Source organism: Halomonas rhizosphaerae (assembly GCF_030010555.1).
Lineage (GTDB): Bacteria > Pseudomonadota > Gammaproteobacteria > Pseudomonadales > Halomonadaceae > Halomonas > Halomonas rhizosphaerae.
The window spans coordinates 54,545-109,015 of sequence record NZ_JASCQP010000025.1 but is presented as its reverse complement, the minus strand read 5'-3'; the positions used below and the strand labels follow the sequence as shown (position 1 = coordinate 109,015).

Sequence of the window (54,471 nt, the reverse complement as noted above, 5' to 3'; positions counted from 1 at the left end):
GTGGCCATCGAGGCCATCATTACCAGTGGCGACGAGCGCAGTCGTGGCTGGCTGGAGGCGCTGCTGGGCGGCAAGCTGCAGCGACACAAGGAGACGGGCCGCTTTGTCGTGGTGCTCGAGAACCGGGGCCGTGACTGGCCGGTGGTCGATGCCCTGACGGGCGAGGCCCTCGGCGAGATGTCGAGGCGCGACCTTGATCGGCTCGGCATCAACAACGCCCTGCGTGGCCAGTTGCAGGGCGCGCTGGCGGTGCTTGACCTGCAGGCCGATGGGGTCAGCGAACGCCGCCAGGCGGCTCGCGCCCTGCTCGGCGACGTCGATGCCACCCTTGCCGAGCCACTGACGGTGGTGATCGACGCCGAGGAGGATGCCGAGGTTCGCCGCCTGCTCCAACAGGCGCTGGCGATCCATCGCCTGGAAGAGGGTGACCTGGCGGCGGTGGACGCCCTGGCGGGCAGTTTGAATTCCCGGGTACGCTCGGCGCTGAATACCGCCAGTCGCAGCGAGGACCCTGGGCTCGCCGCCGCTGCGACCTCGGCCCTGGCCGATATCGAGCAGAAGATGAAGCTCAATCGAGGACTCGAGACCCTATACTTCGGCCTGTCGCTTGGCTCGGTACTTGTGCTGGCGGCCATCGGGCTCGCCATCACCTTTGGCGTCATGGGCGTCATCAACATGGCCCATGGCGAGCTGATCATGCTCGGCGCCTACACCACCTGGGCCATGCAGCAGCTGATGCCTGGCCAGCCGGGACTGGCGATGGTGCTGTCGATTCCTGCCGGTTTCCTGGTGGCGGCGTTGGCCGGTATTGCCATCGAACGCGGCGTGATCCAGTTCCTCAAGGGCCGTCCTCTGGAGACTCTGCTGGCCACCTTCGGTGTTAGCCTGATCCTCCAGCAGCTGGTGCGCACCGTGATCTCGCCGCTGAATCGCACCGTGGTCACTCCGGAGTGGATGAGCGGCTCGATCATGATCAATGAGGGGCTCTCGCTGACCCTCAACCGCCTCTACGTGCTGGGCTTTGCGCTGGTGGTGTTCGCCGGCCTGATGCTGGTGATGCGACGCACACGCCTGGGGCTCGAGGTGCGGGCGGTGACCCAGAATCGCGCCATGGCACGCTCCATGGGCATTCGGGCGACCCGTGTGGACATCATGACCTTCGCCCTGGGGTCGGGCGTGGCCGGGCTCGCCGGCGTGGCGCTCTCCCAGCTCACCAACGTGGGGCCCAACCTGGGCCAGAACTACATCATCGACTCCTTCATGGTGGTGGTCTTCGGCGGCGTCGGAAACCTGTGGGGTACCCTTGTGGCCGGGCTCTCGCTGGGCGTGATCAACCAGGTCCTCGAACCCTGGGCAGGTGCCGTGCTGGCCAAGATCCTGGTGCTCGTGTTCATCATCCTGTTCATCCAGAAGCGCCCCCGCGGACTCTTTCCGCAGAAGGGCCGGGCGGCGGAGGGCTGATTCGTCATGTGGCTGACAAGACCATTTCGTGAACGTTCGACGCAGCTCTTCCTGGGGATCCTGCTCGCCGCTCTGGCAACGGTGACGCTGCTCAACCTGATGCTGCCGGCGGGTCATCCGCTGCATGTCTCGACCTACACCGTGACGCTGCTCGGCAAGTACCTGAGCTATGCACTGCTGGCGGTAGCCGTGGACCTGGTATGGGGCTATCTCGGTATCCTGAGCCTGGGGCACGGGGCCTTCTTCGCCCTGGGCGGCTATGCCATGGGGATGTACCTGATGCGCCAGATCGGCGACCGGGGCACCTATGGTGATCCGGTGCTGCCGGATTTCATGGTGTTCCTCGACTGGGAGGCGCTGCCCTGGTACTGGCTGGGCTTCGACATGGCCTGGTTCGCCTTCCTGATGGTGCTGCTGGCGCCGGGCCTGCTGGCCCTGGTGTTCGGTTTCCTGGCCTTCCGTTCCCGGGTCACGGGGGTGTACCTGTCGATCATCACCCAGGCGCTGACCTTCGCCCTGATGCTGGCCTTCTTCCGCAACGAGATGGGGTTCGGTGGCAACAACGGTCTCACCGACTTCAGGGAGCTGCTGGGCTTCGACCTGCGCAGCGATGCCACCCGGCTCGGGCTGTTCCTTGCCACCGGGATCGCGCTGGCGCTGGGGTATGTGCTGTGCCGGGCGATCGTCGCCAGCAAGCTGGGCCGGGTCAGCGTGGCTACCCGCGACGCCGAAGCGCGCACGCGTTTCCTCGGCTACCGGGTCGAACGCTTTCAGCTCTTCGTCTTCGTGGTTTCGGCGATGCTGGCCGGGGTGGCCGGCGCCCTCTACGTGCCCCAGGTGGGCATCATCAATCCAAGCGAGTTCTCGCCGATCTTCTCGATCGAAATCGTGCTATGGGTCGCGCTGGGCGGGCGGGCCACCCTCTACGGGGCGGTCATTGGTGCCATTCTGGTCAACTACGCCAAGACGGTCTTCACCGGGGTGATGCCTGATGCCTGGCTGTTCGCCCTCGGTGGCCTTTTCGTGCTGGTTACGGTGCTGCTGCCCAAGGGCATAGCCGGCTTGCTCGCCTATCGCCTGACACCCCGGCGCCTCAAGCGAAAGCCCGCTGCCCAGTCATCTACTCCCGGGGAGGCCTCCGCATGAACATTCTGCATTCTCTGGCCGATCGTGATCGCGTCTTCGACTTCCTGGTCCCCGCCAGATCACCGGTCGATGTTCGCCACGGGCCGATCCTCTATGTCGAGGATGTCACCGTCAGCTTTGATGGCTTCAAGGCCATCAATGATTTGAACCTGACCATCGACGACGGCGAGCTGCGTTGCATCATCGGGCCCAATGGTGCGGGCAAGACCACCATGATGGACATCATTACCGGCAAGACGCGGCCCGACAGCGGCTCGGTCTGGTTCGGCAGCCGGCATGACCTCCTGGCCATGAGCGAGCCCGAAATCGCCAGCCTCGGCATCGGGCGAAAGTTTCAGAAGCCGACGGTCTTCGAGGCGCTGACGGTGTTCGAGAACCTGGAGCTGGCCATGGCGGCCGACAAACGCATCCTGCCCACGCTTACCGCCCGGATGACCGGCGAGGTCCGTGACCGCATCGAGGAGGTGCTCGCGACCACCGGTCTGGTGGCGACACGCCACCACCCGGCGGGCATCCTCTCCCACGGGCAGAAGCAGTGGCTGGAGATCGGCATGCTGCTGATGCAGCGTCCGCGACTGCTGCTGGTGGACGAGCCGGTGGCAGGCATGACCGAGCAGGAGATGGAGCGCACCGCGGAGTTGCTGACCAGCCTGGCCGGAAAGGGCAAGCAGTCCGTGGTGGTGGTGGAGCACGACATGGGCTTCGTGCGCTCGATCGCCCGCACGGTGACGGTGCTGCATCAGGGCAGCGTGCTGGCCGAGGGCAGCATGGATCAGGTCTCCCGCGATCCCAAGGTCGTCGAGGTTTACCTGGGCGCCGATCCCGACGAGGAGGCCGCCTGATGCTGACCATCGACACGCTCAACCAGTTCTACGGCGAGAGTCACACCCTGTGGGACCTCGACCTGACCGTGCCGGCCGCCGAGTGCACCTGCGTGATGGGCCGCAACGGGGTAGGCAAGACCACACTGATGAAGGCCATCATGGGTGAGGTGACGGTCGCCTCGGGCAGCATCCTCTATGACGATGGCATCGAACTGACCAGGCGGCGGGTGGAGGAACGCGCACGGCTGGGGATCGGGTACGTGCCTCAGGGACGGCAGATCTTCCCCCTGCTCACCGTGGAGGAGAACCTGCGCACCGGCCTGGCGGCGAGGACGGATGGGCTCAAGCACATTCCGTCGCGCGTCTATGAGCTCTTTCCCGTCCTCGAGGAGATGAAGCATCGTCGCGGCGGTGACCTCTCGGGAGGGCAGCAGCAGCAGCTGGCCATCGGCCGGGCGCTGGTGCTGGAACCGAGGCTGCTGATCCTCGATGAGCCGGGGGAGGGCATCCAGCCCAATATCGTGGCCCAGATCGGTGAGGTCATTCGTCGACTGATTCAGGAGGATGGTCTGAGCGTGTTGCTGGTGGAGCAGAAGCTGCCCTTCGCCCGCCGATATGCCGACCGCTTCGTGATCATGGACCGCGGACGCCCCATGGCCAGGGGCAGGATCGATGAGTTGTCCGATGCACTCATCAAGGAGCACCTGACGGTTTAGGCCGGGGAGCGCCAGAAGGCAAGGAGCAAGGGGTCCTTTGTGCATAGGGCCCCTTGCTCGTTTATGGCCCGACTGTCCGGGCGGCTGCACCTTCAGGGGGCAGCGAGGCGTGTCGGCTGCACCCCGATGAGACGTTGTGGTCCGTTACCGAGAGCCTGCCCTCTTTCTCAAGCCGCTGAATATAATAGAAAAACCTCATGCTTCCCCATTCTGGTACATCCCTTGCTGATGCTTGGGCAGAGATACCTGGCTATGAGCTGCCCATGACCGTCTTCGAGTCTTCCCTGGATGCCCCGCTGCCGATCGATTCCGGTCACCGCTTCGATGCGGATCGCCATTGGGCGGCCTCTCTCGAGCTCGGCTTCGAGGCCCGTGAGGGGGTGACCCGCATGGCGCGATCCCGTCATCTGGGTCCGCTGCGCGTCCAGCGTCCCTTCCACCCCGAAGGCCAGGGCGGCGCCTGCCATGTCTACCTGCTGCATCCCCCCGGCGGCCTGGTCAGCGGTGACGCCCTGTCGATTACCGCCGGGGTCGGCGCACATGCCCATGCGCTGTTGACGACCCCCGCCGCCAACAAGCTCTACAAGGCCGACAGCCATGGAGTGGCCTGGCAACAGCACACCCGCCTCGACATCGCCGACAGCGGGATACTCGAGTGGCTGCCACAGGAAACCATTGCCTTCGATGGCTCCCGAGGAGAACAGCGCACCACCATCGCGCTTTCGGGGTCGGCACGCTGCCTGGGCTGGGAGGTGATGGCCCTGGGCCGCCCGGCGAGCGACTTGCCCTTTTCCTCGGGGCGCATCGAGCAGCGCTTCCGCCTGACCCGGGATGGTCGGCCACTCTGGCTGGAGCGTCAGCCGCTGGATCCTGGCCACCCGCGCTTCCGTGGCCACTGGGGGCAGGGCGGGGCCACCGTGCAGGCTACGCTCTGGGCGGTGGGACTCGAGGATGAACGCGAAGCCGTTGACGCCCTGCGCGAAGGCCTGCCCGGGATGTCTCCCCGGTGCGCGGTCACGGTGCGCCACGGCGTACTGCTGCTGCGCTACCTCGGCCAGGAGCGTAACGAGGCCTGGGACCTGTGTCGTCGTGCCTGGGAAATCCTGCGGCCACGTTTGATCGGCCTGCCGGCCCATACGCCGCGCATTTGGCTGACGTAGTTTGGGTACTGTGAGAAACGTGCTGCCGTCCTGTGGGAGCCGTGCTTGCACGGCGATTTGTGCAACTGTCATTCGCGCTGCAAGCAGCGCTCCCACAGGTACGGCGATCCTTGTGGTCATGACCCAAGATCACCCCCTTCACCTTGTGAGGCTCCCATGGAACTGACTCCCAGAGACAAGGACAAGCTGCTGCTCTTCTCGGCGGCCCAGCTGGCCGAACGGCGCCGCGCGCGTGGCCTCAAGCTCAATTATCCCGAGGCGGTGGCACTGATCAGCTTCGAGATTCTCGAGGGTGCCCGGGATGGACGCAGCGTCGCGGAACTGATGAACGTCGGCCGCGAGATCCTGACGCGCGATGACGTCATGGAGGGCGTGGCCGAGATGGTTGATGAGGTCCAGGTGGAAGCGACCTTTCCCGATGGCACTAAGCTCGTCACCGTCCACGAGCCCATCGTCTAGGGAGGGAAAAATGGCCTTCGTTCGCGCAGTTTTAGCTGTTTCTACAGCAGCCAAAAATGAAGAGGGAAAACTCAATGATTCCCGGTGAATATTTCTTGAAGGACGGTGACATCGCGCTCTGTGAGGGGCGTGATCGCATTACCGTCGATGTCGCCAATACCGGCGATCGCCCCATCCAGGTCGGCTCTCACTACCATTTCGCCGAGGCCAATGCGGCCCTGCGCTTCGATCGTGACAGGACGCTCGGCTATCGCCTCGACGTGGCCGCCGGCACCGCGATCCGTTTCGAGCCCGGTCAGATGCGCGAGGTGACGCTGATCCCCTACGGCGGCCGACGCCACATCTACGGGTTTCGCGGCTCCGTCATGGGCAGCCTGGAGGGAGACGTGCAATGAAAATCTCGAGACAGGCCTATGCCGACATGTACGGCCCCACCGTGGGCGATCGGGTGCGCCTGGGCGACACCGAGTTGTGGATCGAGGTGGAGCGCGACGCCACCCACTACGGCGACGAGGTGAAGTTCGGCGGTGGCAAGGTGATTCGCGATGGCATGGGGCAGAGCCAGCGCCATGACGAGGCGGTCATGGATACCGTGATCACCAATGCCCTGATCCTCGACTGGTGGGGGGTCGTCAAGGCCGATGTGGGACTCAAGGGAGGACGCATCGCCGCCATCGGCAAGGCCGGCAACCCCGACACCCAGCCCGATGTGGAGATCGTCATCGGGCCCGGCACCGAGATCATCGCCGGGGAGGGCAAGATCCTCACCGCCGGCGCCCTGGATGCCCATATCCACTTCATCTGCCCCCAACTGGTGGAAGAGGCGCTGATGAGCGGCATCACCACCATGCTGGGGGGCGGAACCGGGCCCGCGACAGGCTCGAATGCCACCACCTGCACCCCCGGGGAATGGCACCTGGGCAAGATGCTCCAGTCCGTCGACGACATGCCGATGAACATCGGTTTTCTCGGCAAGGGCAATGCCAGCCTGCCCAAGGCGCTGGAGGCCCAACTCGAGGCCGGGGCCATGGGGCTCAAGCTCCACGAGGACTGGGGGACCACCCCGGCCTCCATCGATAACTGCCTTACCGTTGCCGACGCCTACGACGTCCAGGTGGCGATCCACACCGATACCCTCAACGAGTCGGGCTTCGTGGAGGATACCCTGGCGGCCTTCAGGGAGCGCTGCATCCACACTTACCACACCGAGGGCGCCGGGGGTGGCCATGCCCCGGACATCATCACGGCCTGCTCGAAGGATTATGTACTGCCCTCGTCGACCAACCCGACGCGACCTTATACCGTTAACACCATCGATGAGCATCTCGACATGTTGATGGTCTGTCACCACCTCGATCCGAAGATTCCCGAGGATGTGGCCTTCGCCGACTCGCGCATCCGCCGCGAGACCATCGCCGCCGAGGATATCCTCCACGACATGGGCGTGATCTCGATGATTGCCTCGGATTCCCAGGCAATGGGGCGCGTTGGCGAGGTGGTATGCCGCACCTGGCAGACCGCCCACAAGATGAAGGTCCAGCGTGGCCTGCTGCCCGAGGACAAGGCTCTGGGGGCCGATAACGTCCGGGCCCGGCGCTATATTGCCAAGTACACCATCAATCCGGCCATCACCCACGGGATCAGTCATGAGGTGGGCTCCATCGAGGTGGGCAAGCTGGCCGACCTGGTGCTCTGGAAACCGGCCTTCTTCGGCACCAAGCCGGCACTGATCCTCAAGGGGGGCATGATCGCCGCCGCGCCCATGGGCGACCCCAACGCCTCGATCCCTACGCCCCAGCCGGTTCACTACCGCTACATGTTCGGTGCCTTCGGCCGGGCAGCGAGCCAGACGCGCCTGACCTTCGTCAGCCGGGCGGCGCTGGAGGCCGGCATCGGGGAGCGGCTCGGGCTGCGCAGTGCGCTCAGCGCCTGCCGCGATGTCAGGCTGGTCCGGAAGGGCGACATGAAGCTCAATGAGGCCTGTCCCGAGCTCTCCGTGGATCCCCAGACCTACGAGGTACATGCAGACGGTGAACTTCTCACCTGCGAGCCCGCCACCGAGCTGCCCCTGGCCCAGCGCTACCACCTGTTCTGAACCATGACGACATCGCCAAGCCAGCTTGTCATCGCGAGACCTCGCGTGAACGCTGACACCACGGGCGAAGCGACGCGGTCGATCTTCATGGATGAAGATCGAGGAAAGCCGGCACAGGGATGTGCCGTCTTTCCGACCGCGGGAGTCCGCACGGGGTGTCAGGGTTTCGGTCACGGGGCGTTGAGCGAGGGCAAGGCTGGCGGACGGCGAGGAGGCACATACCCATGCTGATGCTGATCGAACGCCTCGGGCCCATCGAGGCGAACCGTGCGACCGACACCCTGACGCTGCCCTATGAGCGGCGTGTGCTGGGCCGCCTCAAGGCAACGAGTGATGCCGGTCTCTCTCTTGGCCTGTTCCTGGACCGTGGCCCGGTGCTGCGCGACGGCGAAGGACTGCGAGCCGAGAGCGGGGAGGTCGTGCGGGTGAAGGCGGCCGTGGAACCGGTGGTCACCGCCCGCATTGCAGCGGGGCTGCCCCTGGCCCGGCTTGCCTACCATCTGGGCAACCGGCACGTGCAGCTGGCGCTGGGCGAGGACCACCAGGGTAGCTACGTGCGCTTCCCGCCGGATCATGTGCTGGAGGCGCTGGCCGAACGGCTGGGAGCTAGCCTCGAACGCCATGAGGCTCCCTTCGACCCGGAGTCGGGCGCCTATCAGACGCAGGAAGGGCATGCCGGTTCAAACGCTCATGCACACGCGCCTGGCCACTCACACGACGATCACCATCATGACCACGCGCCCCCCCATGCCCACTGAGGCCACCTTGCTGCCGTCGAGAGCGGGTCACGGCGATGACCTGGCGCTGCTGGGATTGCTGCAGCTGGTCAGTCCGGCCCTGCCCATCGGTGCCTTCGCCTTCTCCCAGGGACTGGAGAGCGCCTTCGAGCTGGGCTGGGTGACCGACGAGACCACCCTTGGCGAGTGGCTCGACGGCGTGCTGGAGGATGGCCTGACCCGTTGCGAGCTGCCGGCGCTGGCCCGACTGCAGGCAGCCTGGGGCGTGGGCGACCACGCGGCGCTGGCCGAGTGGGACACCTGGCTCGCCGCCAACCGCGAGACCGCCGAGCTCGCCGCCGAAGACAGCCGGCTGGGCGCGTCGCTGGCGCGTCTCCTGGAGAGCCTGGGGCTTTACCCCCCTGGCCCTTCGAGAGCGTCGCCGGCGATGCCACCGGGCGCTGGCTATGTGACCGTCTTCGCCTGGACGGCCCATGCACGCGGCGTGACCAGGCGCCAGGCACTGCTCGGCTTCGCCTGGGCCTGGCTGGAGAACCAACTGGCCGTCGCCTGCAAGGCGTTGCCTCTGGGCCATACCGCTGCCCAGAGACTGGTGGAACGGTTACGCCCGGCACTGGTGACCGCCGTGGACCAGGCCCTGGCACTGGAAGATGACGACCTGGGCCCGGTTCTGCCCGGGCTGGCCCTGGGTAGTGCCCTGCACGAGACCCAGTATTCACGACTGTTCCGAAGCTAGGAGAACGACATGACACATTGTCTGCGCGTAGGCGTTGGTGGACCGGTGGGCTCGGGCAAGACGGCCCTGCTCAAGCAGCTCTGCCGAGCGCTGCGTGATCACTATGATATCGCCGTGGTGACCAACGATATCTACACCCGTGAGGATGCCGATTTCCTGCTCAAGCACGAGGCCCTGCCGGCGGATCGCATCCTGGGGGTGGAGACCGGCGGCTGTCCGCATACCGCCATCCGCGAGGATGCCTCGATGAACCTGGCAGCCATCGACGATCTCCAGGCCCGCCATCCCGGCCTGGAACTGGTGCTGGTAGAGTCCGGCGGCGACAACCTCTCTGCGACCTTCAGCCCTGAGCTGTCAGACCTGACCCTCTATGTGATCGATGTCTCTGCCGGCGACAAGATTCCGCGCAAGGGCGGGCCCGGCATCACCAAGTCGGACCTGCTGATCATCAACAAGATCGATATTGCCGAGCAGGTGCATGCCTCGCTCGACGTCATGGCGCATGATTCGAAGACGATGCGCGGCGAGCGCCCCTTCGTATTCACCAACCTCTACGACGGCGTCGGGCTGGAGGACATCATCCGCTTCATCCTCGACCGGGGCATGTTGCCGGAGCGCCGGACACCGGGATGCCGGCCCCAGCCTGCCTCCGCCTGAGCCCTTCCATGATCCCTAATCACCAAGGAGACAGCCCCATGACTGTTCGTGTCTTTTCGATAACCCGCTTCGCTATCTCGGCCGCTGCCATGTTGCCGACCACTGTGGCCCTGGCCCATTCGGGCCATGGAGCCCCCTCGGTGCATGCCCATACCGGTAGCCCATCGATGCTGGCCGTACTCGGCATTGTTGCCTTGGGCGTGGCCTCCCTGGCGGGGCTGGCGCGCCTTATCCTGCGTCGCCGTCGACTGCGCCGCCAGGACTGAGCTGGCCTGTTTCGGTCAAATGGGCACCCGGCTTCGGCCGGGTGCACTGCTTTTTGCAAGGCCTGTCGCTATGCTGGCGGTTGACGTCGCCCTCTGGGGTGGCACGAACGACTGAGGACCTCATGGGCGGCATTCAGAAACTGGGGCAGGGGAGGCGGCGAATGTGGCCATGGATCGTGACGGCGTTGCTGGTGGCCTGGGTCGGGATGGGGACCTGGCAGAGCTACAAGCCGTTGCCCGAGGGTGTGTCCCGGGCCTTCCCGGAACGCGCTGCTGCCGAGGTACGCTTTCTCGCCGACGAGACCTGGTATACCCCCTCGGGGGAGCGCCACACCCGGCGGCAGATCTTCGATGAGGTGCTGACGTTGATCGGTCAGGCTCGGCGTCTGTTGGTGCTCGACATGTTCCTGTTCAATGACTTTGCTGGCGCTGCCGACGGCCAGGAGTTCCGGCCGCTGTCGGCGGAAGTCACCGATGCCCTGCTCGAGCAGAAGCGGCGTCACCCTGGCCTGGAGGCGGTGGTCATCACCGACCCGCTCAATACCCTATACGGAGGGCTGGAGCTCGATCATCTTCAGGCCCTGCGCGATGCCGGCGTCAGGGTGGTAATTACCGACCTGAATCGGCTGCGGGCCTCCAACCCGCTCTGGTCCGGGGGTTGGCACCTGGGCCCGCGCTGGCTCGGCAACGACAGCGACGGCGGCTTTCTGCCCAATGCCCTGGGGCCGGGGAGGGTACCGCTACGCAGCTACCTGGCCTTGCTCAACTTCAATGCCAACCATCGCAAGACCCTGGTGGTGGACCATGGCGATGGCTGGGCAGGACTGGTCACCTCCGCCAATTCCCACGACGCCAGCAGCCTCCACGGCAACGTGGCGTTGCGCTTCGAAGGGGAGGCGGCACTGGACCTGCTGGCCTCCGAGCGTCCGGTGGCAGGCTGGTCGGGCGTGAGCCTGGCCGGACCGACGCCACCCGATAGCCCCGAGGAGCCGCCCCAGCGGGCCAGGCTTCAGGTGCTGACCGAGGGCGCGATCCGCGATGCCCTGCTGGCAGCCATCGAGGCCAGCGGCGAGGGTGACCGGCTTGATATCGCCGTCTTCTATCTGGCCCATCGGGAGGTGATCGCCGCGCTGGTGGCGGCCAATGCTCGCGGGGTGGCCCTCCGCGTGCTGCTCGACCCCAACCGCGATGCCTTCGGGCTGGAAAAGGGCGGAATTCCCAACCGGCCCGTGGCCCGCGAACTCCATGAGGCTGGCATCCCGGTGCGCTGGTGTGCCAGTCGGGGCGAGCAGTGTCACAGCAAGCTGCTGCTGCGCCGTCCCGCCGAGGCCGGCGCCGAGGCCGAGATGATCCTCGGCTCTGCCAATTTCACTCGGCGCAACCTGGACGATCTCAACCTGGAGACCAGTGTGCGCCTGGCGGGGCCCGCCGAGACGCCGGCCCTGATCGACGCCGCGGCATTCTTCGAGCGTCGTTGGCAGGATACGCCGCAGCGGATCACCAGCGAGCCCTTCGAGACTCATGACGACACCACGGCCTGGCAACGACTGCGTTATCGCGTCATGGAGGCGACGGGGCTTTCCACGTTCTGACAGCTGATGGTGCATGCCGCGTTCTGAACGTGAACAGACTAGTCGACGTGCGTCACGGCCTGGCGGCGGGGATCGATGTGCCAGGCCAGGCCGAGTCGCGCATTGCGTTCCAGTTCGGCAATGACCTGGGCCCCGAGCAGCAGGATAATGGCCCCCACTTCCAGGCTCAGCAGCACGACCACCAGGGTCGCCAGGGAGCCGTAAACCGCGTTCACCAGCGAGATGTTGGCAAAGTAGAAGACCAGCAGCAGGCGCACCCCCTCCCATAGCAGCGCGGCGACGAAGCCGCCCACCACGGCGCGACGCAGGGCGATCTTCACCACCGGCAGGAACTTGTAGATGGCGCTGAACAGCAGGAAGACGCCGAGGAAGCTGGTCAGGTTGAGCATCGGCTCGGAGAGGCCGGCCAGCGGCAGTTCACGCTCGAAGAGGGCTACCCACAGGGCATTCATCGAGCTGACCAGGCTGACCAGGAGGGTCAGGGCCAGCAGGCCCGCCCCGAGTACCAGCATGAAGCCATAGGGCAGCAGCACCGAGACCCAGGCACTGCGCCTGGTCAGGTGCGTGTCCGGCGCGTGGAAGATGATCGCCAGGGCGTCCTCGAGCATGCGAAAGGCGAAGGAACTGAACAGCAGCAGCACAGGAAAGCCCAGTATGCCGATCACGTCCCGGGAGTCGAGGAGGGTGCGGACCGCCTCGAGCAGAACCTCGGCATGGGCGGGGGCCAGGTGGCGTGCCTGGACGGTGAGCACCTCGAGCAGGTGCTGCTGGTCGACCACGCCGGCCAGAAGTACCACCATCAGGGCGAACAGCGGCACGATGGAGAGCAGGATGTTATAACCCACGCCACCGGCAAGCAGGATGCCGCGGTTGCGCAGAAAGGCGCACAACACACGCCACAGGAAGTGCAGAACACGTGGCAGCAAGGTGAAGAGCAGACGTCGGTAGCGAACAGGTGGTGATGTCATCGGGGCTGCCGTGCGAGAGTGCTTGCGCCATCATAGGCGCTTTCGGCGTCGTCTAGTCAAACCCCCTTCCCGCAATGCCCTTGAATACAGGAGAGAGTCATGGACCCGGATTCCCGGCCCGAGCGCAAGTCGAAACGCAGCGAGCTTGAGCGACACTTCGAGGCCTTCCTCTGGAGCTCGCGCCTGATGGTCCTCTTGGCCGTGGTGCCGGCGCTGCTGGGGGCCCTGGTGCTCTTCATCATCGCCAGCCTGGATATCCTCTCGGTACTGGCCGATACCTGGCGCCACTACACCGGCGGGGGGGCCGACATCCACAAGAGCGTGGTCACCAATATCATCGTCGCCGTGGATATCTACCTGATCGCTCTGGTGCTGATGATCTTCGGCCTCGGGGTGTACAAGCTCTTTGTCTCGCGCATCGAGCCCGTCGAGGGGCGCGACCCCCAGCATCCCTTCAACGTCAGCTCCCTCGACCAGCTCAAGGACAAGATCGCCCGAGTGGTGATACTGGCCGTGATCATCGAGTTCTTCCGGGCCGTGGTGGGAATCAGCTTCGATACGCCGCTGGACGCCATCTACCTGGCGCTGTCGGTGCTGGCCCTGGCTCTCGCCCTTTACCTGATGGCGCTGGCGCACAAGCAGGAGTGACGGCGGGCTTGAGAACAGAGCCTGCCGTGCCGCGCCACCGGAGCGCCTGGGGGCCAATACCGCCCCTGGACGTGATCATGTTGCTTGCATTGCATGGTGAACGGCAAGGTGGTCCGGTCACCATCGCTGGCTACACTGAAAGGTGTCCTTCACAGAGGTCGCGGGCGTTGTCCCGCTTTCCCCTATGATGCGTCGGCAAGGAGAGCAACGTGCGAAACATCATCTATATCATTGGCCTGGTCGTGGTGGTGCTGTTCATTCTGTCCCTGCTTGGATTGCGCTGATTCACCCCCATTCCTGTCGCGGCACTTGAGGCTGGATCCCGACCTACGAGCTCACGCCACTCATTTCGCTTCCAGCATGCCCTCGACGAGGGCATGCAGTTCCTGCTGGAACTGCCCTCCAGGAGAAGGCGGATGAGGATCCGCCGTGATGGCGACGGTAAGTTCCCGCTCAGGAATCACGTAAAGTGCCTGGCCACCAAACCCCCTGCCGTAGTAGACCCGTTCGTCGGCCAGGGTCGTGACGAACCAGCCATAGCCATAGCCGTCGCCGGTCCAGGGCGATGTGCCCCGCGGCTGCCAGGAGGCTTCGACCCAGCCATCCGGCAACACGCGGGTGCCGTCGATCACGCCGTCGTTGCGATAGAGTTCACCGATCTGGACCAGGGCTCGCGGGGACAGACGCATGTCGTTACCGCCGAAGTAGATCCCCTGGGGATCGCGCGGCCAGGCGGGAATCGTGATGTTAAGCGGCTTGCCCAACAGTCGCCTCGCCAGCGCCAGGGTACTCTCGCCGCTGGCACGGGTCAGGGCGGCCGAGAGCAGGTGGCTCGACCCCGTCGAGTAGAGCATTCGCCCGCCCGGCTCGTCCACGAAGGGCCGCGACAGGGCGTCTCGCACCCAGTCGGGACTGGCCACCCAGGCACCGTAGTTGCCGCCGGAGGTGCGTTCGAGCCCGGCCTGCAGCGACATCAGGTGTCCGACGGTGATCTCCCGGACACGTGGATCGGCGTCGGCCGGCACCCTGTCGCCGAGCAGTTCGGCGACAGGCTGGTCGGGGGAGTCGAGCACTCCTTCCTCGATGGCGGCGCCGACCAGCGCCGCCAGTACCGTCTTGGACAACGACTTGATGTTGGCCGGCCGGTCGACCCCGGGCCCGCCATAGGCGCGTTCCAAGCGGATCTCACCCCGTTGGGCCACCACCACTGCGTGCAGGCGGTCGAGGCGTTCGGCCTGGGCGTCGAGGTGTTCCAGCGCGACCTGCGGGAGGACTGCCTGTTCAGGCGTCTCGCCGGCAGGCGCATGGCATGGCGACGCGGCAGCCAGCATAATGAGCAGGATACCCAGGGCGCGCAGGGTCTCGTAGGGGCGGGGGATCGTCATCGGGACTCCTTTGCGCGCTGTGATGTTGATCCGCGGGGGCGACCCGACATTCGAGGCGTCAGCGCCCTCAGGGTTCCACCCTATTTCTTACATTGCCAGCGAGGCAGCATGGCCAAGTTCGAAACGATCGATACGGCGATCATTCCGGGGCAGGGCAGCGAGCTGAGACTCCTGAAGCGCAACGACGAGTTCTCCATCCGCATCGCCGGGGCCCCCGGCGAGCTGATGAATACCCGCCTGCACGGCTCCGAGGATGCCCTGGCGGAGCTGGCCTGCCAGCGAGTCGCCGACCGCCCCGGCGCCCGGGTACTGGTCGGCGGGCTGGGCATGGGTTTCACCCTGGCCGCGGCGCTGAAGGCGCTGGGCGAGGACGCCGAGGTCGTCGTCGCCGAGCTGGTGCCGGGGGTGGTGGAGTGGAACCGGGGGCCGCTCGGTGTTGCCGCCGGTCGCCCCCTCGACGACCCGCGTACCCGCGTCAGCGTGGGAGATGTCGGTCTACTGCTGCGCCGCGAGCCTGGCGGTTTCGACGCCATCATGCTCGACGTGGACAATGGCCCCGAGGGGCTGACGCGCCGGGAGAACGACTGGCTCTACTCGCCTCGAGGGCTTGCCGCGGCCCAGCAGGCGCTGCGGCCCGACGGTGTGCTGGCGGTCTGGTCGGCAGGTCAGGATCCGGCCTTCACCGAGCGATTGCGGCGTGTCGGCCTGCTGGTCGAGGAGGTCACGGTGCGCGCCCATCGCCCCGGCAAGGGGGCCAAACACCGGATCTGGCTGGCAAGTTGACACACTATCGTACCCGACATCGGTCGGGCCCACTTTCACGACAAGGCAGACAGTATGCTGGAACTCTCTCGCCAGGTGAGCATTCCCGACCACGAGATCGAGATGCAGGCCGTGCGCGCCCAGGGGGCCGGCGGACAGAACGTCAACAAGGTCGCCACTGCCATTCACCTGCGCTTCGATATCCAGGCGTCGAGCCTGCCCGAGGGCTTCAAGGAGAAGCTGCTGGCACTGGGCGATCAGCGCATTACCCGCGACGGGGTGGTGATCATCAAGGCCCAGAGTCATCGCACTCAGGAGCGCAATCGCGCCGAAGCCCTGGCGCGACTCAAGGCGCTGATCAAGAGCGTCATGTACGCCCCGAAGAAGCGCATCGCGACTCGCCCCAGCAAGGGCGCCAAACAGCGCCGCCTGGACAGCAAGAAGAAACGCAGCCGGCACAAGGCGTTGCGCGGCAAGGTCGAGACATGACGTTGATAGGTGCATCGGAGATCGGGTGGCGACTCCACACCGGGCGTGTATGCTGAAAGTCGTGACGACGAAGGCTGGCCACCCTTGGCCGGTGACATCCAACCACGCAGGGGGATACATCGATGGCAGATACGTCGATGAGTGAGCTTTTCAAGGACAACCGCGTCAAGGGCCTGGCGGCCGTGGCGGTGGTTGCCATCATCTGGGCCCTGTTTGCCCAGTCCAGCGTCAGCTCCAGCAATGAGGCCCGCGAGTCGCTGCAGACGCGACTCGATAACGTCCAGGCCGAAAACGAGTCCTTGTCCGGTCGCGTCGAGGAACTTCAGAGCGCCGCGGGGAACCTCGATGAACTGGCAGCGCAGCGCAGCGAAATCGAGGAGCAGCAGCAGGCCGCTCAGGCCGAGCTGGAGCGCATGGAGGGCGAGGTCGCCACGGCGCGCACCGAGCTGGAAGAGGCCCAGGCCTCGGTAGAGGCGGTGCAGGCCGATCTGGAAGCCCGCCAGGGTGAACTCGAGGCCGCCGACGAAGCCCTCGCGTCCACCCAGGAGGAGCGACAGCAGGAAGCGCAGGCCCGCGACGAGGCCCAGGCGTCGCGTCAGGAAGCCGAGGAGGCCCGCCAGGCCGCCGAAGTTGCCCGTCAAGAAGCCGAGGAGGCCCGCCAGCAGGCCGAACAGGAGCGCAGCGACGCGGTCTCCGCCCGCGACGAGGCCCGTGCCGAACTCGAGGGACTGCAGGACGAGATCGCTTCGGCCGAGGACAATCTAGCCGGCCTCAACGAGGAGATTTCAGCCAGGCAGGAGGAGCGTGATACCCTCCAGCAGGAGCTCAGCGAGCTCGAGGCCAGCCGCGACGAGGCGAGTGAGGCGCTGGAGTCGACCCGTAGTGAGCTGGAGGAGGCCAAGTCACAGGTCGACCAGGCTCGCGAGACGTTCAAGGACCTCGAGGTCGCCATCAAGGTGGGCCGTGAGGAGGTCGCCGAGATCGAGTCTCAGGTCGAGTCCCGCCAGTCCCAGCTCGAGCGCCTGGAAGGTCAGCTCGAGACCTGGCGCAACGAACTGTCCCGTCTGGAGGAGAGCGTGCAGGCCGGGGAGGGGGACGGCGCGTCCTCTCAGCAGCAGTCCGGTACCCAGGAAGATGGCAATGGCGGTGCTGCCCAGCAGGGAACCGATACCCAGGAAGATAGTAACGCCGGTGCTGCTCAGCAGGAGTCGGGGTCCCAGGAAGATGACAACGGCGGTTCTGCTCAGGAGGAAGGTGAGGCCGAGGAAGAGGCCAAGTCAGACTGATCACCTCTTCGGAGCGGTCTAGCACGCATGACGGCGAGCCAAGGGCTCGCCGTCATGCGTTGGCAGGCATTGCATGGCAGGGCGACCCGCCGGGTATACTGACCTTTCGTGCCGCTTGCATGGCACCCCCAACTGAATAAGGAGCGAGTCGTGATCGAAGGGGTCAAGCATATCGTCGCCGTGGCATCCGGCAAGGGCGGGGTGGGCAAGTCCACTGTGACCGTCAACCTGGCATTGGCCATGGCCGCCGAAGGCTATCGGGTCGGCATCCTTGATGCCGACATCTATGGCCCCAGCCAGGCGCAGATGCTGGGGGTGGGCGAGGGCGTGCGTCCCCAGTCCGCAGGCGAGAATCGCTTCAAGCCGCTCGAGGCGCATGGCATCCAGGCCATGTCCATGGCCTTCCTGGTCGACATCCGCGAGCCCATGGTCTGGCGAGGGCCCATGGTCGCTGGCGCCTTTCAGCAGATGCTCACTCAGACCGTCTGGGACAATCTGGACTACCTGTTCATCGACATGCCGCCGGGTACCGGCGACATCCAGCTGACCCTGGCCCAGAAGGTACCGGTGGACGGCGCGGTGATCGTCACCACGCCCCAGGACATTGCGCTACTGGACGCGCGCAAGGGCATCGAGATGTTCCGCAAGGTCAACGTGCCGGTCCTCGGGGTCGTGGAGAACATGAGCCTGCACATCTGTTCCAACTGCGGCCACAGCGAGCCGATCTTCGGCGAGGGCGGGGGCGAGCGCATTGCCCAGGAGTACGAGACCCAGGTGCTCGGTCGCCTGCCCTTGACCCTGTCGATTCGCGAACAGGTGGATGGTGGGCAGCCCACCGTGGTGGCCGAGCCGAAGGGCGAGGTGACCGCGACCTTCCGCGACATGGCGCGCCAGGTCGCCGACCAGATCCGCGGCCAGGGCACCGAGGGACCCGAGATCTCCTTCAGCGAGTGAGATGGCTACTGCCGTGACCTTCCCTTCCGGGGCCGCTATGATGTGGCCCCGGTTTTCTTTCGCCGGTTCCCCTAGACACAGTGCAGGACGTTTCGATGAGCATCAAAGCCGACAAGTGGATACGCCGCATGGCCGAGCGGGAAGGCATGATCGAGCCCTTCGAGCCCGATCAGGTACGCTACGAGAACGAGCGGCGGGTGATCTCCTACGGGACGTCCAGTTACGGCTACGACGTGCGCTGCGCCGACGAGTTCAAGGTGTTCACCAACATCCACTCCGCGGTGGTGGACCCCAAGGGCTTCGACGAGAAGAGCTTCGTCGACATCAAGGGGGATGTCTGCGTGATTCCCCCCAATTCCTTCGCCCTGGCACGCACCGTGGAGTATTTCCGCATCCCGCGTAGCGTGCTGACTATCTGCCTGGGCAAGTCTACCTATGCCCGGTGCGGCATCATCGTCAACGTCACCCCGCTGGAACCCGAGTGGGAAGGGCATGTGACCCTGGAGTTCTCCAACACCACCAACCTTCCGGCGCGCATCTATGCCAACGAGGGGGTGGCGCAGATGCTGTTCCTGGAGTCCGACGAGGTCTGCGAGACCTCCTACAAGGACCGCGGCGGCAAGTACATGGGGCAGCGCGGCGTGACCCTGCCCAGGACCTGACAGCGCCGAGCTACAAGCGCCGAGCTACAAGCGCCGAGCTACAAGCGCCGAGCTACAAGCGAACCCCGAAGGCCGAGACCTTCGGGGTTCGCTTTTGCACGAGATCGTCAAATACTGCTGGCCGCTTGGCCGCTTGGCCGCTTGGCCGCTTGGCCGCTTGGCCGCTTGGCCGCTTGGCCGCTTGGCCGCTTGGCCGCTTGGCCGCTTGGCCGCTTACTCCTCGGCGTCCTCGTCCAGCTCCTCGGCGGCATCGGCATGGGAGAGTCGCATGCCGGTGGGAGGAAGCTCGACGCCGTCCATGGTGGCACTATCGCCCTTGAGCTGCAGTCGCCCCTCCAGAAACCAGCGCACAGCGATCGGATAGATCAGGTGCTCACGGGCCTGCACCTTGGCCTGGAGACTCTCTTCCGTGTCGTCCTCGGCGACAGCCACCTCTGCCTGCAGGGCGACCGGTCCGCCATCCAGCTCTTCGGTGACGAAATGCACGCTGCAGCCGTGCGTGTCCACGCCATCGGCCAGCGCGCGGGCATGGGTATGCAGGCCCTGGTAGTCCGGCAGCAACGAGGGGTGGATATTGAGCATCCGGCCCAGGAAGCGGTTGACGAAGCGCGGAGTGAGAATGCGCATGAAGCCGGCCAGCACGATCAGGTCGGGCTCGTGACGCTCGATGACCTTGATCAGGGCACCATCGTAGGCGTCGCGGCTGTCGTATTCGCGGTGGGGCAGGGCCACGGCATCGATGCCGGCATCCTTGGCACGCTTGAGTCCGTAGGCATCCGGCTGATTGGAGATCACCGCGACGATCTCGCCGCCCAGCGCGTCATGACTCTGGGCGTCGATCAGTGCCTGGAGGTTACTGCCGCTGCCGGAGATCAGCACCACCACTCGCCGCGTTTCGCTGGGCTCGGGGGTGAAGGCGTTCAGGGTGTCACTCTGGTAGTTGGTCCCGCTCATCCTTCGAGGTTCTCCAGCTGGACCTGCTCCTCGGCATCACCCCGCGCGGTGATCACACCGATGCGGTGGACCGTCTCGCCCAGGCCCTGCAGGTGGGCACGGGCCTGGTCGGCCTTCTCCGCCGGGACCACGATCACCATGCCGATGCCGCAGTTGAGCACACGGTGCATCTCGTGTTCCTCGACGTTGCCCTGTGCCTGGAGCCAGTCGAAGACGGCCGGACGCGTCCAGCTGGACGCATCGATGCGCGCCGCCAGGGTCTCGGGCAGCACGCGGGGAATGTTCTCGAGCAGGCCGCCGCCGGTGATATGTGACAGGGCATGTACCGGGATATCGGTCTCCTTGAGCAACGACAGCAGCGGCTTGACATAGATGCGTGTGGGAGCGAGCAGGGCCTCGCCCAGCGACCGCCCGTCGATGGCGGTGTCCAGCGAGGCGTCGCCGACCTCGAGGATCTTGCGGATCAGCGAGTAACCGTTGGAATGGGGGCCGGAGGAGGCCAGTCCCAGCAGCACGTCGCCCTCGCCGACCTTCTTGCCGTCGAGGATCTCGGACTTCTCCACCACGCCGACGCAGAAGCCGGCGAGGTCATAGTCACTGCCCTCGTACATGCCAGGCATCTCGGCGGTCTCGCCGCCCACCAGGGCGCAACCGGCCTGCTCGCAGCCCTCGCCGATACCGGTCACCACGTCGGCGGCGATATCCACGTCCAGCTTGCCCGTGGCATAGTAGTCGAGGAAGAACAGCGGTTCCGCACCGGCCACCACCAGGTCATTGACGCACATGGCCACAAGGTCGATGCCGATGGTGTCATGGCGGCCGAGGTCCATGGCCAGGCGCAGCTTGGTGCCGACGCCGTCGGTACCGGATACCAGCACCGGCTCCCGGTAGCCGGTCGGCAGCTCGCACAGGGCGCCGAAACCACCCAGTCCGCCCATCACCTCGGGGCGGATAGTGCGTTTGGCGACGCCCTTGATGCGGTCGACCAGGGCATTCCCGGCATCGATGTCGACCCCGGCATCCTTGTAACTGAGCGATGCCCCGGTCGGGCGATTGGTGGAATCGGTCATGTCGCTTCCTGTATGAGATGGGCGCTCGCGATGCCTGTCGCAGGGCGACGCGCAACGGTCAGGTTTGGGCGATGAATTGTAGCATCACGGCGCGCGGCTGGCAGCCTGCCGGTCGCGTCGGAACAGGGAGGAAGCGATGCACAGACAGTGGTGGGTGGCGGCCGCGGTGGCGGCGGTGGGACTGTGGTTCCTGATCAGTATCGAGCCGGTGCTGACGCCCTTTTTCGTCAGCATGATCCTGGCCTATCTGGGCGACCCCCTGGCCGACCGCCTCGAGGCTCACGGCCTCTCGCGGCGCCTGGCGGTCTCGCTGGTCTTCCTGCTGCTGACACTGGTCATTGTGCTTACCCTACTGCTGGTGGTGCCGATACTGGGCCGACAGCTCGGCCAGCTGATCGAATCGCTGCCGGCAGTGCTCAACTGGGCCCAGCAGACCGTGGTGCCGCGCATCCAGTCGCTGACCGGCATGGACCTCTCCACCGACATCGACGAGATGCGCCAGGCGATCGTCGACAACTGGAAGGAGACCGGGACCTTCGCCGCCAGCCTGCTGGCCCAGGCCTCGCGTTCCGGCCTGGCGTTTGTCGCCTGGATCGGCAACCTGGCGCTGATTCCCGTGGTGACCTTCTACCTGCTGCTGGACTGGGACGTCCTGGTTGCCAAGGTGCGCGGCTCGCTGCCGCGCAGCTGGGAGCCCGCCGTGGTGCGCCTCGCCGGCGAATGCGACGAGGTGCTGTCGTCTTTCCTGCGTGGCCAGCTGATCGTCATGCTCTGCCTGGGGGTGATCTATGCGGTGGGGCTGACCCTGCTGGGTGTGCGCTTCGGCTTGCTGATCGGCCTGCTTGCGGGTCTCGCCAGCATCGTGCCCTATCTCGGGGTGATCGTGGGCATTTCCGTGGCCGGAGTGGTGGCGTTCTTCCAGTTCGGCGACTGGCTGATACTGCTCGGCGTCGCGGCGGTGTTCGGTTTCGGTCAGCTGGTCGAGAGCGTGGTGCTCCAGCCCAAGCTGCTCGGCGACAAGATTGGCCTGCATCCGGTGGCCGTTATCTTCGCCGTACTGGCCGGTGGGCAGCTGTTCGGTTTCACCGGGGTGCTGCTGGCGCTGCCCGTAGCCGCCATGCTGATGGTGGTGTTGCGTTATCTCCACGAGCACTATAAAAACAGCACGTTGTATGACGCCGGACGTCAACGTACCCACGACGAGGAGTCGCCATGAGTCGAGCACCCGCGCAGTTGCCGCTGGGCGTGGGGCTGCGCGACGACGCCACCTTCGCCAACTTCTACCCCGGGCCCAATGCGACCCTGGTCGACCGGCTAGTGCACCAGCTCGACGACGGCGGCGAACCCTTCCTCTACGTATGGGGCGCTTCCGGCACAGGGCGTAGCCACCTGCTGCAGGCCGCTTGCCATGCGGCATCCGACCGCGACTGCCGTGCGCTGTACCTGCCCCTGACGGAGCTCGGGCACTTCCCGCCGCTGATGCTCGAGGAGATCGAGCGCCTGGATCTGGTGGCGATCGATGACCTCGACCGCGTGATGGGACGCAAGCGCTGGGAGGAGGCATTGTTCCACGCGTTCAATCGTCTGCGGGATGCCGGCAAGCGCCTGGTAATCGCTGCCGAGGCGCCGCCACGTCAGCTGCCGGTGAAACTTCCTGACCTGGCGTCGCGACTCACCTGGGGTATGACCTTCCACCTGCAGGGACTCGATGACGCCGGACGCCTGGCGGCGCTTCAGCTGCGGGCCCGGGGTCGTGGCATGCAGTTGCCCGATGAGGTAGCCAGCTACATCCTGCATCGCGGACCGCGACGGCTGGATGCACTTTTCGAGACCCTGGCGGCCCTGGATCGCGCCTCGCTATCTGCCCAGCGCAAGCTGACCATTCCCTTCGTCAAGCAGGCGCTGGGCTGGTAGGAGGCCTCCCGGAGTTCGGCGCACGCTGCTTCAAATGCCCCGTGCTCCCTCAATCCGACAGGATGGGCGTGGCGGTGCTAGCCGATCCCGTTGCAGAGTTGGTCGGCACTGAAGCGGTAGGAGTACAGGACGTCCTTCTGCAGGAAGCCATAGCGCGTCAGTGTCTGTTGCCAGTCTCCGTTGCGCTTCTCTTCCAGCAACGCCTCGTTTACCGCGTCTCGCAGGTCTTCGGCATCCAGGGGGAAGGCGAAGCCGCCGAAGTAACGTACCTCACGACCGTCGATCACCGGATCGGTGAAGTTGAATTCCGCCTCCACCTGCGGGCTCATCTGCTCCATGGACGCTACCGTCATCCCGGTGGCGGCGAAGGCATCGGCTCTCCCGCGGACGATGGCCTCGATGGCATCCTGGTGGCGCTCTACCGTGATGATCCGGTCCGGGTCGATACCCAGGGCATTGAACATGTCCTGGGTGACCGTGCCCTCCTGAACCGCGACACGTATGGTGTCAGGGCGTTCGATGAAGTCCTCGTAGGCCCGAATGCGGTTGGGGTTGGAGGCCAGTACCAGCAGCCCTTCGCCATAGGAGGTGTTGGGGTCAGAGAAGAGCACGCGCGCGCAGCGTTCGGGCATGATGGCCATCTCCGCTGCGGCCATGTCGAAGCGACCGACTTCCAGCCCCGGGATGAGGTTCTTGAATTCCGTCTCCACCCATTCGATCTCCTCGATGCCGAGATCATCCAGGATGCGCCGAGCGACCTCCGGGCCGACTCCCAGCGGCTCACCTTGCTCGTTCAGGTAGCCATAGGGCTTCTCGTTGGCGACGGCGATGCGGATCACGCCGCGCTGCTGGATCTCCTTGAGGGTATCAGCCTGCAGCCCGGGAATGGCCAGCAGGGTGGCAAGAGCGCTAGCCATAAGGGGCAATCTGCCCTGGGAAAACGTCATTGGTGTCATTGTTAGTGCCCCCGCGTAGCGTCGTTCCGACACTTACCGCGTCCCGGATCACTCGGGTATCGGCCATGGCGCATAAGCCGCTGGGTCGGAGCGATGTGTGAGGTGCCATGATCCGTGGCGTGTCTACGACTCGAAGCCATCATGGCGGCATGTCCGCCATCCGGCGATAGCGGTGAATTAAGCGTAGAAGTACCGTTGATGGGATGCTAGGCCGCGAACAGCCACTATGGCAGTTCACGGACAACGACTGTCAGCGATGTCCTACAAGCGACGGTAAGTCTCAGCCCCCCAGTACCAGGGAACTCAACGACTGAGTTCTATGCTGCGAGACTGGCCGTTGCTCAGGCTGACCTGGCGGATGAGCACGCGGGTCTTGCCGGTGGATGGGTCCTGTCCGCTACCCGAGACATAGAACTCGCCGGCCGGCAGGCCCCCGAGGCGAAAGTAGCCATTGCCGTCGGTGCGGGTGGTGTGGGTGTACTCACGGGCCCGTGGATCGGCGGGCTCCACGGCACGGCCCGCCAGGGCCTGCTCCGCGGCCTCTGCAGAGTAGGTGGTCACCGGGGCTGCCGAGACGGGGCGATTGGCCACCGGGCGCCCGCCCAGCAACAGGCGCCCACTGATCTCGGCACTGCCGTTCTTCTCCAGGGTGGCATACTCCTCGGAGGGGAAGGCCACCTGGCGAGCGGCCCGTCCGGTCGTGGCAGGGTGATCGGCCCGTTCGGTCTCGCGGGGCGTCTCCATCTCGCGTGGCGCCTCCGTACCGCGTTCGATCACCTCGACGCGCTCACGCTCTCCCGCGGGATAGCGTGGTTCGATGATCTGACAGCCGGCCAGCGAGAGCCCCAGCAAGGCAGGAAGGATCCAACGTGTCATGTGCACTCTCCCGGATGGTGGACGACGCCCCGTGCCCGGTGAGCATAACGCAAAAGGGCCGCCGATCATCGATCGGCGGCCCTTTTGCGTTCAAGCAAGCGCCGGCGGTGCCGGCGCTATCAGGCTTACTTGGCTGCCTTGGTGGCAGTCTCGGTAGCCTGCTTGACGTTGTCTTCGGTCAGCTTCTGGCTCTGCTGCACGAAGTCCTGCTGCAGGGAAACGACCTTCTCGGCGTCGCCCTTCAGGCGCTCGGTCAGGTCCTTGGCGACCTTCTGCTGGCCTTCCATGTAGGTGCGCAGGCCTTCGGCATCTTTCACGTTCATCAGGCTGCGCAGCTGCGCCAGACCAGTGTCGGTGTAGGCCTTGCTGGCGTCCAGCTGGGCGTTGACCAGCTTCTCGGTGTAGTCCACGGACAGGGCGGCATAGGCGCGGGCCGGGCCGAAGAACATGGATTCGAACTGTTCGGTGAACTGCTTGGTGTCGAAGTTTTGCATCGTAAGTCCCTCCCAGGGATTTCGGATCAATTCGAAGGCCGTGGCGGTCTGCCGATGCCTTCTGCGTCTCTGTTGCGATGCACAATAGCAGAGCGGTTTGTGCAGTGCAACATTCTTTCTTTCGATGGAGGAGGTCTCTTGCAAGGCGGTCTGCTGGACACCATGTTGAATGGAGCATCATCCATCCCGAACATGAGGAGCCGGACATGAGCGACCATCGCATCGAGCGCGACAGCATGGGCGAGTTGGAGGTGCCGAGGGAGGCCCTCTACGGTGCCCAGACCCAGCGCGCCGTCAACAATTTTCCGGTCTCGGGCCAGCCGATGCCGACGGCCTTCATCCACGCCATCGCCCGGATCAAGCTGGCGGCGGCCCGGGTCAATCACGAGCTGGGTCTTCTCGACGACGCTCGGTCCCGAGAGATCGTTGCCGCCGCCGAGGCGATCCTCGCGGGCCACCTCGACGACCAGTTCCCGGTGGACGTCTTCCAGACCGGCTCGGGCACCTCCAGCAACATGAACGTCAACGAGGTAATCGCCAGGCGAGCCAGCCGCGATGGGGTGGAGGTCGGCGCCAACGACCACGTCAACATGGGGCAGTCGAGCAACGACGTGATTCCCACGGCGATCCATGTGTCCGCCGCGCTGGCAGTGACCAGCCAGCTGCGCCCGGCGCTGGAGCACCTTCGCGAGAGCATTGACGCGCGCGCCTTGGAGCTCGAGGACGTGGTCAAGACCGGGCGTACCCACCTGATGGATGCCATGCCGCTGCGCATGGGCCAGGAGCTGGGTGGCTGGTCGAGCCAGGTGGGGCAGGCGATCGAGCGACTGGACAGCGCCCTGGTGCGACTCTGTCGACTGGCCCAGGGTGGTACGGCGGTAGGCACCGGCATCAATGCCCATCCCGAGTTCGCCGAGCGCATGGCGCGGGACCTGAGCGAGCAGACGGGGCTATCGTTCTCGCCCAATGACAGCTTCTTCGCCAGCCTCGCTTCTCAGGATGCCGCGGTGGAACTCTCTGGACAGTTAAGGGGGCTGGCCTGCGTGGTGATGAAGATCGCCAACGACCTGCGCTGGATGAACTCCGGGCCTCTGGCCGGGCTCGGCGAGATCGAGCTCGAGGCCCTGCAGCCCGGTAGCTCGATCATGCCCGGCAAGGTCAATCCGGTGATCCCCGAGTCGGCTGCCCAGGCCGCCGCCCAGGTGATCGGGCTCGACACGGCGGTGACGGTGGCCGGGCAGAGCGGCAACTTTCAGCTCAATGTCATGCTGCCGCTGGTCGCCAACAACCTGCTGACCTCGATCACCTTGATGACCAACACCAGCCGGCTGCTGGCTGATCGCGCCATCGCTACCTTCAAGGTGCGCCACGACCACCTCGAGGGACCGCTGGCGCGCAACCCCATCCTGGTCACGGCGCTGAACGCGGTGATCGGCTACGACGCTGCGGCGGCCATCGCCAAGCACGCTTACCAGGCCGGACGGCCGATCATCGAGGTGGCCGAGGAGCAGACCGAACTGTCCAGAGCGGAGCTTGAACGACTTCTCGACCCCGCGACGCTGACGCGAGGCGGGGTACCGGAATAGCGCTCACTCCTGCTGGTCGCGCTCCTTGCCTTCCTTGATGGTCTCCCGGGCGTCGCGGTGCTCCTGCCCGTCGGCCTCGGGTGTCTCGTGCTCGTCGGCGCGGGAGGGGCGGTAACACAGGGTGGCCAGCATCGGGAAGTGATCGGAACCGATGTGTGGCAGGCGCTGCATGGCTTTTAGAGTGAAGTGCTCGCTGACGAATATGTGGTCCAGCGGCCAACGCAGGAGGGGATAGCTGGCGTGGAAGGTGCTGTACATGCCGCGCCCGCGGCGGGGATCGAGCATGCCACTGACCCGACAGAAGAGCCGAGTGGTGCGTGACCAGGCCACGTCGTTCAGGTCACCGGCCACCAGAGTGGGCACCGGGTCCTCGTGAATTGCCTTGCCCACCAGCAGCAGCTCGGCATCTCGCCACAGCGACTCCTCGCTCTCGTTGGGAGCCGGCGGGCGGGGATGCACGGCATGCAGGCGGACGACGTCACCGCTAGGCAGCGTGACGCCGGTATGGATCGAGGGGATATCGTCCTGAATAAGCCACTGGACCTCGGGGTCGACCAGCGGCCGCCGGGCATAGAGGTGCATGCCGTAGAGGTTGTCCAGCGGCACCCGCACCGCATCGGGCCAGTCCTCATGCAATGCCCCGTCGAGCTGCTCCTGCCACCAGGCGTCGGATTCCAGGGTCAAGACCAGGTCGGGCCGGTGTTGATGGATAAGCCGGGTCAGCGTCTCGGCATTGCGGTTGGTGGTGAGTACATTGGCGATCAGCAGCGTCAGGCAGCGGCTCTCCTGTCCCGGCTCGGTGCGCTGGACCTGCACCGGCCAGAACGGCGTCCAGGGCAGGATACGGGCCGTCTGAAGCGCGAGGGTGATAAGGCTCGACGCCATCGCGACCCACGACCAGGGCGGGGTGGCCAGCAGGGAGAGCAGAGCGGTCACCGCCGCCAGTGCGGCGAGCTGCAGGCGTGGAAACTCGCAGGCACGGATCCACCACCAGGTCAGCGGCGATCGCGCCACCAAGGTGACCACCAGCAGTGCGGTGGCGATCACCGCAAGCACAATCGAGAGCACGACATGACCTCCCTGTGGCCTCAGTGACGTCCCGTTCCCAGCCTACTCCGCATGCCATCGGCCGTGAATGCCTGGTCGTGAATGTCTAGAGCGCCTTGCGGCGCAGCAGGCCGGTGATGGCCTCGCCGATCAGCACCAGCACGATGATGGCGATCAGGATGGTGGCCACCGTCTGCCAGGCGAAGGTGTCGATGGAGCCCTGCAGGATCACGCCGATACCGCCGGCCCCGACCAGCCCCAGTACCGTGGACTCGCGAATGTTGATGTCCCAGCGCAGGATGACGATGGCGAAGAAGGCCGGCATCACCTGGGGGACGACGGCATAGGCAATCACTTTCGCCTTGGAGGCGCCGGTCGCTTCCATGGCCTCCACCGGGCGGCGGTCGATCTCCTCGATGGCCTCGCCCATCAGCTTGCCGATGAAGCCCACCGAGCGGAACATGATGGCCAGTATCCCGGCCAACACCCCGGGGCCGAAGATCGCCACGAACAGCAGCGCCCAGATGATGGTGTTCACCGAGCGGCTCGAGACCAGGATGAAGCGCCCCAGCCACAGGCAGGCACGGTTGGGTGTGGTGTTCTGGGCGGCGATGTAGGAGACCGGCAGGGCGATAAAGATGGTCAGCATGGTGGCGAGCGTGGCGATATGCACGGTCTCGATCATGGCATTGACGATCTCGCCGAGGCGGCTTGGATCCGGTGGCCACATGCGTGCCCCAAGGCTCGAGATCTGGTTGGGGGCATCCCATACCCAGGGCCAGAAGATGTCGATGTCGCGCACCGCCCAGACGACCAGCATCAGCGTCACCAGCATTACGCCGTAACGGATGAGCTGCTCCCTGGGGTTGTAGCGTCGCCAGATACGATCGGCGAGCAGGTCGGCGTCCTCTACCATATCTTCTTCCTTACCCAGCCGCTGACGCCTTCGCTGACCAGGATCACCGCGATTATCACCAGCAGGATGGCGAAGGCGAAGTCATAGTCGTAGCGCCCGAAGGCATTCATCAGGGTGCTGCCGATGCCACCCGCCCCGACGATACCCACCACCGCAGAGGCACGCAGGTTGCTGTCGAGCTGGTACATGGAGAGTCCCACCTGGCGCGGCAGGATCTGCGGGAAGACGGCATAGTAGAGAGTTGCCAGATAGCCCGCGCCCGTGGCGCGCATGGCCTCCACCTGGCCCCAGTCGATTTCCTCGATCTCCTCGGCGAGCAGCTTGCCGACGAAGCCAATGGAGTAGAGGGTCAGGGTCAGGATGCCGGCCAGGGGACCGAAGCCCACCGCGGCGACGAAGAGGATGGCGACGATTACCGGATGGAAACTGCGCGAGACGATGATCACCGCGCGCCCCACCAGGTAGACAGGCAGGGGGGCGATGTTGCGTGCCGCCATCACCGCGAAAGGAATCGACAGCAACACCCCGAGCAGGGTGGCCAGGATGGCGATCTGCAGACTCTCCGTGAAGCCGGTCAGCAGCAGGTCGAAGCGCGAAAAGCTCGGCGGGAAGCCGCCGCCGAAGATGCGCGCTGCCCGAGGCAACCCTTCGCTGATGCGCTCCCAGTTGAAGGGCAGGGTGGCGAAGGCCCACACCAGATAGACGACCACCACCGCCAGCATGCCATAGCGCATGATGGGGTTGGCGATGAAGGGCGGCTTGCGCCAGGTCCGCGATGTCGTTGCCCGGCTGGTGTCAGGCCTGGTCATGGCGGATCTCCCGTTCAGCCTTTCCAGGGGCAGCCTGCGGGGTGGCACTCTCATCCTCCGGCGACTCGATGCCACCGTAGATGGCATCCAACGCCTCCTTGTCGAAGTCGGCGGGAGTGCCATCGAAGATCATGGTGCCGTGGCGCAAACCGACGATACGGTCGGTATAGGTCCTGGCCTGGGCCACATTGTGAATGTTGATCAGCACCGGCAGCGACAGCTCGCTGGCCAGGCTTTGCAGCAGCACCATGATCTGCTCGGAGGTGCGCGGGTCCAGCGAGGCCGTTGGCTCGTCGGCCAGCAGCACCTCCGGTTCCTGCATGAGGGCGCGGACCACGCCGACCCGCTGGCGTTCTCCGCCGGAGAGTTCGTCGGCGCGCTTGTTGGCATAGTGGGCGATGCCCACTCGCTCCATCAGCACGAAGGCCCGCTCGATATCCGCGGTTGGATAGCGGCGGGTAATGGCCTGGAAGAGGCTGACGTAGCCGAGTCGGCCGGCCAGCACGTTCTCCATCACCGTGAGGCGATCGATCAGGTTGAAGCCCTGGAAGACCATGCCGATCTTGCGTCTAGCCCGCCGAAGGTCACGGTGTCGGAGATTGACGAGTTCGGTGCCGTTGAGCTTGATCGACCCCGAGGTGGGTTCCACGAGGCGGTTGATGCATCGAAGCATGGTGCTCTTGCCCGCGCCCGAGGCGCCGACGATGGCGACCACGCTGTTGTCCTCGACGCTCAGATCAAGCCCCTTGAGCACAGGGTCATCGTGGCCATAACGCTTGATCAGGTTGGATATCTCTAGCATCGGCGAGTCCCGGAGGGCGAAGGATCAACGAGACAGCGACGCCGGCCTTCGAGGGAAGGCCGGCGTCGTGCTGCCAGGCGTGGATTACTCGAGGTTGTCGGGGGTGTACTCGACCCCGTTGGCCTCCTGGATGGTGCGGATGACCTTCCAGTGCTCCTGATAGTTGATGGGGATGAATTTCTCGACCCCCTCGAATTCCTCCCCCAGTTCGGTGCCGGCGAACTCGAAGCTGAAGAAGGCCTCCTCGATCTTGTCGACCAGATCGGGATGCAGGTTGTGGGCATAGGTGTAGGACGTGGTCGGGAAGCGGTCGGACTCGTAGATGATCTTGACGTCCTCCGGGTCATAGAGGTCGCGGGCGGCCATCCGATCGACGACTTCCGAGGCTACCGGTGCCGCATCGTAGTCCTGGGCCACCACCCCCAGCATGGACTGGTCGTGGCTGCCTGAGTAGATGACCTCGTAGTCCTCGTCGGGGACGATGCCCTCTTCGGGGAACAGGGCTCGCGGCGCCTGGTTGCCGGAGTTGGAGGTGGGCGAGGTATGGGCGACGCGCTTGCCCTTGAGGTCAGCCATCTCGTCGATGCCGGAGTCGACGTGGGTATAGAGCTGGAGGGTATAGCCGAACTGGCCGTCATCCGAGCCCATCAGGGCGAAGGGGACGGCGCCGGCCAGGTTGACGGCGAAAGGCGTCGGGCCGGTGGAGAAGCCGGCGATATGCAGGCGACCGCTGCGCATCGCCTCGACCTGGGCCGAGTTGGATTGCACGGCAAAGAAGCGTACGTCGCGTCCGGTAACGTCCTGCAGGTGGTCGATGAAGGGTTGCCAGATGTCGGAATAGATCGCCGGATCCTCGACCGGGGTATAGGCGAAGATCAGGGTGTCGGGGTCGGCCCACTCGGATTCGTCGGCCGGGCGGTCGGCGACCATGTCGCCGTTCTCGTCGCAGTAGATGTCATCCAGGGCGCCACGCTCGCAATCGTCCTGTGCCTGGACCTGAGTGGCGGCCAGCAGGGCAAGCGGCAACAGCGAGGAGAGGGCCAGCTTGGTGAGTGGGTGCTTTCGAGACCGGAGGGGATGATGGATCATGGCGTGCCTCGTGAGATTATTGTTGTGCAGGACGTTCGGATCTCGACATGTCGATGATTGATTCCGAATAACCCTTTCCAATCTAGAGTTCGTGACAAAACTATGTCAAACACTTTCCCCGCGGCGTCGGGCCACTGGCATAACCGCTACCTGCTCATGCGCCATGGTCACAGCCTGGCCAACCAGCAGGGGCTGATCATCAGCACGCCGGAGCATGGGCTGGCTGGCTTCGGCCTCTCGTCCCGGGGCCGGGAGCAACTCGATGGGCTGCTGTCAGACTGGTGCTGGGCGATCCCCGCCCGGATCCTGCATTCGGACTTCCGTCGCACCACCGAGACGGCAGCCCGTATCGCGCAGCACTTCGGGCTGCGGTTCGAGGCCGATACGCGGCTGCGGGAACGCCACTTCGGTGCGCTCGAGGGGGAGGGAGATTACCGCTATGCCGAGGTCTGGGCACGGGACGCCCGTGACCCGGCGCATCGCCATGCCGGCGTCGAGGCCGTCGCAGAGGTGGCCGCGCGCATGACGGAGCTGATCGCCGACCTGGAGCAGCACCATGCGGGGGAAACCATCCTGCTGGTCAGTCACGGGGATCCCCTGCAGATCCTGCTGACTGCCTTGGAGGGCCGCGAGCTTAGCCAGCACCGCGAGCGAGATCCGCTCGCGCCGGCCAGTGTCACCGTTCTGTGATTTCTTTTCTTTGGCGCCTGATCTCAGGCCGTGCGTCGCGGTCGAGATCGATCTGCGCGGGGATGCACCCGGGTAGATGGCTTCGATGGGGTAGGGGGGAGGCTCCCCTGGCGAGCCAGCCGTTCCTCCAGGTACTCCCCCAGGCGCCGAGTCTCGACCGCATTGAGACGCAGGGCCAGCTTGGTACGCCGCCACAGGATGTCCTCGAGGGAGCGCGCCCATTCCTGCTCGATAAGATAGTCCACCTCGGCCGCGGTCAGCCCGGCGCCAAAAGCCTGCCCCAGGGCGGCCTGAGAGTCCCTGCCGTCCAGAAACTCCCGGCATAGCGAGCCATAGGAGCGAGCAAAGCGCCGGGCCTGCGCGGCATCCAGGAAGGGGTAGTCCTCCAGCAGTTGTGACTCGAAGGCGGCCTGGTCGCCAATGTCGCCGCCCGGCAGCGGCGTTTCGGCGGTCCAGGGGGCGGCCATCGCCGGCAGGTGGGGCTCTAGCGCCGCGAGGGCGGCCTCGGCAAGCTTGCGATAGGTGGTGATCTTGCCGCCGAAGACCGAAAGCAAGGGGGCACCACGGGTGTCCAGGTCGAGGGTGTAGTCGCGCGTCATGGCCGAGGGTTCGGCCGATTCGTCGTCGCACAGCGGGCGCACGCCGGAGAAGGTGCGGATTACGGCGTCCCGAGCGAGCTGGGTGCGGAAGTGGGCGTTGACGACCGAGAGCAGATAGTCGATTTCCTCCTCGCTGGCCTCGACGCGCGACGGGTCGCCCTCAAAGCGCCGGTCGGTGGTGCCGATCAGGCTGAAGTCTTCCTCGTAGGGCAGCACGAAGACGATGCGCCGGTCGGTGTTCTGGAGGATATAGGCCCGCTCATCGTGATTCAGGCGAGGCACGATCAGATGGCTGCCCTGGATCAAGCGCACGCCATATCGCGACTGTCGCCTGGCCTGGCGGCTCACTACCTGCTCCACCCAGGGGCCGGCGGCGTTGATCAGTGTCCGGCAGCGGCGGGTCAACCGATGGCCCGAATCCATCTCCTCGAGCTCCACTTCCCACTGGCCGTCAACCTCGCGGGCCCCGATACAGCGTGTGCGGACCTGGATCTCGGCGCCGTTGTCGCGAGCCTGGATGGCGTTGAGGACCACCAGACGGGCATCATCCACCCAGCAGTCCGAGTACTCGAAGCCACGGGTGATGCCGGGGGCAAGGCCCTGGTGCGCGGTGAGCCTGACTCCCCGTGACCCCGGGAGCTTCTCGCGCTTGCCGAGGTGGTCGTAGAGGAACAGGCCGGCGCGCAGCATCCAGGCCGGGCGCAGGTGGGGGCGGTGGGGAAGGATGAAGCGCAGTGGCCAGATGATGTGCGGGGCCTTGGCGAGCAACACCTCGCGCTCGCGAAGTGCCTCGCGCACCAGGCGGAATTCATGGTGTTCCAGGTAGCGCAGGCCGCCGTGGATCAGCTTGCTGCTCGCCGAGGAGGTGGCGCCGGCGAGATCCCCCTGCTCGCACAGGCCTACCGACAGGCCGCGTCCTGCAGCATCGTTGGCAATGCCGGTGCCATTGATACCGCCGCCGATCACGAAGAGGTCGAGCACCTCGTTCGACTTGTCGCTCATGGAGTCTCCCGTCCAGCGCTGACCCGGACGTCGATGATGTTTGATATCGAAAATAGACGAAAACAAAACGAACATCAAGGCGCGTCATGGCGCCCCTGGCTTGCAGGCAGGGCTGAGGGGCAATAGAAAAAGGCTGCCGTGTGCGGTGTCAGGCGATATGCAGCGTCACGTCGTGCTGCTTCAGCAGCCGCAGGATGGCCTCGGGCGGCTCGCGGTCGGTGAACAGGGCGTCAAGCTGTGCCAGGTTGCCCTGGCGGACCACCGGGTTGCGCTGGAACTTGGAGTGGTCGGTGGCCAGGAAGATCTTGCGGGAATTGCGGATGATGGCCTGGGCGACACGCACTTCCTGATAGTCGAATTCCAGCAGGGAGCCATCCTCGTCGATGCCGCTAATGCCGATGATGCCGTAGTCGACCTTGAACTGGTTGATGAAGTCGATGGTCGCCTCGCCGATGATGCCGCCGTCGCGGGAGCGCACCTGGCCGCCGGCGATGATCACGTTGAAGTCCTCCTTGTGCTGGAGGATCGCCGCCACGTTGAGGTTGTTGGTGATCACCTCCAGCCCCTGATGGTCGAGCAGCGCCTCGGCGATCACCTCGTTGCTGGTCCCGATGTTGATGAACAGCGACGAGTGGTCGGGGATGTGTCGAGCGAGCAGGGCAGCAATGCGTTGCTTGGCCTCGAGGTTGAGGGTCTTGCGGGTCGAGTAGGCGGTATTGACGGTGCTCGACTCCAGGCCTGCACCACCATGGACCCGGCGGATGCGCCCTTCGGCTGAGAGGGTGTTGAGGTCGCGGCGAATGGTCTGGGGGGTGACCGTGAAGTGCTCGGTGAGCTGCTCGATGCTGGCATAGCCCTGGCGGCGCACCAGCTCGATGATGGCGTCCTGGCGTTGCTGCTGGTTCATGGAATCTCCTTGGCTTCCCGGATTTTACGTCATCGTCTCGGACGCTGCAGAAATCGGTCCTGTTCTCCAAGAGCTATGACAGATTGCAGCATTGCCGGGGCTGATCCGGCTGCAGGCCTGCGAGGAGGCGCTGTAAACCCCTCCATGGGCGCTACCGACGCCATCCCTGGCGTAGGATCTCCTCTTCGGCCTGCCCCCGGCGTCCCTCGCTAAGGCCAACTGCGATAGCCTGGTCGGTCCTCTAGATTCATCCAAAGTCGTAGTGGCTCCGGCGTCCGGGGATTTGAGCGGGGCGGTCGGCTGGAGTAGTCTGGATGATCATAAACGAACATTAGCGTTTAAAACCGAAATCCGCACGCCACTACAACCACAATCAGGATGCTTGCCATGGCTTCATATCTACTGGCCATCGACCAGGGCACCACCAGCTCCCGCGCCATCCTCTTCGACCGCCAGGGGCGCAGCGTCGCCTCGGCGCAGCGCGAATTCCCCCAGCATTTTCCCCATGACGGCTGGATCGAGCATGACCCGAAGGACATCTGGGAGACCGTGCTCACCACCTGCCGTGAAGTGCTCGCCGAGACGGGCGTGTCGCCCGAGGAGATCGCCGGGGTCGGCATCACCAATCAGCGCGAGACCACCCTGCTGTGGGATCGGGTCACCGGCGAGCCGTTGCACAACGCCATCGTCTGGCAGGATCGTCGCACCGACGAGGCCTGCTGTCAGCTCCGGGAGGCGGGCCACCTGGAGGACGTTCAGGCGCGGACCGGGCTACTGATCGACCCCTACTTCTCGGCCACCAAGCTCGCCTGGCTGCTCGATGAAGTGCCCGATGCTCGGGCGCGGTCCGAGCGGGGCGAGCTGGCTTTCGGTACCGTGGACACCTTCCTGATCTGGCGACTCACCGACGGTCGGGTACACGCCACCGATGCCACCAACGCCTCGCGCACCGCCCTGTTCAATATTCATGAGCAGCGCTGGGACAAAGAACTGCTGGCCCTGTTCGACATTCCGGCCAGTCTGCTGCCCGAGGTCAAGGATTCCAGCGATGACTTCGGCTTGGTCGATGGCCGCTGGCTGGGGGGCGAACTGCCCATCGCCGGGGTGGCGGGTGACCAGCAGGCCGCATTGGTTGGCCAGGCCTGCTTCTCGCCCGGCATGGGCAAGAGTACCTATGGCACCGGCTGCTTCATGATCGTCAACACCGGAGAGACCGCCGAGACCTCTCGCAATCGCCTGCTGACCACGGTGGCCTATCGGCTGAACGGCAAGCCGACCTACGCCATGGAGGGCAGCATCTTCGTCGCCGGGGCCACGGTGCAGTGGCTGCGCGATGGCCTTCAGCTGTTTGCCGATGCCGCCGAGACCGAAGCCCTGGCGTGCCAGACGCGCAGCGGTCATAGCGTCTATCTGGTACCGGCCTTTACCGGCCTCGGGGCGCCGCACTGGGACCCGAAGGCGCGCGGTGCCATCTTCGGCCTGACCCGCGACACCGGCATTGCCGAGATCGTTGCCGCCGGCCTCCAGGCGGTCTGCTACCAGACGCGCGATCTGCAGGTCTGCATGGACGATGACATGTCGGCATCGCCGGGCATCTTGCGGGTCGATGGTGGCATGGTGGCCAACAACTGGGTGATGCAGTTCCTCGCCGATATGCTGGGCGTCCAGGTGGATCGTCCCACGGTGCTGGAGACGACGGCCCTGGGGGCTGCCTACCTGGCAGGTCTCCGCCTCGGCTGGTACCGCGACCTCGACGAGATCGCCGAACTGTGGCGCTGCGAGCGGCGTTTCACGCCACAGATGGAAGAGGTGGAACGCGAGCGTCTCTACGCCGGCTGGAAGGAAGCCGTCGAGCGGGTCCGCACCCAGTAGCGTGAAGCTGGGTCAAGGTGCTGATTCGCCGGCATTGAGTGGCGATGCCGGGCTTGCATTTCGGGGGCGGATGGGTAGAATACGCATCCGTTGCCACGGCGAAGTCATGCCGCAGCGGTGATGCAGGACCATAGCTCAGTTGGTTAGAGCGCCACGTTGACATCGTGGAGGTCGGCGGTTCAAATCCGCCTGGTCCTACCAGAACTCGCCCGGTAACGACTGCTTCAGGACCATAGCTCAGTTGGTTAGAGCGCCACGTTGACATCGTGGAGGTCGGCGGTTCAAATCCGCCTGGTCCTACCAGATACCGAAACGCCCCGCAGCCCTCGGCTGCGGGGCGTTTCTTTATTTGGGCAGGGCGGTTTTCTCGATGAACACTGCCACCAACCGCTCGATGCCCGCCTGGTCGGCGTCGCTGAAGCGGTCCTGCCTTGGGCTGTCCAGGTCCAATACCCCCCACAGCCGGTCATTGACCACGATGGGCACCACCAGTTCGGCCCGGGAGTCCGCATCGCAGGCGATATGGTCGGCCACGGCATGCACATCCGCCACGCGCTGGGTCTCGCGCGTGCGGGCAGCGGCACCACAGACGCCCTTCGTGAAGGGGATCGGATGGCAGGCTGGCTTGCCCTGGAAGGGGCCCAGCGAGAGCATCTCCGGCTGACGCTGCAGGTAGAAGCCGACCCAGTTGAGGTCGGGGAGCTCCTGCATCAGGAAGGCGCAGGTCTGGGCACTGTTGGTCAGCCAGTCGGGCGTATCGAGCAGGGCCTCGAGCTGGCGGGCCAGCAAGGGGTAGTCCGGTGTCATGGTGGCTCCTTTAACGAAAGGGGCCGGCACAGTGGCCGGCCCTTTAGCTATCTCGAATCGTGGTTTCGCTCGGGGCTGACCCGTGGTCAAGCCTTCGAGGAGGCGCTGTGAACCCGTCCCTGGGCGCTACCGACGCCATCCCTGGCGTAAGACCTCCTCTACGGCTTGCCCCCGGCGCGCCTCGCGGCAGGCAATCGAGTTGCCTTACTTCCAGCCGGGAACAGCCTGTGGTCCGAACAGTTCGTCTGCCTTGGCCTCGACCTCCTCGGTCTGGTAGGCCTTGACCAGCTGCTGGATGGCCTTGCGCTCCTCGTCACCACCGCGCACCACGATCAGGTTGACGTAGGGAGACTCCGCGCCCTCCTTGATCAGGGCGTCGTCCAGGCTCAGCCCGGCCGGCTGGGCGAAGGTGTTGTTGATGAAGGCCATGTCCACGTCGGGCAGCACGCGGGGCAGCTGGGCGGCCTCGATCTCGCGGAATTCGAAGTCACGCGGGTTCTCGGCGATGTCCAGCGGGGTCGCTTCCAGGAATTCCGGATCGTTGAGCTCGATCAGCCCCTCGTTGTGCATCAGGATCAGTGACCGACCCTCGTTGGAGGGGTCGTTGGGCAGGGCGATGGTGGCCCCGTCCGGAAGTTCCTCGATGCTGTCGTACTTCTCGGAGTAGGCGCCGATCGGGTACACGAAGGTATAGCCGGCGATGGCGAAGTCGTAGCCGCGGTCCTCGACCATGGAGCGCATGTAGGGCTCATGCTGGTAGGCGTTGGCGTCGAGGCTGCCGTCAGCCAGGGCGGCATTGGGCGTCACATAGTCAGTGAACTCGATGATCTCGACCTCGAGGCCGTACTCGCGTTGGGCAATCTCGGCGGCCACCTGCATGACGTCGGTCTCGGGCCCCGCCACGGTGCCGACCTTGATGGAATGCTCGTCGGCCAGGGCGGTGCCGGCGCCAAGGGTCAGGGCGGAGGCCGCCAGGGTGCCGATCAGGCTCTTGCGCATGTCGTGGTTCTCCTTGCTGAAGGTGTCGCAGACTCGGTCACGATGATAGTGGAATAACCAGAAAAATTATAATGCATTCTGGTTATCATCCCGAAAGCATCACTTGTGGTCGCTCTTGCGCACCAGATAATCGCCCAGGCTCTGGAAGCCCTGGACCATCACCACCAGGATCACCACGGTGATCAGCATGATGGTGGGATTGAAGCGGTTGTAGCCATAGCGGATGCCCAGGTCGCCCAGGCCGCCGCCGCCCACGGCACCGGCCATGGCCGAGTAGCTGACCAGGGTGACCGCGGTCACCGTGAGTGCGGTGAAGATGCCGCCGCGCGCCTCGGGGATCAGCACCTTGGTGATGATCTGCCAGGGCGTGGCGCCCATGGACTGGGCGGCCTCGACCAGTCCCGGGGGAATCTCGTTGAGGGCGCCCTCCACCAGGCGCGCCACGAAGGGGATGGCGGCGATGGTCAGGGGCACGGCGGCGGCATTGGTGCCGATCGACGAGCCGACCAGCATCCGCGTGAAGGGGATGATCGCCACCATCAGGATGATGAAGGGGATCGAGCGACCGATGTTGGTGATCGCCCCCAGCACCCGGTTGAGCGTCGGCTCGGCCAGTATCTGTCGCGGCCGGGTGACGTAGAGCAGCACGCCCAGCGGGATGCCCACCAGGGCCGAGATCACTCCCGACACGCCCACCATGTAGAGCGTGTCCAGGGTGGCCTTGAGGATCAGGTCAATCATCGCGCTGGACATGGCCGAGTACCTCCACCTGCAGGTCGTGGGATTCGAGATAGTCGATGGCCTCGCGGGTCTTCTCCGCCGGGCCCATCAGTTCGGCGATCATCAGCCCCAGGGTGCGCTCCTGGATCGATTCCACCTTGGCCTGGAGGATGCTGACGTCCACGCCGCACTCCCGGGCCAGTCGCGAGATCAGCGGGGTCGAGACGGCATCGCCCGAGAAGGCCAGGCGAACCACCGGATGGCTGTGTGGCCGGGGGGTCTCCTCGAGGCGCTCGATCAGGGCGCGCGGCGGGTCGAGCTCCAGGAAATCGTTGAGGAAGTCGCGTCCCAGGCGGGTGCGCGGTGCGGTGAAGAAGTCACCCACATCGGCTTCCTCGACCAGCTCGCCGTCGGAGATCAAGCTGACCCGATGGCAGATCGACTTGACCACTTCCATCTCGTGGGTGATCAGCAGGATAGTCAGGCCGAGCTTCTGGTTGATGTCGCGCAGCAGGTCGAGGATCGATCCGGTGGTGTGGGGGTCCAGGGCCGAGGTGGCCTCGTCGCAGAGCAGCACCTTGGGGCGGCTGGCCAGTGCCCGGGCGATGGCCACGCGCTGTTTCTGGCCGCCCGAGAGCTGTGCCGGGTACTGCTTCGCCTTGTCAGCCAGGCCCACCAGTTCCAGCAGGGGCGTGACCCGCTCACGGATCTCGCCGCGTTTCATGCCCATCAGCTCCAGCGGCAGGGCCACGTTGGCGAAGACCGTGCGTGAAGTCAGCAGGTTGAAGTGCTGGAAGATCATGCCGATGCGGTGGCGAGCCTGGTTGAGCGCCGCGCCGGAGAGGGCCGTCAGCTCCTGGCCGTCCACGGTGACGGTGCCGGTCGTGGGGCGCTCGAGCAGGTTCACGCAGCGGATGAGGGTGGACTTGCCGGCACCGGAGAGGCCGATCACGCCATGGATCTGGCCTTGGGGGACGTGGAGGTCGGCATGCTTGAGTGCCGTCACGGCCGAGGCGCTGCTGCGCCGCCCCCTGGGGTAGTAAGTCTTGGAAACGTCGTGGAGTCGAATCATCACAGCCGCCGGTGGGGCGCCGGTCGAGCATCGGGCGGGCGGGGCAGTGGGCAGGCACGAAAAAAAGGCCACCCTGGCGGGTGGCCATCAACGCTGGACACACCCTTTTAGCTGCACTTCACGCCGTGGGCTGTCTCGGGGACGGTCCGCGACGTCGGCGCCCGCAATCCGGGTACAAATCGGCGCCTTTAAAATGTAGTTGCCTATCCTAGGTTTCGAACGACCGTATGTCAATGAGAATGGGAGATGATGCCGTTAAGAACGCTTTGGTCTGGTGGGATTTCCTGCCTAATGGCATAATGCTGGAACATATTCGTGGTGGCGTGGCTGTCGTTGGAGGCTGGCACTTGCTCTTCGCATCTCACTCCTTTCTCCTTGCCCCTTGCCCCTTGCCCCTTGCCCCTTGCCCCTTGCCCCTTGCCCCTTGCCCCTTGCCCCTTGCTGCCATGGACGTCGTCCCCGGGGTTTCCTAGACTGGCGATCTTTCCCCGGCCCGGTCGCGGTCGGCCAGCACGAGGAGCGTTCATGTTCACAGGCATCGTACAGGGCACCGCCGAGGTGGTGGCCATCCATGAGGCGGAGGTCTTTCGTACCCATGTGCTGGCGCTGCCGGCAGAGCTGCGCGAGGGCCTGGCGCTGGGCGCTTCGGTGGCCCACAACGGGGTCTGTCTCACGGTCACTGCCATCGATGGCGAGCGGGTCAGTTTCGACCTGATGCGCGAGACCCTGCGGGTGACCAATCTTGGTGCGATCACGGTGGGTGACCGCGTCAATATCGAGCGGGCGGCGCGCTTCGGCGACGAGATCGGCGGCCATGCCATGTCCGGCCACGTGATGGCGCTGGCCGAGCTGGTCGAGCTCGACGAGGCCCCCAACAATCGCCGCCTCTGGTTCGAGGTGCCCCATGCGCTGGGCCGCTTCCTGTTCGACAAGGGCTACATCGGGGTGGACGGTATCAGCCTGACCATCGGGCAGGTGCAATCGGCCACCACTGACCACGGCCCGCGGTTCTGCGTCGACCTGATCCCCGAGACCCTGGCCCGTACCATCCTGGTGGACCGGGTCCCGGGGGACGCCGTCAATATCGAGATCGATCCCCAGACCCAAGCCATCGTCGAGACGGTGGAGCGGGTGCTGGAAGCGCGAGGCGTGTAACCCGAACGAAAGAACCTGACCGTTCCGTCAAGTCTGCGTTGGTGGGTCGGGTGGCGAATGGCCCGCAAGTTGCTTAACTAGGTGGGACCGTGCTGCCTGTGGTCACCCGGGCGCCTCGCCACACGCCGAGGCTTTGGGTACCATAGGCGGCTTTTCTCGCGGGCTTTCTCGCACCCCAGGACCATCGCAACGTCCACGCGCGCAGGAACGATAACCATGCTGAAACGCCTGATCGACAACCAGTTCAAGCTGGTCGAGCACAAGACCGATGTGAAGACCGAGGTCATCGCCGGGATCACCACCTTCCTGACCATGGCCTATATCATCTTCGTCAACCCGAGCATCCTCTCCGAGGCCGGCATGGACTACGGCGCGGTCTTCGTCGCCACCTGCCTGGCCGCCGCGGTGGGCTGCCTGATCATGGGTCTGTGGGCCAACTACCCGATCGCCCAGGCGCCCGGCATGGGCCTCAACGCCTTCTTCACCTACGGCGTGGTACTGGGCATGGGGTACACCTGGGAGGCAGCGCTGGGCGCGGTCTTCTTCTCCGGCTTCATCTTCTTCCTGCTCAGCATCTTCAAGGTCCGCGAGTGGATCATCAACTCGATCCCGCTCTCCCTGCGCTTAGGGATAGCCGCCGGTATCGGGCTCTTCCTGGCGATGATCGCGCTGAAGAATGCCGGCATCGTGGTGGCCAATGAGGCCACCTACGTGGCCCTGGGGGATCTCTCCGAACCCGCCGCCCTTTATGCGCTTCTGGGCTTCTTCGTGATCACCGCACTGGCCTACCTCAAGGTCACCGGGGCGGTGATGATCGGCATCCTCGGCGTCACCGTGCTGGCGATGGTCCTTGGCCACAACGAGTTCGGTGGCTTCATGTCCATGCCGCCCGCCATCGCGCCGACCTTCATGGCGCTGGACCTGGCCGGCGCCCTGGACGTGGCGATGCTCAGCGTGATCTTCGCCTTCCTGTTCGTTGACCTCTTCGACACTTCCGGCACCCTGGTCGGCGTGGCCCACAAGGGTGGCCTGCTGGACAAGGACGGCAAGCTGCCGCGCATCGGTCGCGCGATGATGGCCGACAGTGGCGCGTCCATGGCTGGCGCGGTGCTGGGCACCTCCACCACCACCAGCTACATCGAGTCCACTGCCGGTATCGCCTCCGGCGGGCGCACGGGCCTGACTGCCGTGGTGGTGGCGGTGCTGTTCCTGATCAGCCTGTTCTTTGCACCGCTGGCGGGCTCCATCCCGGCCTACGCGACCGCCGGGGCCCTGCTCTATGTGGCGGTGCTGATGGCCGGCAGCCTGGCCCATGCCAACTGGGATGACCCGACAGACGCCGCGCCGGTGCTGATCGCTGCACTTGCCATGCCGCTGACCTTCTCGATCGCCGAGGGCATTGCGCTGGGTTTCATCAGCTACGCTGCGATCAAGACGCTCTCGGGGCGCTTCAAGGACCTGAACCCCGCGGTGATCGTGCTGGCCCTGCTGTTTGCCGGCAAGTTCCTGTTCCTCGACTGAACCTACTGACTGCACTCACTCACCGAGACTCGTATTGATGAGCATCTACGGCGACTACATCAAGTCCGTGATCCGCACGGTCCCCGACTGGCCGCAGCCGGGCGTCAACTTCCGCGACATTACCCCGCTGCTGCAGAACAGTGCGGCCTTCCGCAAGCTGGTCGACAGCTTTGTGCATCGCTACCAGGAGATGGACCTCGACGCCATCGCCGCCATCGATGCCCGCGGCTTCATCATCGGCGCGCCGCTCGCCTACGAGCTGGGCTGCAGCTTCGTGCCGGTGCGCAAGAAGGGCAAGCTGCCGTTCCGCACCATCAGCGAAACCTATACCCTGGAGTACGGCGAGGCCGAGGTGGAACTGCACTCCGATGCCTTCCAGCAGGGGGATCGCATCCTGATCGTCGATGACCTGATCGCCACCGGCGGCACCATGCTGGCCGCGGCCAAGTTGATCACCCGCAGCGGCGGGCAGGTCGTCGAGACCGCCACCGTCGTCGACCTGCCGGACCTGGGCGGGTCCCAGCGCATCCGTGAAGCGGGCTACGGGGTCTTCTCGGTCTGTTCCTTCACCGAGGACGAGTGAACCTCATGAGCACCCATCGCTACCACCAGCACTTCACCGTTTCCTGGGATCAGCTGCATCGCGACGTGCGCGAACTCTGCCATCGTCTGATCGAGCGTGACTTCAAGGGCATCATCGCCATCACCCGCGGGGGGCTGATTCCTGCAGCACTGATCGCCCGTGAACTCAATGTGCGCCTGATCGATACCGTCTGCATCAAGAGCTACGATCACATGGATCAGGGCGGCCTGGAGGTGATGAAGGGCGTCGATCACGAAGGGGAGGGCTGGCTGCTGGTCGATGACCTGGTCGATACCGGCCGCACCGCCAAGACCGTGCGCGAGATGCTGCCGAAGGCCCACTTCGTGACCATCTATGCCAAGCCCGAGGGCAAGCCGCTGGTCGACCAGTACCTCACCGAGGTGGCCCAGGACTGCTGGATCCAGTTCCCCTGGGACATGGGTGTGGCCTACGTCGAGCCGCTGGTCGACCAGGCGAAGCGCTGACCCATGGCCTGTCCACTTCCCGACAGCTGGCAACAGTGGCTGGGCGACGAGTTCGAGGCGCCCTACATGCAGGCGCTGCGCGACTTCCTGGCCGCCGAGAAGGCCGCCAGGAAGGTGATCTATCCGCACTCGGCGGACTGGTTTCGCGCCTTCGATCTGACGCCGCTGGATCGGGTCAAGGTGGTGATTCTCGGGCAGGATCCCTATCACGGACCGAACCAGGCCCATGGGCTGTGTTTCTCGGTGCGCCCGGGCGTGCGCGTCCCCCCGTCTCTGGTCAACATCTACAAGGAACTGCAGGCAGACGTGGGCTTCCAGCCGGTGGATCACGGCAACCTCGAGCATTGGGCACGCCAGGGGGTATTGCTGCTCAACACCTCGTTGACGGTGGAGCAGGGCAATGCCGGCTCGCACCGTGGCAAGGGTTGGGAAACCTTCACCGACCGCGCCATCGCCACAGTGAGCGAGCATGCCGAACCCTCGGTATTCCTGCTGTGGGGCAGCCCCGCACGCAAGAAGAAGGCGCTGGTCGATACGTCGCGCCACCTGGTGCTGGAATCGCCGCATCCCTCACCGCTCTCCGCCCATCGCGGCTTCTTCGGCAACCACCACTTTTCCCGGGCCAACGCCTTTCTGGCCGAGCACGGGCGTGAGCCCATCGACTGGCAGCTTCCCGCTCAGCCTTAACCTCAACGCGGGATGCGGTTAGAATGGCGCGCTAATTATCGTGGGAGCCGTCGGTTCGACGCATCGACTTGCAGGACGATGTATGCCCGACGCCTTTCGCGGTGCGAGCACCGCTCCCACAATCCGATGTAGGCTCTATACCCTTGTGGGAGCCGTCGGTTCGACGTATCGACTTGCACGGCGATGTGTGCCCGCCGCCTTTCGCGCTGCAAGTGGTGCTCCCATCAGCTACTTACCGCCGTCCAAGAGGTCCCCCATGAGCGTCCACGCCATCCAGCATCCCCTGGTCCAGCACAAGCTTGGTCTGATGCGCGAAGCCGGCATCAGCACCAAGAGCTTCCGTGAACTGGCCGGCGAGTTGGCCAAGCTGCTCACCTACGAGGCAACCAGCGACCTGGAGCTCCAGGAGCAGGAAATCGACGGCTGGAGCGGCAACAAGATTCCGGTGCAGCTGCTCAAGGGCAAGAAGGTCACCATCGTGCCGATCCTGCGCGCGGGACTGGGCATGCTCGACGGCGTCACCGATCTGATCCCCAGCGCCCGGGTGAGCGTGGTGGGGCTCTACCGTGACGAGGAGACGCTGGAGCCTGTGCCTTACTTCGCCAAGTTCGCCAATGACCTTGACGAGCGCATGGCCATTGTCATCGATCCCATGCTGGCCACCGGCGGCACCATGGTCGCGACCCTGGACATGCTGCGAGAGCGCGGCTGCAAGCACATGAAAGTGATCGTGCTGGTGGCGGCTCCCGAGGGTATCAAGCGGGTTCAGGACAGCTATCCGGACATCGAGCTCTACACCGCCGCAGTGGATGACCACCTGGACGAGAACGGCTATATCGTTCCCGGCCTGGGCGACGCGGGCGACAAGATCTTCGGCACGCGCTGAACGCCACTGCGGCTCCTTCCTGACGCCATCATCCCCTGCACGGCCCAGCAGGGGATGATGGCGTTTTCGTTTCCATCCTGCCTGTCCTGGGTAGCCTCGCCATGTTGCATGATGTTCGTTTTCGATCACATGGTGACATTTCCCGCTATCTGATGTTCTGCCATCTCCCGATCCCATCCGTTAGACAAAAGTTCAATGAATAGCGAAACCATCGCAATATCAGCAAGTTGATCGCCTGTTGAGGTGATAGTCATGCTGGTTCGTGGTGTTTTCGCTTGACGACATTTGTGTTTGAAAGCGAATCTCGGCTACGTTGTGTTCAGCAGTCTCCGAACCCATCACATAACAACGAACCGTCGAGATCTGTATGTCCTTGATCCTAGATAACATCGATCATGTGGTCGGTGGCGCCACTCACATCGCGGGCGTTAACCTGGAGCTACAGCCCGGCTCCTTCAACGTCCTGCTGGGGCGGACCCTGGCCGGCAAGACCACCCTGATGCGCTTGATGGCAGGGCTCGATACCCCGACCCGGGGGCGCATCCTGATGAACGGGGAAGACGTGACCGGGCGTTCGGTGCGCAAGCGCAACGTCTCCATGGTCTATCAGCAGTTCATCAACTATCCGGCTCTCTCCGTCTACGACAACATCGCATCGCCCCTCAAGCTGGCCAAGGTCGAGCGCGCCGAAATCGACCGGCGGGTGCGGGCGGTCGCCGAGATGTTGCATATCGAGCACCTGCTCGATCGCCTGCCCCTCGAGCTGTCCGGTGGTCAGCAGCAGCGAACCGCCATGGGGCGTGCGCTGGTGAAGGATGCCGATGTCGTGCTCTTCGACGAGCCGCTGGTCAACCTCGATTACAAGCTCCGCGAGGAATTCCGCGACGAGCTGCGCTCGGTGTTCAGCGAGCGCAACTGCATCGCCGTCTATGCCACCACCGAACCGGCAGAGGCCCTGGCATTGGGAGGCAACACCGCCGTCCTCCACGAGGGGCGCCTGCTGCAGTATGGCCGGACAGAGGACGTCTACCACCGTCCGCAAGATATCCTGACCGCGGAGATGTTCTCCGAGCCTCCGATCAACATCGTGAAGGGGATCATCTCCGGCGCCGAGGTCACCTTCGACAAGACACTGCATTTTCCCATCAACGATGACCTGCGCAGCCTGGCGCCGGGAGAGTATCGCTTCGGCGTGCGCGCCTCGCACATCTCGCTCACGCCTCGGGCCAAGGATGACATCGAGGTGAAGATGACCGTCGACCTGGCGGAGATCAGTGGCTCCGAGACCTTCCTTCACGTTCACAACGACCTCTTCCACATGACGGTACACCTCGAGGGGGTTCACGAGTTCCGTGTCGATGCACCCGTGACGCTCTATTTCCCGACCCACAAGGTCTATGCCTTCGACCGCCAGGGCGCGGTGGTGCATATACCGACTCACCTGGGGGGCATCTGACATGGCGGAGATCACCCTCAAATCGCTGGCCCATACCTACCTGCCCGATCCGCGGTCACCCGAGGACTATGCCATTCGCGAGATGAACCACGTCTGGCACCAGGGCGGGGCCTATGCGTTGCTCGGGCCCTCGGGCTGTGGCAAGTCTACCCTGCTCAACATCATCTCCGGCCTGCTGGAACCCTCCAGCGGTGAGGTGCTCTTCGACGGCGAGGTGGTCAATGCCCTGCCACCCGAGGCACGCAACATCGCCCAGGTTTTCCAGTTCCCCGTCATCTACGACACCATGACGGTCTACGACAACCTGGCCTTTCCGCTGCGCAATGTGAAGACCCCCGAGGCGCGGGTCCATGAGCGCGTCATGGAGGTCGCCGATGTGCTGGAGCTCACCCCCCAGCTCAAGCGCAAGGCCAAGAACCTCACCGCCGACGAGAAGCAGAAGGTCTCCATGGGCAGGGGGCTGGTGCGCGAGGACGTCTCGGCGATCCTCTTCGACGAGCCGCTCACCGTCATCGACCCCCAGCTCAAGTGGAAGCTGCGCCGCAAGCTCAAGGAGATCCACCAGCGCTTCGAGATCACCATGGTCTATGTGACCCACGACCAGCTCGAGGCCTCCACCTTCGCCGACAAGATCGCCGTGATGTACGAGGGCCAGGTGGTGCAGTTCGGCACGCCCAGGGAGCTCTTCGAGAGGCCGAACCATACCTTCGTGGGCTACTTCATCGGCAGCCCGGGCATGAATTTCCTGGATGTGATGACCCGTGACGGGCGCGTGATGGCCGGTAACATCGAGCTGACGGTAGGGCAGGATGTCCACCATGCCGTGGCTCGTGCCCGCTCCACCAACATCAAGCTCGGTATTCGTCCCGAATTCATCGAGGTGCATCCCGAGCCGGTCGAGGGGGGTATGGAGGCTCGGGTGGATCACGCCCAGGACCTTGGGACCTACTCGATCGTCTACCTGACGCTGGGCAGCATGGCGCTCAAGGCGCGCATCGAGGAAGACCAGGAGACGCCGACCGGCAAGGCATGGCTGCGCTTTCCCGACGAGCGACTCGGCCTTTACGTCGACGAATACCGCGTGGAGATCGACCATGAATAAAGTCTACAACAATCGAGCATGGTGGCTGATCCTGCCCATGCTGCTGCTGGTGGCCTTTTCGGCCGTCATCCCGCTGATGACCGTGGTGAACTACTCGGTCCAGGATGTCTTCGATGCCAATACCCGTTTCTTCACCGGCACCGAGTGGTTCCGGGAGATGCTCAACGACCCGGGGCTGCAGGCCGCCCTGGCGCGCCAGTTCGCCTTCTCGCTGACCGTGCTGGCCATCGAGGTGCCGTTGGGGATCGGCATTGCCCTGATCATGCCCAAGAAGGGCTGGCAGGCCTCTGCCGTGCTGATACTCGTCACCATGCCGCTGCTGATCCCCTGGAACGTGGTGGGCAGCATCTGGCAGATCTTCACCCGGGGCGATATCGGCCTGATGGGCTGGAGCCTGCGTGAGCTCGGCTATGGCTACAACATCACCGCGAGCCCGGTGGATGCCTGGGCGACCATCATCCTGATGGATGTCTGGCACTGGACGCCGCTGATCGCGCTGCTCTGCTTCAGCGGCCTGCGCTCGATCCCCGATGCCTACTATCAGGCGGCGCGCATCGATCGCGCCTCGAAGTGGGCCGTGTTCCGCTACATCCAGCTGCCCAAGCTCACCAACGTGCTGGTGATCGGGGTGCTGCTGCGCTTCATGCACTCCTTCATGATCTACGCCGAGCCCTTCGTGCTTACCGGTGGGGGCCCCGGCAGCTCCACCACCTTTCTCAGCCAGTCGCTGACGACAATGGCCATCGGCCAGCAGGACCTGGGGCCTTCGGCGGCATTCTCGCTGATCTACTTCCTGATCATCCTGCTGGTCACCTGGGTGTTCTACACCGCGATCATGAACATGCAGAAAGACGACAATAACAAGGAGGCATGAAATGAGTGATTCATTGCCCACGACGCCAGATGCCGTGCGCCAACGCGCCGCGGCCGCCGATAACCGTCGTCGCCGCAAGGCACGTCCGGCCTCCCGCCAGTGGCGCCGCCGGGGGCTCATGACCGCCTATATCGTGTTCGTATTGTTGCCGATCTATTGGCTGCTCAACATGTCCTTCCAGTCCAATACCGAGATCCTCGGCGGACTGACCCTGTGGCCCGAGAGCTTCACCCTCGAGCACTATGCCAAGATCCTCACCGAGTCCAGCTGGTACATGGGCTACGTGAACTCGATCGCCTATGTGCTGATGAACATGCTGATCAGTATCGCGGTAGCGCTGCCGGCGGCCTATGCCTTCAGCCGCTACAAGTTCATCGGCGACAAACACCTGTTCTTCTGGCTGTTGACCAACCTGATGGCGCCGCCGGCCGTCTTCCTGCTGCCCTATTTTCAGCTCTACTACACCGTTGGGTTGTTCGACACCCATATCGCGGTCGCGCTGGCCCACTGCCTGTTCAATATCCCGCTGGCCGTGTGGATCCTCGAGGGCTTCATGAGCGGGGTACCCAAGGAGATCGACGAGACGGCCTTCATCGATGGCTACAGCTTCCCGAAGTTCTTCGTGAAGATCTTCATCCCCATGATCAGCTCGGGCATCGGTGTGACCCTGTTCTTCCTGTTCATGTTCTCCTGGGTCGAGCTGCTGCTGGCCAGCACCCTGACCTCCACCGGCGCCCAGCCTATCGCCTCGGTGATGACCCAGACCAAGGGCGCCTCGGGGATCGACTGGGGGGCGCTGGCCGCCGCCGGTACCCTGACGATCCTGCCGGGCATCGTGGTGGTCTATTTCGTTCGCAACCACATCGCCAAGGGCTTTGCCCTGGGCCGCACCTGAGGAGGACGCGACATGGAATGGATGGTCTGGACCACCCCCACTACGGTCTTCTTCGCGGTCATCGCCGCCATGCTGGCCGGCATGACGGCCTGGGAGGTCATCTCGCCGACGGTCGAGCGCAAGGGCTTCCTGCCGATCTCGACGACCCGCGGTGACCGGCTCTTCATCGGGCTGCTATCCGCTGCCTATATCCACCTGGTGGTGGTGGGCTTCACCCCGCTCAGCATCTGGCTGGCTCTGGGGGCATCGGGTCTCTGGCTACTGATCCTGATGCGCTGGGGCTGACAGAAACGCATGGAGCCGAATGTCCAGGGACGGACCACGACAACCCAAGAGGTCAACATGAAAGCGACAACAATGCGACTCTCTCTACTGGCGGCCGGTGTCATGCTGGCAAGTGGTGCACTGCACGCCGACGAGCACGACGCGCGCACCATCGCCGAACGCCTGGTCGATGAACACTTCCAGAACTCGACGCTGTCCCGCGAGGAGCAGATAGAGGAACTGATGTGGTTCGCCAAGGCGGCCGAGCCCTTCCGCGACATGGAGATCAACACCGTCGCCGAAGGCCTGACCACGCACATCTATGAGCGGGATGTGTTGGCCGAGGCGTTCAGCGAGCTGACCGGCATCGAGGTGACCCACAACATCATCGGCGAGGGTGATGTGGTCAACAACATGCAGACCCAGATGCAGTCGGGTCGTAACATCTACGATGGCTACGTCAATGACTCCGACGCCATCGGGACCCATATCCGCTACGGCACCACCATCAACATCTCCAACGCCATGGAGAACGAGTGGGCCGACTATACCCTGCCGACCCTGGATCTCGATGACTTCATCGGCCTGCAGTATGGCACCGGTCCGGATGGCAGCATCTACCAGTTGCCCACCCAGCAGTTCGCCAACCTCTACTGGTTCCGCTACGACTGGTTCCAGCGCGAGGACCTCCAGGAGCAGTTCCGCGACATCTACGGCTATGACCTGGGGGTGCCGACCAACTGGACCGCCTACGAGGATATCGCCGAGTTCTTCAGCGAGCACGTCGGCGAGATCGACGGCACCAAGGTCTATGGCCATATGGACTATGGACGTCGCGACCCGTCGCTGGGCTGGCGCTTCCATGACTCCTGGCTCTCCATGGCGGGCATGGGCAGCCCCGGTGTGCCGTTCGGCAATCCGGTGGACGACTGGGGTATCCGCGTCAACGAGGAGAGCCAGCCTGTCGGCGCCAGCGTCTCTCGCGGCGGTGCCACCAACTCGCCGGCCTCGGTGTTCGCCGTGACCAAGATGGTAGATTGGCTCGAGAAGTACGCGCCGCCCGAGGCCAGTGGCATGACCTTCGGTGAGGCCGGGCCGGTACCCGCCCAGGGCAATGTCGCCCAGCAGATGTTCTGGTACACCGCCTTCACCGCCGACATGACCGACCCCGACCTCCCGGTCACCGATGAAGAGGGCAATCCCAAGTGGCGCATGGCGCCATCGCCCACCGGTCCGTACTGGGAAGAGGGCATGAAGGTCGGCTATCAGGACGTGGGGTCCTGGACCTTCTTCGACTCCACCCCGGACGACCGTCGTACCGCCGCCTGGCTGTTTGCCCAGTTCACCGTCTCCAAGACGGTCTCCCTGGAGAAGCTCATGGAGGGCCTCACGCCGATCCGCGAGTCGGACGTGTTCTCCGACCAGATGAGCGAGATGGCACCCAAGCTCGGCGGCCTGGTGGAGTTCTACCGCAGCCCCAACGAGTCCAACTGGACGCCGTCCTCCACCAACGTGCCGGACTACCCGCGCATGGCACCGCTGTGGTGGCAGAACCTGGCGCCGGCGGTCAATGGCGAGATCACGCCCCAGGAGGCGCTCGACAACCTGGCCGGGGATCTCGACAGCATCATGGCGCGCCTGGCACGGGCCGGCGTCTTCGAGGTCTACGCGCCCAACCTCAACGAGGAGCGCGATCCCCAGGAGTGGCTCGACGAGCCGGGTTCGCCCAAGGCGAAGCTGGATGACGAGATGCCGCAGGGCACCACCGTTCCCTACGACGAGATGATGGAGGCGTGGATGGCCGCCGGTTCCCGCGAATGATGGGCGGGCGGGTCGCCTGATCCGCCCAACCTTGCCCCGGATGCTCCCGGGGCGGTTCCAGATCGTGTGACCGGTTGCCTGAACGGGACCCAGGGCCCCGCTCGGTGCAGTCCGAGTGGGGCCCGTTGCTTTGAAAAAGGGCCAGACATGCAACTCAGAGAGAACAACATCCGCAAGCTCCCCGATCAGTTCTTCGATGCGCTGGTCATCGGCGGCGGCATCAACGGCGCCTCGGCGGCGGCGGCGCTGAGCGGCAAGGGGGCCAGGGTCGCCCTGATCGACCGGGGCGATTTCGCCGGCAGCACCAGCATGCACTCCTCCAACCTGGTGTGGGGTGGCATCAAGTACATGGAGAGCGGCGACTTCAAGTTGGTGCGCAAGCTGTGCAAGAGCCGCAACCACCTGATCAGAAGCTACCCCTCCACCGTCCAGGAGATTCGCTTTCTGACCACCATCAACAAGGGCTTTCGCCACCACCCCCTCTACCCCTGGGCCGGTACCTGGCTCTATTGGCTGATGGGCAGCGCCTTCACCCGGAGGCCGAATTTTCTGCGTCCGGCGGGGATCAAGGCGCGGGAGCCCATCATCAATACGCGCAATGCCCAGGGAGGCTTCGAGTATTCCGATGCCTACCTGCACGACAACGATGCGCGTTTCGTCTTCAATTTCGTGCGCGGCGCGCTGGATTTCGGCACCGTGGCGGCCAACTACGTCGAGTCGCTGGGGGCTCGCCGAGAAGGGGACCTCTGGGTCACCTCGGTCCGGGACCGTACCGATGATAGGACCTTCGAGATTCGCTCGAAGGTGTTGATCAACGCGGCCGGGCCCTGGGTCGACCAACACAACAACCTCTCGGGGCAGCAGACCGATCACCATCATGTCTTCTCCAAGGGCATCCATCTGATCGTGCCGCGGCTGACCGACAGCAAGCGCGTACTGGCTTTCTTCGCCGACGACGGTCGACTCTTCTTCGTCATCCCCATGGGGCCGCGCACCTGTATCGGCACCACCGATACCCGGGTCGAGAAGCCCGAGGTCGGCGCGACGGAGGAGGATATCCGCTTCGTGCTCGACAACATCAACACGCGACTCGAACTCCAGACACCGCTGGGCAAGGAGGACATCATCGCCACGCGTTGCGGCGTGCGCCCTCTGGCGGTCAAGCCCAGCGGTGGCGGCGACCGGGATTTCCTCAACCTGTCGCGCAAACATGCCATCGACATCGACGACGAGCGGCGCCATCTGAGCATCTTCGGCGGCAAGCTGACCGATTGTCTCAATGTCGGTGAGGAGGTGGTTGAGGAGGTTCGCCGGCTCGGCGTCGAGATCCCGTACCCGGATGTTCGCTGGTACGGTGAGCCCGATCCCTCGGTCCGCGAGGCGTTCATGCACCAGGCGCGACTCATGGACCTGGATGCGATGACCAGCGCCGAGGCCTCCGAGCCGCTCAGCACACGGCTCTGGCGCCGCTATGGCGCCCAGGCTTTGGAGATGCTCGAGGACATCCGCCAGGACCCGCGCCAGGGCGAGGTGCTGATCGAGGGTACCGAATACCTGCGCTGCGAGCTGAAACTGGCCAGGCGTCGCGAGATGGTGACCAAGCTCGAGGATTTCCTGAGGCGTCGCGCCAAGGTCTCGCTGGTGGTGCCTGAGCAGAGCATCCGCAACTCGCCGGGACTTCGCGAAGCCTGCGATATCCTTTTCGACGACCAGGCCGAGGCACGCCTGAAGGAGTATCTGGAGACGGCGATACCCGAGTTTTGATAGGGCTATCGCCGTAGTTGCTATCGCTCAGGGCTGACCTGTCGGCAAGCCCCGGGGTGCCGGACCATCGAGGAGGCGCTGTGAATACTTCCCTGTACGCTACCGCGCCCTGCTTCGCTCACGCGTCCTGCTCCGCTTGCAGGACCGGTGCTGGCCATCCATGGCCAGCCCGTTCGGAGGAATCCTCCTCACCCCTGGCGTAGGACCTCCTCTTCGGCTTGCCCCCAGCGCCCTTTCGCTTTTCGCTACTGCGATAGCTCAGCCGAGCGTTGAGCGACGAGAAGCTATTGGGTAAGTCAGGCTGGTAGAATGCCGCGCGACCCGTTCCCCTCGATTTTCCCGGAGCCCTTGATCATGACCGACAACACGGCGGCGGCCGCCATGCCCACCGACTCCCCGTTGCGCACTTTGCTGACCGGGGCGCAGATGCTGTTCGTGGCCTTCGGCGCCCTGGTGCTGGTGCCCCTGCTCACCGGCCTGGACCCCAATGTGGCGCTGTTCACCGCGGGCATCGGCACCCTGATCTTCCATGGCGTGACCCGGGTCAGCGTGCCGGTCTTCCTGGCCTCGTCGTTTGCCTTTATCGCGCCTATCCAGGGCTCCGTGGCGAACTACGGCATTCCCGCCACCTTGGGAGGGCTGATGGCCGCCGGCCTGGTCTACGTGGTGATCTCCCAGTTCGTGCGCCTCAAGGGCACCGCCTGGCTGCATCGGCTGCTGCCCCCGGTGGTGGTGGGGCCGGTGATCATGGTGATCGGCCTGGCACTGGCCCCGGTGGCGGTGGACATGGCCAC

General features: G+C 64.8%; 57 protein-coding genes and 2 tRNA genes (2 of these 59 only partly in view). 40 read left to right on the top strand and 19 right to left on the bottom strand.

What is annotated here, in order from left to right; genetic code table 11:
- The 13 genes from urtB to QLQ83_RS09975 form a co-directional block, all read left to right on the top strand.
- On the top strand, positions 1-1,461 hold the 3' portion of the coding sequence (gene urtB / locus QLQ83_RS10035) for an urea ABC transporter permease subunit UrtB (RefSeq protein WP_411971126.1). Its footprint begins 138 nt before the window's first position; 1,461 of the gene's 1,599 nt are visible here — the last part of the coding sequence; its start codon lies off the left edge, out of view; the stop codon is at positions 1,459-1,461.
- A gap of 6 nt (positions 1,462-1,467) precedes the next feature.
- Positions 1,468-2,607 carry an urea ABC transporter permease subunit UrtC gene (gene urtC, locus QLQ83_RS10030; protein WP_282735383.1) on the top strand — a complete coding sequence of 380 codons (1,140 nt, stop codon included), beginning with the start codon at positions 1,468-1,470 and terminating at the stop codon, positions 2,605-2,607.
- The gene (gene urtD / locus QLQ83_RS10025; protein ID WP_282735382.1) at positions 2,604-3,449 is read left to right on the top strand and encodes an urea ABC transporter ATP-binding protein UrtD; all 846 of its coding nucleotides are present in this window, start codon (positions 2,604-2,606) and stop codon (positions 3,447-3,449) included. The genes urtC and urtD overlap by 4 nt, the downstream gene beginning before the upstream one ends.
- Entirely contained in the window at positions 3,449-4,147 is a 699-nt protein-coding gene (urtE, locus tag QLQ83_RS10020) for an urea ABC transporter ATP-binding subunit UrtE (protein WP_282735381.1), read from the top strand. Before urtD ends, urtE begins: the two co-directional genes overlap by 1 nt.
- A 263-nt stretch (positions 4,148-4,410) precedes the next feature.
- Entirely contained in the window at positions 4,411-5,307 is an 897-nt protein-coding gene (locus QLQ83_RS10015; RefSeq protein ID WP_282735380.1) for an urease accessory protein UreD, read from the top strand.
- A gap of 156 nt (positions 5,308-5,463) precedes the next feature.
- The gene (locus QLQ83_RS10010) at positions 5,464-5,766 is read left to right on the top strand and encodes an urease subunit gamma (protein ID WP_282735379.1); all 303 of its coding nucleotides are present in this window, start codon (positions 5,464-5,466) and stop codon (positions 5,764-5,766) included.
- Between the two features lie 74 nt (positions 5,767-5,840).
- On the top strand, positions 5,841-6,161 hold the full coding sequence (locus tag QLQ83_RS10005) for an urease subunit beta (RefSeq protein ID WP_282735378.1): 321 nt from the start codon (positions 5,841-5,843) through the stop codon (positions 6,159-6,161).
- Positions 6,158-7,861 (top strand): urease subunit alpha, encoded by a 1,704-nt coding sequence (ureC, locus tag QLQ83_RS10000; RefSeq protein WP_282735377.1) that lies wholly within the window; start codon positions 6,158-6,160, stop codon positions 7,859-7,861. The genes QLQ83_RS10005 and ureC overlap by 4 nt, the downstream gene beginning before the upstream one ends.
- 224 nt (positions 7,862-8,085) lie before the next feature.
- The gene (gene ureE, locus QLQ83_RS09995) at positions 8,086-8,619 is read left to right on the top strand and encodes an urease accessory protein UreE (RefSeq protein WP_282735376.1); all 534 of its coding nucleotides are present in this window, start codon (positions 8,086-8,088) and stop codon (positions 8,617-8,619) included.
- On the top strand, positions 8,609-9,334 hold the full coding sequence (locus QLQ83_RS09990; RefSeq protein ID WP_282735401.1) for an urease accessory protein UreF: 726 nt from the start codon (positions 8,609-8,611) through the stop codon (positions 9,332-9,334). The genes ureE and QLQ83_RS09990 overlap by 11 nt, the downstream gene beginning before the upstream one ends.
- Before the next feature lie 9 nt (positions 9,335-9,343).
- Positions 9,344-9,991, top strand: coding sequence for an urease accessory protein UreG (ureG, locus tag QLQ83_RS09985; RefSeq protein ID WP_282735375.1), 648 nt, complete (start codon positions 9,344-9,346; stop codon positions 9,989-9,991).
- A gap of 38 nt (positions 9,992-10,029) precedes the next feature.
- Entirely contained in the window at positions 10,030-10,257 is a 228-nt protein-coding gene (locus QLQ83_RS09980) for a hypothetical protein (protein WP_282735374.1), read from the top strand.
- A 161-nt stretch (positions 10,258-10,418) separates the two neighbouring features.
- Positions 10,419-11,849 (top strand): phospholipase D-like domain-containing protein, encoded by a 1,431-nt coding sequence (locus tag QLQ83_RS09975; protein WP_282735373.1) that lies wholly within the window; start codon positions 10,419-10,421, stop codon positions 11,847-11,849.
- Positions 11,850-11,887: 38 nt separating this feature from the next.
- On the opposite strand, the gene QLQ83_RS09970 is transcribed toward QLQ83_RS09975, so the two are convergent.
- Entirely contained in the window at positions 11,888-12,817 is a 930-nt protein-coding gene (locus tag QLQ83_RS09970) for a YihY/virulence factor BrkB family protein (RefSeq protein ID WP_282735372.1), read from the bottom strand.
- A 99-nt stretch (positions 12,818-12,916) separates the two neighbouring features.
- Here QLQ83_RS09970 and QLQ83_RS09965 point away from each other — a divergent pair, with 99 nt between their 5' ends.
- A complete protein-coding gene (locus QLQ83_RS09965; protein ID WP_282735371.1) occupies positions 12,917-13,465 on the top strand; it encodes a YqhA family protein in 549 nt (182 codons plus the stop codon).
- Positions 13,466-13,809: 344 nt separating this feature from the next.
- Here the strand turns inward: QLQ83_RS09965 and QLQ83_RS09960 are convergent, their stop codons facing one another.
- A complete protein-coding gene (locus QLQ83_RS09960; RefSeq protein ID WP_282735370.1) occupies positions 13,810-14,850 on the bottom strand; it encodes a serine hydrolase domain-containing protein in 1,041 nt (346 codons plus the stop codon).
- Between the two features lie 108 nt (positions 14,851-14,958).
- Between QLQ83_RS09960 and QLQ83_RS09955 the strand changes: the two genes are divergently transcribed.
- The 5 genes from QLQ83_RS09955 (at position 14,959) to dcd (ending at position 19,003) form a co-directional block, all read left to right on the top strand.
- Entirely contained in the window at positions 14,959-15,633 is a 675-nt protein-coding gene (locus QLQ83_RS09955) for a spermidine synthase (protein WP_282735369.1), read from the top strand.
- 54 nt (positions 15,634-15,687) lie between these two features.
- Complete coding sequence (gene arfB / locus QLQ83_RS09950) at positions 15,688-16,101, top strand: alternative ribosome rescue aminoacyl-tRNA hydrolase ArfB (RefSeq protein WP_282735368.1); 414 nt, start codon at positions 15,688-15,690, stop codon at positions 16,099-16,101.
- Positions 16,102-16,238: 137 nt separating this feature from the next.
- Positions 16,239-17,387, top strand: a complete 1,149-nt coding sequence (locus QLQ83_RS09945; protein WP_282735367.1) for a coiled-coil domain-containing protein — start codon at positions 16,239-16,241, stop codon at positions 17,385-17,387.
- 153 nt (positions 17,388-17,540) lie between these two features.
- Positions 17,541-18,341 carry an iron-sulfur cluster carrier protein ApbC gene (gene apbC, locus QLQ83_RS09940; RefSeq protein ID WP_407650101.1) on the top strand — a complete coding sequence of 267 codons (801 nt, stop codon included), beginning with the start codon at positions 17,541-17,543 and terminating at the stop codon, positions 18,339-18,341.
- A gap of 95 nt (positions 18,342-18,436) precedes the next feature.
- Positions 18,437-19,003 carry a dCTP deaminase gene (gene dcd, locus QLQ83_RS09935; RefSeq protein ID WP_133637335.1) on the top strand — a complete coding sequence of 189 codons (567 nt, stop codon included), beginning with the start codon at positions 18,437-18,439 and terminating at the stop codon, positions 19,001-19,003.
- A 213-nt stretch (positions 19,004-19,216) separates the two neighbouring features.
- Here the strand turns inward: dcd and purN are convergent, their stop codons facing one another.
- Both purN and purM read right to left on the bottom strand, forming a co-directional pair.
- Entirely contained in the window at positions 19,217-19,957 is a 741-nt protein-coding gene (gene purN / locus QLQ83_RS09930) for a phosphoribosylglycinamide formyltransferase (RefSeq protein WP_282735365.1), read from the bottom strand.
- Positions 19,954-21,027 (bottom strand): phosphoribosylformylglycinamidine cyclo-ligase, encoded by a 1,074-nt coding sequence (gene purM, locus QLQ83_RS09925; RefSeq protein WP_282735364.1) that lies wholly within the window; start codon positions 21,025-21,027, stop codon positions 19,954-19,956. Before purM ends, purN begins: the two co-directional genes overlap by 4 nt.
- 136 nt (positions 21,028-21,163) lie before the next feature.
- On the opposite strand from purM, the gene QLQ83_RS09920 reads away from it, so the two are divergent.
- Together QLQ83_RS09920 and hda are read left to right on the top strand one after the other, a co-directional pair.
- The gene (locus QLQ83_RS09920) at positions 21,164-22,243 is read left to right on the top strand and encodes an AI-2E family transporter (RefSeq protein WP_282735363.1); all 1,080 of its coding nucleotides are present in this window, start codon (positions 21,164-21,166) and stop codon (positions 22,241-22,243) included.
- Entirely contained in the window at positions 22,240-22,941 is a 702-nt protein-coding gene (gene hda, locus QLQ83_RS09915; protein WP_282735362.1) for a DnaA regulatory inactivator Hda, read from the top strand. Before QLQ83_RS09920 ends, hda begins: the two co-directional genes overlap by 4 nt.
- A gap of 77 nt (positions 22,942-23,018) precedes the next feature.
- On the opposite strand, the gene ehuB is transcribed toward hda, so the two are convergent.
- The 3 genes from ehuB to QLQ83_RS09900 all read right to left on the bottom strand — a co-directional run bounded on the left by ehuB (position 23,019) and on the right by QLQ83_RS09900 (position 25,267).
- Positions 23,019-23,858 (bottom strand): ectoine/hydroxyectoine ABC transporter substrate-binding protein EhuB, encoded by an 840-nt coding sequence (ehuB, locus tag QLQ83_RS09910; RefSeq protein WP_282735361.1) that lies wholly within the window; start codon positions 23,856-23,858, stop codon positions 23,019-23,021.
- A 342-nt stretch (positions 23,859-24,200) separates the two neighbouring features.
- Entirely contained in the window at positions 24,201-24,773 is a 573-nt protein-coding gene (locus QLQ83_RS09905) for a carboxypeptidase-like regulatory domain-containing protein (RefSeq protein ID WP_282735360.1), read from the bottom strand.
- Positions 24,774-24,898: 125 nt separating this feature from the next.
- Entirely contained in the window at positions 24,899-25,267 is a 369-nt protein-coding gene (locus tag QLQ83_RS09900; RefSeq protein ID WP_282735359.1) for a phasin family protein, read from the bottom strand.
- A gap of 206 nt (positions 25,268-25,473) precedes the next feature.
- Between QLQ83_RS09900 and QLQ83_RS09895 the strand changes: the two genes are divergently transcribed.
- On the top strand, positions 25,474-26,853 hold the full coding sequence (locus QLQ83_RS09895; RefSeq protein ID WP_282735358.1) for a class II fumarate hydratase: 1,380 nt from the start codon (positions 25,474-25,476) through the stop codon (positions 26,851-26,853).
- Between the two features lie 3 nt (positions 26,854-26,856).
- Here the strand turns inward: QLQ83_RS09895 and QLQ83_RS09890 are convergent, their stop codons facing one another.
- The 5 genes from QLQ83_RS09890 to phnD all read right to left on the bottom strand — a co-directional run bounded on the left by QLQ83_RS09890 (position 26,857) and on the right by phnD (position 31,516).
- Complete coding sequence (locus QLQ83_RS09890) at positions 26,857-27,921, bottom strand: endonuclease/exonuclease/phosphatase family protein (RefSeq protein ID WP_282735357.1); 1,065 nt, start codon at positions 27,919-27,921, stop codon at positions 26,857-26,859.
- Positions 27,922-28,006: 85 nt separating this feature from the next.
- Complete coding sequence (phnE, locus tag QLQ83_RS09885; protein WP_282735356.1) at positions 28,007-28,816, bottom strand: phosphonate ABC transporter, permease protein PhnE; 810 nt, start codon at positions 28,814-28,816, stop codon at positions 28,007-28,009.
- Positions 28,810-29,625 carry a phosphonate ABC transporter, permease protein PhnE gene (gene phnE / locus QLQ83_RS09880; protein WP_282735355.1) on the bottom strand — a complete coding sequence of 272 codons (816 nt, stop codon included), beginning with the start codon at positions 29,623-29,625 and terminating at the stop codon, positions 28,810-28,812. Before phnE (QLQ83_RS09880) ends, phnE (QLQ83_RS09885) begins: the two co-directional genes overlap by 7 nt.
- Complete coding sequence (gene phnC / locus QLQ83_RS09875; RefSeq protein ID WP_282735354.1) at positions 29,612-30,427, bottom strand: phosphonate ABC transporter ATP-binding protein; 816 nt, start codon at positions 30,425-30,427, stop codon at positions 29,612-29,614. The genes phnE (QLQ83_RS09880) and phnC overlap by 14 nt, the downstream gene beginning before the upstream one ends.
- 84 nt (positions 30,428-30,511) lie before the next feature.
- Positions 30,512-31,516, bottom strand: coding sequence for a phosphate/phosphite/phosphonate ABC transporter substrate-binding protein (phnD, locus tag QLQ83_RS09870; RefSeq protein ID WP_282735353.1), 1,005 nt, complete (start codon positions 31,514-31,516; stop codon positions 30,512-30,514).
- Between the two features lie 102 nt (positions 31,517-31,618).
- On the opposite strand from phnD, the gene QLQ83_RS09865 reads away from it, so the two are divergent.
- A complete protein-coding gene (locus QLQ83_RS09865) occupies positions 31,619-32,206 on the top strand; it encodes a histidine phosphatase family protein (RefSeq protein ID WP_282735352.1) in 588 nt (195 codons plus the stop codon).
- A gap of 23 nt (positions 32,207-32,229) precedes the next feature.
- Here the strand turns inward: QLQ83_RS09865 and glpD are convergent, their stop codons facing one another.
- The gene (gene glpD / locus QLQ83_RS09860) at positions 32,230-33,807 is read right to left on the bottom strand and encodes a glycerol-3-phosphate dehydrogenase (protein WP_282735351.1); all 1,578 of its coding nucleotides are present in this window, start codon (positions 33,805-33,807) and stop codon (positions 32,230-32,232) included.
- Between the two features lie 148 nt (positions 33,808-33,955).
- The gene (locus QLQ83_RS09855) at positions 33,956-34,714 is read right to left on the bottom strand and encodes a DeoR/GlpR family transcriptional regulator (RefSeq protein ID WP_282735350.1); all 759 of its coding nucleotides are present in this window, start codon (positions 34,712-34,714) and stop codon (positions 33,956-33,958) included.
- Between the two features lie 387 nt (positions 34,715-35,101).
- On the opposite strand from QLQ83_RS09855, the gene glpK reads away from it, so the two are divergent.
- The 3 genes from glpK (at position 35,102) to QLQ83_RS09840 (ending at position 36,889) form a co-directional block, all read left to right on the top strand.
- Positions 35,102-36,586, top strand: a complete 1,485-nt coding sequence (gene glpK / locus QLQ83_RS09850) for a glycerol kinase GlpK (protein ID WP_282735349.1) — start codon at positions 35,102-35,104, stop codon at positions 36,584-36,586.
- A 124-nt stretch (positions 36,587-36,710) separates the two neighbouring features.
- A tRNA-Val gene (locus QLQ83_RS09845) sits at positions 36,711-36,787 on the top strand.
- A gap of 25 nt (positions 36,788-36,812) precedes the next feature.
- A tRNA-Val gene (locus QLQ83_RS09840) sits at positions 36,813-36,889 on the top strand.
- Positions 36,890-36,931: 42 nt separating this feature from the next.
- On the opposite strand, the gene QLQ83_RS09835 is transcribed toward QLQ83_RS09840, so the two are convergent.
- From QLQ83_RS09835 to QLQ83_RS09820, 4 genes are all read right to left on the bottom strand, one after another.
- Complete coding sequence (locus QLQ83_RS09835) at positions 36,932-37,393, bottom strand: GAF domain-containing protein (protein ID WP_282735348.1); 462 nt, start codon at positions 37,391-37,393, stop codon at positions 36,932-36,934.
- A gap of 204 nt (positions 37,394-37,597) precedes the next feature.
- Positions 37,598-38,392, bottom strand: a complete 795-nt coding sequence (locus tag QLQ83_RS09830; protein ID WP_282735347.1) for a MetQ/NlpA family ABC transporter substrate-binding protein — start codon at positions 38,390-38,392, stop codon at positions 37,598-37,600.
- A 99-nt stretch (positions 38,393-38,491) separates the two neighbouring features.
- Entirely contained in the window at positions 38,492-39,145 is a 654-nt protein-coding gene (locus tag QLQ83_RS09825) for a methionine ABC transporter permease (protein ID WP_282735346.1), read from the bottom strand.
- Positions 39,126-40,184 carry a methionine ABC transporter ATP-binding protein gene (locus QLQ83_RS09820; protein ID WP_282735345.1) on the bottom strand — a complete coding sequence of 353 codons (1,059 nt, stop codon included), beginning with the start codon at positions 40,182-40,184 and terminating at the stop codon, positions 39,126-39,128. The genes QLQ83_RS09825 and QLQ83_RS09820 overlap by 20 nt, the downstream gene beginning before the upstream one ends.
- A 525-nt stretch (positions 40,185-40,709) precedes the next feature.
- Here QLQ83_RS09820 and QLQ83_RS09815 point away from each other — a divergent pair.
- The 6 genes from QLQ83_RS09815 to upp all read left to right on the top strand — a co-directional run bounded on the left by QLQ83_RS09815 (position 40,710) and on the right by upp (position 45,501).
- Complete coding sequence (locus QLQ83_RS09815) at positions 40,710-41,339, top strand: riboflavin synthase subunit alpha (RefSeq protein ID WP_282735344.1); 630 nt, start codon at positions 40,710-40,712, stop codon at positions 41,337-41,339.
- 216 nt (positions 41,340-41,555) lie between these two features.
- Positions 41,556-42,860: an NCS2 family permease gene (locus QLQ83_RS09810; RefSeq protein WP_282735343.1), complete on the top strand. Its 1,305-nt coding sequence runs from the start codon at positions 41,556-41,558 to the stop codon at positions 42,858-42,860.
- A 37-nt stretch (positions 42,861-42,897) separates the two neighbouring features.
- On the top strand, positions 42,898-43,443 hold the full coding sequence (locus tag QLQ83_RS09805; RefSeq protein WP_282735342.1) for an adenine phosphoribosyltransferase: 546 nt from the start codon (positions 42,898-42,900) through the stop codon (positions 43,441-43,443).
- A gap of 5 nt (positions 43,444-43,448) precedes the next feature.
- On the top strand, positions 43,449-43,928 hold the full coding sequence (gpt, locus tag QLQ83_RS09800; RefSeq protein ID WP_282735341.1) for a xanthine phosphoribosyltransferase: 480 nt from the start codon (positions 43,449-43,451) through the stop codon (positions 43,926-43,928).
- Positions 43,929-43,931: 3 nt separating this feature from the next.
- Complete coding sequence (gene ung, locus QLQ83_RS09795; RefSeq protein WP_282735340.1) at positions 43,932-44,615, top strand: uracil-DNA glycosylase; 684 nt, start codon at positions 43,932-43,934, stop codon at positions 44,613-44,615.
- 256 nt (positions 44,616-44,871) lie between these two features.
- Positions 44,872-45,501: a uracil phosphoribosyltransferase gene (gene upp / locus QLQ83_RS09790; protein ID WP_282735339.1), complete on the top strand. Its 630-nt coding sequence runs from the start codon at positions 44,872-44,874 to the stop codon at positions 45,499-45,501.
- Positions 45,502-45,626: 125 nt separating this feature from the next.
- On the opposite strand, the gene QLQ83_RS09785 is transcribed toward upp, so the two are convergent.
- Entirely contained in the window at positions 45,627-45,755 is a 129-nt protein-coding gene (locus QLQ83_RS09785) for a hypothetical protein (protein WP_282735338.1), read from the bottom strand.
- 113 nt (positions 45,756-45,868) lie between these two features.
- Here QLQ83_RS09785 and QLQ83_RS09780 point away from each other — a divergent pair, with 113 nt between their 5' ends.
- The 8 genes from QLQ83_RS09780 to QLQ83_RS09745 all read left to right on the top strand — a co-directional run.
- The gene (locus tag QLQ83_RS09780) at positions 45,869-46,957 is read left to right on the top strand and encodes an ABC transporter ATP-binding protein (protein WP_282735337.1); all 1,089 of its coding nucleotides are present in this window, start codon (positions 45,869-45,871) and stop codon (positions 46,955-46,957) included.
- A 1-nt stretch (position 46,958) separates the two neighbouring features.
- Positions 46,959-48,059 carry an ABC transporter ATP-binding protein gene (locus QLQ83_RS09775; protein WP_282735336.1) on the top strand — a complete coding sequence of 367 codons (1,101 nt, stop codon included), beginning with the start codon at positions 46,959-46,961 and terminating at the stop codon, positions 48,057-48,059.
- Positions 48,052-48,933 carry a carbohydrate ABC transporter permease gene (locus tag QLQ83_RS09770; RefSeq protein ID WP_282735335.1) on the top strand — a complete coding sequence of 294 codons (882 nt, stop codon included), beginning with the start codon at positions 48,052-48,054 and terminating at the stop codon, positions 48,931-48,933. The genes QLQ83_RS09775 and QLQ83_RS09770 overlap by 8 nt, the downstream gene beginning before the upstream one ends.
- A 1-nt stretch (position 48,934) precedes the next feature.
- The gene (locus tag QLQ83_RS09765) at positions 48,935-49,828 is read left to right on the top strand and encodes a carbohydrate ABC transporter permease (protein ID WP_282735334.1); all 894 of its coding nucleotides are present in this window, start codon (positions 48,935-48,937) and stop codon (positions 49,826-49,828) included.
- A 12-nt stretch (positions 49,829-49,840) separates the two neighbouring features.
- Positions 49,841-50,113 carry a DUF2160 domain-containing protein gene (locus QLQ83_RS09760; protein WP_282735333.1) on the top strand — a complete coding sequence of 91 codons (273 nt, stop codon included), beginning with the start codon at positions 49,841-49,843 and terminating at the stop codon, positions 50,111-50,113.
- Between the two features lie 57 nt (positions 50,114-50,170).
- Positions 50,171-51,913 (top strand): ABC transporter substrate-binding protein, encoded by a 1,743-nt coding sequence (locus QLQ83_RS09755; RefSeq protein ID WP_282735332.1) that lies wholly within the window; start codon positions 50,171-50,173, stop codon positions 51,911-51,913.
- 147 nt (positions 51,914-52,060) lie between these two features.
- On the top strand, positions 52,061-53,677 hold the full coding sequence (locus QLQ83_RS09750; RefSeq protein ID WP_282735331.1) for a glycerol-3-phosphate dehydrogenase/oxidase: 1,617 nt from the start codon (positions 52,061-52,063) through the stop codon (positions 53,675-53,677).
- A 354-nt stretch (positions 53,678-54,031) separates the two neighbouring features.
- Positions 54,032-54,471: the start of a uracil-xanthine permease family protein gene (locus tag QLQ83_RS09745; protein WP_282735330.1), read on the top strand. Its footprint extends 802 nt past the window's final position; only the first 440 of its 1,242 coding nucleotides appear in the window; it begins with the start codon at positions 54,032-54,034; its stop codon lies beyond the right edge, outside the window.

Excerpts from the sequence above, each read along its gene's own strand:
- QLQ83_RS09920 (WP_282735363.1), top strand. The coding sequence starts at position 21,164 with ATGCACAGACAGTGGTGGGTGGCGGCCGCGGTGGCGGCGGTGGGACTG.
- glpK (WP_282735349.1), top strand. The coding sequence starts at position 35,102 with ATGGCTTCATATCTACTGGCCATCGACCAGGGCACCACCAGCTCCCGC.
- gpt (WP_282735341.1), top strand. The coding sequence starts at position 43,449 with ATGAGCACCCATCGCTACCACCAGCACTTCACCGTTTCCTGGGATCAG.
- QLQ83_RS09900 (WP_282735359.1), bottom strand. The coding sequence starts at position 25,267 with ATGCAAAACTTCGACACCAAGCAGTTCACCGAACAGTTCGAATCCATG.
- QLQ83_RS09770 (WP_282735335.1), top strand. The coding sequence starts at position 48,052 with ATGAATAAAGTCTACAACAATCGAGCATGGTGGCTGATCCTGCCCATG.
- ureC (WP_282735377.1), top strand. The coding sequence starts at position 6,158 with ATGAAAATCTCGAGACAGGCCTATGCCGACATGTACGGCCCCACCGTG.
- QLQ83_RS09945 (WP_282735367.1), top strand. The coding sequence starts at position 16,239 with ATGAGTGAGCTTTTCAAGGACAACCGCGTCAAGGGCCTGGCGGCCGTG.
- QLQ83_RS10015 (WP_282735380.1), top strand. The coding sequence starts at position 4,411 with ATGACCGTCTTCGAGTCTTCCCTGGATGCCCCGCTGCCGATCGATTCC.
- QLQ83_RS09895 (WP_282735358.1), top strand. The coding sequence starts at position 25,474 with ATGAGCGACCATCGCATCGAGCGCGACAGCATGGGCGAGTTGGAGGTG.
- urtC (WP_282735383.1), top strand. The coding sequence starts at position 1,468 with ATGTGGCTGACAAGACCATTTCGTGAACGTTCGACGCAGCTCTTCCTG.
- QLQ83_RS09750 (WP_282735331.1), top strand. The coding sequence starts at position 52,061 with ATGCAACTCAGAGAGAACAACATCCGCAAGCTCCCCGATCAGTTCTTC.
- QLQ83_RS09760 (WP_282735333.1), top strand. The coding sequence starts at position 49,841 with ATGGAATGGATGGTCTGGACCACCCCCACTACGGTCTTCTTCGCGGTC.
- arfB (WP_282735368.1), top strand. The coding sequence starts at position 15,688 with ATGCTGGAACTCTCTCGCCAGGTGAGCATTCCCGACCACGAGATCGAG.
- QLQ83_RS09955 (WP_282735369.1), top strand. The coding sequence starts at position 14,959 with ATGGCCAAGTTCGAAACGATCGATACGGCGATCATTCCGGGGCAGGGC.
- QLQ83_RS10010 (WP_282735379.1), top strand. The coding sequence starts at position 5,464 with ATGGAACTGACTCCCAGAGACAAGGACAAGCTGCTGCTCTTCTCGGCG.
- QLQ83_RS09775 (WP_282735336.1), top strand. The coding sequence starts at position 46,959 with ATGGCGGAGATCACCCTCAAATCGCTGGCCCATACCTACCTGCCCGAT.
- QLQ83_RS09805 (WP_282735342.1), top strand. The coding sequence starts at position 42,898 with ATGAGCATCTACGGCGACTACATCAAGTCCGTGATCCGCACGGTCCCC.
- ehuB (WP_282735361.1), bottom strand. The coding sequence starts at position 23,858 with ATGGCTAGCGCTCTTGCCACCCTGCTGGCCATTCCCGGGCTGCAGGCT.
- QLQ83_RS09970 (WP_282735372.1), bottom strand. The coding sequence starts at position 12,817 with ATGACATCACCACCTGTTCGCTACCGACGTCTGCTCTTCACCTTGCTG.
- dcd (WP_133637335.1), top strand. The coding sequence starts at position 18,437 with ATGAGCATCAAAGCCGACAAGTGGATACGCCGCATGGCCGAGCGGGAA.
- QLQ83_RS09810 (WP_282735343.1), top strand. The coding sequence starts at position 41,556 with ATGCTGAAACGCCTGATCGACAACCAGTTCAAGCTGGTCGAGCACAAG.
- QLQ83_RS09905 (WP_282735360.1), bottom strand. The coding sequence starts at position 24,773 with ATGACACGTTGGATCCTTCCTGCCTTGCTGGGGCTCTCGCTGGCCGGC.
- QLQ83_RS09830 (WP_282735347.1), bottom strand. The coding sequence starts at position 38,392 with ATGCGCAAGAGCCTGATCGGCACCCTGGCGGCCTCCGCCCTGACCCTT.
- phnD (WP_282735353.1), bottom strand. The coding sequence starts at position 31,516 with ATGATCCATCATCCCCTCCGGTCTCGAAAGCACCCACTCACCAAGCTG.
- ureE (WP_282735376.1), top strand. The coding sequence starts at position 8,086 with ATGCTGATGCTGATCGAACGCCTCGGGCCCATCGAGGCGAACCGTGCG.
- phnE (WP_282735356.1), bottom strand. The coding sequence starts at position 28,816 with ATGGTAGAGGACGCCGACCTGCTCGCCGATCGTATCTGGCGACGCTAC.
- purM (WP_282735364.1), bottom strand. The coding sequence starts at position 21,027 with ATGACCGATTCCACCAATCGCCCGACCGGGGCATCGCTCAGTTACAAG.
- purN (WP_282735365.1), bottom strand. The coding sequence starts at position 19,957 with ATGAGCGGGACCAACTACCAGAGTGACACCCTGAACGCCTTCACCCCC.
- QLQ83_RS09990 (WP_282735401.1), top strand. The coding sequence starts at position 8,609 with ATGCCCACTGAGGCCACCTTGCTGCCGTCGAGAGCGGGTCACGGCGAT.
- QLQ83_RS09855 (WP_282735350.1), bottom strand. The coding sequence starts at position 34,714 with ATGAACCAGCAGCAACGCCAGGACGCCATCATCGAGCTGGTGCGCCGC.
- QLQ83_RS09815 (WP_282735344.1), top strand. The coding sequence starts at position 40,710 with ATGTTCACAGGCATCGTACAGGGCACCGCCGAGGTGGTGGCCATCCAT.
- QLQ83_RS09980 (WP_282735374.1), top strand. The coding sequence starts at position 10,030 with ATGACTGTTCGTGTCTTTTCGATAACCCGCTTCGCTATCTCGGCCGCT.
- QLQ83_RS10005 (WP_282735378.1), top strand. The coding sequence starts at position 5,841 with ATGATTCCCGGTGAATATTTCTTGAAGGACGGTGACATCGCGCTCTGT.
- QLQ83_RS09825 (WP_282735346.1), bottom strand. The coding sequence starts at position 39,145 with ATGTCCAGCGCGATGATTGACCTGATCCTCAAGGCCACCCTGGACACG.
- QLQ83_RS09965 (WP_282735371.1), top strand. The coding sequence starts at position 12,917 with ATGGACCCGGATTCCCGGCCCGAGCGCAAGTCGAAACGCAGCGAGCTT.
- QLQ83_RS09780 (WP_282735337.1), top strand. The coding sequence starts at position 45,869 with ATGTCCTTGATCCTAGATAACATCGATCATGTGGTCGGTGGCGCCACT.
- QLQ83_RS09975 (WP_282735373.1), top strand. The coding sequence starts at position 10,419 with ATGTGGCCATGGATCGTGACGGCGTTGCTGGTGGCCTGGGTCGGGATG.
- QLQ83_RS09785 (WP_282735338.1), bottom strand. The coding sequence starts at position 45,755 with ATGACTATCACCTCAACAGGCGATCAACTTGCTGATATTGCGATGGTT.
- ung (WP_282735340.1), top strand. The coding sequence starts at position 43,932 with ATGGCCTGTCCACTTCCCGACAGCTGGCAACAGTGGCTGGGCGACGAG.
- hda (WP_282735362.1), top strand. The coding sequence starts at position 22,240 with ATGAGTCGAGCACCCGCGCAGTTGCCGCTGGGCGTGGGGCTGCGCGAC.
- QLQ83_RS09960 (WP_282735370.1), bottom strand. The coding sequence starts at position 14,850 with ATGACGATCCCCCGCCCCTACGAGACCCTGCGCGCCCTGGGTATCCTG.
- QLQ83_RS09835 (WP_282735348.1), bottom strand. The coding sequence starts at position 37,393 with ATGACACCGGACTACCCCTTGCTGGCCCGCCAGCTCGAGGCCCTGCTC.
- glpD (WP_282735351.1), bottom strand. The coding sequence starts at position 33,807 with ATGAGCGACAAGTCGAACGAGGTGCTCGACCTCTTCGTGATCGGCGGC.
- QLQ83_RS09820 (WP_282735345.1), bottom strand. The coding sequence starts at position 40,184 with ATGATTCGACTCCACGACGTTTCCAAGACTTACTACCCCAGGGGGCGG.
- urtD (WP_282735382.1), top strand. The coding sequence starts at position 2,604 with ATGAACATTCTGCATTCTCTGGCCGATCGTGATCGCGTCTTCGACTTC.
- QLQ83_RS09755 (WP_282735332.1), top strand. The coding sequence starts at position 50,171 with ATGAAAGCGACAACAATGCGACTCTCTCTACTGGCGGCCGGTGTCATG.
- ureG (WP_282735375.1), top strand. The coding sequence starts at position 9,344 with ATGACACATTGTCTGCGCGTAGGCGTTGGTGGACCGGTGGGCTCGGGC.
- QLQ83_RS09865 (WP_282735352.1), top strand. The coding sequence starts at position 31,619 with ATGTCAAACACTTTCCCCGCGGCGTCGGGCCACTGGCATAACCGCTAC.
- phnC (WP_282735354.1), bottom strand. The coding sequence starts at position 30,427 with ATGCTAGAGATATCCAACCTGATCAAGCGTTATGGCCACGATGACCCT.
- urtE (WP_282735381.1), top strand. The coding sequence starts at position 3,449 with ATGCTGACCATCGACACGCTCAACCAGTTCTACGGCGAGAGTCACACC.
- QLQ83_RS09765 (WP_282735334.1), top strand. The coding sequence starts at position 48,935 with ATGAGTGATTCATTGCCCACGACGCCAGATGCCGTGCGCCAACGCGCC.
- phnE (WP_282735355.1), bottom strand. The coding sequence starts at position 29,625 with ATGACCAGGCCTGACACCAGCCGGGCAACGACATCGCGGACCTGGCGC.
- upp (WP_282735339.1), top strand. The coding sequence starts at position 44,872 with ATGAGCGTCCACGCCATCCAGCATCCCCTGGTCCAGCACAAGCTTGGT.